The following is a 53,867-nucleotide window of genomic DNA, read 5'->3' as shown; positions in this document are numbered from 1 at the left end:
GCAGCAAGTCTGAGAAGGCTGCCGCGTGGCAGAGATCAACAAGCATCGCCACTTCTTCGCGGCTCATCGTGATCTGGACGTTGTCCTCAGACCGGTGCGTGACCTGCATCGCCCCTTTAACCGAAGAAAACCAACCTACGCCGATTACCGCTGATCAAACAGAAATCAAGGGGCGCTTAAGCATTGAGAACAGAAAACGCAACTCTCAGGCCGACTGGAGCTGATCCAGCTGGGCCTGAAGTCGTTGCTTGAGACGGTTTTGAACCAAAGCGCACAGGTCATCGACCAAATCGCCCTCCCCCTGCCAGATCGTTCGAGTCCCCTCACGCTCACAGCGGACCAGGCCCGCGCGCTGCAACTGACCGAGCTGCCGGCTGATGTGGGACTGGGAAAAACCTGTGGCCTCAATCAAGGCCGCGACATCAATGGGCCCCTGCTTGAGATGGCAGAGCAGCTGAAGCCGAGCCGGCTCACTCAGTAGCCGAAAGAACTTGCTGTACTCCTCCAGCAACTCCTGGGAGGGCATTGCACCTGCGGCGCCCATTGCAATGCTGTATGACGATAAACGCATTATGCCTGGCCTCGCCAATGAATCAGGAGTTCTGGGATCAGCGCTTCCGCGAGAGCCACTACGCCTACGGCACCGAGCCCAACGACTTCCTGAGAGCCAAGGCGGCCTCCCTCTCCCCTGGAGACGCCCTCTGCCTGGCGGAAGGGGGAGGGCGAAACGCCGTCCACCTGGCCAAACAGGGGCACCGCGTCACCGCCCAAGACCTCAGCCCCGTCGGCCTGGAAATGGCCCAACAGCTCGCCGAGACCCAGGGAGTGACGCTGCACTGCCGCTGCGGGGACCTGCGCGACTTCAGCCCCGAGCCCGAGAGCGTCGACCTGATCGTCGCCATCTGGATGCACCTCGAACCCGAACTCCGGGCCCTGGTGCACCGGCGCGCCGTTGCAGCGCTCAAACCTGGAGGGCACCTGATCCTTGAGGCCTACAACCCGGCGCAACTCAACCGAGGAACCGGCGGGCCGCCCAACCCGGAGCTGCTGATCACAGCGGCGCAGCTGGAAGCGGAACTCCAAGGACTGACCTGGCTCGAGCTCCAGGAAACCGAACGCTGGATCGAGGAAGGCCCGCTCCACCAGGGGCAGAGCGCCGTGGTTCAGGCCTTTGGCCAAAAACGGGGCGCGTGATCACAAAGGCTTTATGCGTATATAGTCATACAAGCCTGAAGCGGAGTCCATGGCCTCCATCGCGCCCTCCCCGGTCGCGCTCTCTGATGCAGCCGGTGGGCAACCCCTGCTGCATCGCCAACTCTTCGACGCGACAACGGGGACCTACACCTATTTGATCGCCGATGTCGCCTCCGGAGAGGGCGTGATCATCGATCCGGTGTTTGAACAACACGAACGGGATCTCTCCTTGATTCGCGAGCTGGGAATCCAGCTGGTCGCCAGCCTCGACACCCACGCCCACGCGGACCACGTGACCGGCAGCTGGCTGATGCATCAGGCCACCGGCTGCGCCATTGGCCTCGCCCAGTCCGCCCGCGCCCAAAACGTCAGCCTGCCCCTCGAGCACGGGGATCACGTGAACTTCGGCAGCCGGCACCTGCAGGTGCGCAGCACCCCGGGGCACACCGACGGCTGTGTCACCTACGTCCTGGACGACCAATCCGCCGCCTTCACCGGCGACGCCCTCTTGGTTCGAGGCTGCGGCCGTTGCGATTTCCAGCAGGGTGACCCCCACACCCTCTGGCGCTCCATCACCGAGCAGATCTTCAGCCTGCCCAACAGCTGCCTGCTCTACCCAGGCCACGACTACACCGGCCGAACCCTCACCTCAGTGGCCGAGGAGAAAGCCTTCAACGCGCGCCTTGGCGGGGGCGCCAATGAACGGGACTTCGTGGGTCACATGACCAACATGAAGCTGCCCCACCCGGGCAAGATCGCCATCGCCCTTCCCGGGAACATGCGCTCGGGTCAACCCCGCGACGAGCAACCCGCTCAGCACTGGGCACCGGTTCAGCGCAGTTTCGCAGGGCTCCCCGAGCTGCCCCCCAGCTGGCTGGCGGAACATCGCAACGCGGTGACCGTGCTGGATGTCCGCTCGGAGGACGAAGTCGAGGGCCCCGATGGCCGGATCGAAACCAGCCTGCACATTCCCCTGCAGGACCTGGAGCAGCGCCAAGCAGAGCTGCCCAGCGACCGTCCCCTCGTTGTGGTCTGCCATGCGGGGAGTCGATCCGCCTTGGCCACCCAACAGCTCCTGAAGGCCGGCTTCGATCGCGTCGCGAATCTGCGCGGCGGGCTCCTGCGCTGGAGCGATGAGGGCTACCCACTCGTGGGCTCCATCCACCACTAATCACCCCACCCACTCCCATGACCCACACCCAACCGATCAGCGCCCACGACCTGGCCGATCAACTCGCCGCCAAGCGCATCAGCGTGATTGATGTGCGTGAACCGATGGAGTTCGCCAGCGGTCACATCGCCGGCAGCCTGAACGTGCCGCTCAACCGCCTGCTGCAGGCGGATCTTCCCCAGGGCCCCCTGGTGCTGGTCTGCCAAAGCGGCAACCGCAGCAACCGCGCCCTCGGGCAACTCATGGCCCAGGGGCACCCCCACCCGCTCAGTGAGCTGCAGGGGGGACTCCCCACCTGGCAGGGGGCCGGCTTCCCCGTGCGCAAACTCAAAAACGCACCCCTGCCCCTGATGCGTCAGGTGCAAATTGCCGCCGGTTCACTGGTGCTGCTGGGCCTGATCCTCAGCAACACCATCGCCCCCGGCTGGATTGCGCTGACCTGGTTCGTTGGCGCTGGCCTGACCTTTGCCGGCGTCAGCGGCTTCTGTGGCATGGCCCGCCTGCTGGCCGTCATGCCCTGGAACCGGGTCTCCCTGTGATCAGCCTGATCCTGCTGGGACTGGGGGGCGGCCTGATCGGCTTTCTGCTCTCCGTCCTCGGGGCAGGGGGCTCCATCCTGCTGCTGCCTCTCTTGGTCAGCGGCGCCGCTCTGCCGACCAAGGAGGCCGTGCCGCTCTCCTTGATCGTCGTGATGATCCTGGCGCTGGCCAACCTGGGGCCCTACCTCCGCCGCGGCCAGTTCGCCCCCAGGCCCGCCCTACTGCTGGGACTCCCGGCCCTCGCCGGCAGCTGGATCGGCGGGAGCTGGGTCAAGGCCGGACTGATCCCTGAGGCGGTTCAACTCAGCGTCTTTGCCGCCGCCGCCGTCCTGGCCTCCTGGCTGCTCCTACGTCCAGCCCCGGCAGGCGGCCGCGCGGCGTCCGAAGCTCTGCTGCTGCCGCAGGGTCTGTTGGTGGGTCTGCTGACGGGCATCGCCGGCGTCGGCGGAGGGTTCGCCATCGTTCCGGCCCTGGTGCTGTTGGCCGGTCTACCGATGGCCCTCGCCAGCGGCACCAGCCTGCTGCTGATCGCCGTCAATGCGTTGGTGGCCTTGGCCGCCCTGGGCCACTGGCCGCAGGCCAGCCTTCCTCTTCTTCTTCCGCTGCTAGCTGGCGGAGCCGCGGGCGCGGTAGCCGGCCAATGGCTGGCTCCTCACCTCAGCGATCGCCATCTACGGCGGGGCTTCTCCTTATTACTGATTGCCTCAGCCGTCCTGACCGGCGCAGAGGCCTGGAAACGTCAGGCACCCGCTGCATCCGTATCCCCTCGGGCCGACTTGATCCGTCCAGGGACCTAGTCCCGGCCGCAGCGACACTTACCGCCCTTCCACTTCGAGCACTTCTTCTGCTTGCAACCCTTCTTTTTGGCGCAGGGCTGGAGCCTGCCCTCAGGCTGGACAGGCAGATCCGAGGAAGGGCCAGTGGATGGGGCCATCAGGGTCGAACCGGGCAGGATCGCAATGCCGTCATCTTATTGCAATCGATTCTCTTTTGCGCAAGCAGTGGCGCTTGTTAGCGGTCAATTGCGCCGGCCCAGCGGAGCCCGTAACTTGCGGCCAACTCCCCACGGCAGGCCATGACTCAATCGATCGCCCGCGGCCCCGCCGGGCGGGCCGTGGCCCAACCAATGGCCCCCGATCTACTCGGGGCCCTTCAGGAGCACCTGACCATGGAGCGCCAGGCCAGCGCGGCCTACTGGGCCCTGGCCATCTGGTTCGCCGAACGCGGGCTGCGGGGCTTCAGCAGCTTCTTGAAACAGGAGTCCAGCGAGGAGAAGCACCACGCCGGCCTGTTCGCGGATTACCTGATTGCCCGGGGCCAGGCGGTCACGCTGGAACCCCTGACAGCACCGCGCCAGAGCTGGACCAGCGTCGAAGAGGTCTTCCAAGGCATCTTCCAGATGGAGGCCGAGGTCACCACCTCCCTGCATCAGCTCTATGCCATGGCCGAGCGCAGCGGCGATGTGCGCACGACCGTCTTCCTCGATCCCCTCGTGCAGAGCCAGATCGACTCAGAAAACCAAGCCGCACATCTGCTGGATCGCATCAGCTTCTCCCATTCCGACCCAGCCGCCCTGCTGGTGATCGACGGAGAACTGACCGCCGGCCAAAGCGCACCGGCCTCCGTCGCCTAAGAACTGGGCAGGGGCCGCCTGCAGAGCTCCTGAAACAGCGACAGTGTCAGGCGATCAACGGCCACGGGCGCGGACTGCAGCCACTGGCCCAGTCGCCTGAGCTCAGCCAGGCGCAAAAACAGCTGCTCCGATTCCCGCTGCAAGCGCCGGCAGAGGGCCGGGTTTTGGCAGCGTGCCTGGTCTGCATCGATGCGAACCAAACGCGACCGCAACCCTTCCGCCTCCCGGCAGAGACAGCCCAGGGCATCCACCGAGACGCTGGCCTCACAAGGGCACTGCATCGATCAGAACCCCCCAGCCAGAGGAGCGGAATCCACCAGGGCTGGAGCCAGGCGGAAGCCAGCCTCACCCAATGGCGCCTCCAGCAGCTCGGCCTGACGGAACTTCGAGATCATCCGGGTGGTGGTCACCCGGGTCGCACCGATCAACTCACCGATCCGGTCATGGGTGAGGCGAAAAGGGAGATCGCACCAATCGCCGCAGCGGCGACCCAGGCGATGGACCAAGAGGCTCAAGAGAGCATGCAACCGCTGCTCAGCCGTGCCCAGGTGGCGAATGCGCAGCAGCTGCAGGGTCCACTCATTGACCGGGTCAAAGCCGCCAGCCCCCACAGCCTTGGCGTCGCTGCTGAAGACCAACGGAGTCAAGGCCTCCACGCACACACCCTCACTGCAGAGCCGATCGGTGCGGAGCTGATCGCCGGGCTGGAGGAAGGCCAGGGTCATCCCCTCGGTCTCCTCACAGGGGCAATAGACGCGAGCCATGCCCTCGAGCACCTCGATGCAGCTGCCACCGGTATGCAAAGCAGGATCGAGCAAGACGGTTTGCCCGACCGGCATCCGCACGGCACTGGCAGGGGCGTCAGGGAGAAAGCGGAAGGACATGACCCCCGAAAACGGGCTAGTTGCGAATGCGTCGCAAGATAAACAAGAAACCCCGCCTTTTGCAAGCGATTCTCAATAGCAGTTTCTAGCTGCAAATGGAGCGTGGTGCGGCCCAACAAAAAAGCCAGCCGCGCAGGGCGGCTGGCCGGGGTCGTTGCAGGCTTGCGCCAGGGCGTCAGCGCCAACCGCTGGACTGCATCAAGGCCACCGCCGCCTTGTTCTTGGCACCCATCTGCTGGGCCGAGACACCGTCGGCCTTGAAGGTTCCCAGGCGCTTGAGCACCGCGTTATTGCCAAAGCCCCGCAGCGGATATTCGTTGTTGGCTTCGGCGTAACCGCGACCTCCACTGGGTGACGCCAAGAACTCGATCAGCTTCAGCGCCGCCTCAGGGTTCTTCGCGGTTTTGACCACCCCGGCACCGGTGATGTTCACGTGGGCGGGATTGGGGAAGAGGACCTTGACCCGATTGGCCAACTGCTGGTCGGACGAGCCGTTACCGCCAGCCAGCATCCGGGCGACGTAATAGGAGTTGACCAGACCAACGCCGCACTGACCATTGGCGACGGCGCGAATCAGGGGGGTGTCGGAACTGAAGTAGGGCTGCGTCACGTTGGCGGTCATGGCCTTCACCCATGCCGCGGCCTGTTGATCGCCGCGCAGGATCATCTGGTCAGCGACCAGCGATTGGTTGTAGACGCTCTTGCTGTTGCGCAGGCACAGCTGGCCTTTCAGGGCCGGATTCGCCAGATCGGCATAGGTGCGAATGCTGCCCGGGTTCACCGCCTTGGGGTTCACCACCACAACGCGAACCCGCCGCGTTAGGCCAAACCAAAGGCCCTTGGAGTCCCGCAGGTTCGCGGGGACATCGCGGCTGAGCGGGGCCGAGCGACTGGGGCGAAACAGACCCGCATCCGCAGCCTTGTCCAGACGCGCCGCATCGGCCAGCACCAGAACATCGGCTGGGCTGTTGGCCCCTTCGCGTTTGATGCGCTCGATCAAGGCGTCATCCTTGGCCTCGAGCAAGCGGACCTTGATCCCCGTCTTCTGGGTGAATTGCTTGTAGAGCGCCTTGTCGGTGTTGTAGTGGCGGCCCGAATAGACGCCAATCTCCTGACTGTTGGCCTTCGCCAGGGAAGTCAGAACAGCCGCCCCAGCCGTGACGCCGAGCAGGGCAGCCGCTGCCAAGCGCTCAGGTGCGATGCAGGAACGAAGACGCTGAAACGCCAAGACCGGATCAAGTAGCACTGGCGGAACTATGCCCAGGCCCGATCCCTTCTGGAGAGGGGGTGATCATTGGCCACCCGCGTCTGTGACATTCATTACATCCCTGCCCCGTAGGCTTTGCGCCGCAGCCTCAGGCAAAGCATTGGCACGGGGACAACTGCCACAGCGAAGCCTGCTGGGCGCCGGGGTCCTGCTGGTTTGTGCAGCAGCCCTCGCCCCGGTTCTGGGTCTGACCTGGTTTGCCCTCAGCGGCGGCGGCATCGAGAGTTGGGGCCTTGGCGATGAAGGTCCGGTTCAGGTGCGCAACACCCTGGCCCTGGTGCTCCTGGTCGGGGCGTTGGCCGCCGCACTGGGCACCGGAACGGGCTGGCTGACGGCCCGCTGTGAGTTCCCCGGACGCCGCTGGCTGCGGGTGGCGCAGCTTCTGCCCCTGGCCACGCCCAGCTATCTACTGGCGGCCACCTTGATCGACCTGGGCAGTCGCTTTGGCCAGCGCATCTATGGCTTCAACCCCACCCTGGCGGTGATGCTGCTGAGCACCTACAGCTATGTCTTCCTGCTCTCGACCGAGAGCTTCTCGGTCAGTGGCAAGCGGCAGCTAGAGGCCTGCCGCAGCCTCGGAGTCGGCCCCTGGGGCAGCTTTTGGCGCGTGGCCCTGCCCATGGCCCTGCCCTCGATTGGAGCCGGGGTGGCGCTCACGGGCATGGAGGTGGTGAACGAGCTGGGAGCCGTGCAACTGCTCGGGGTCCCGACCCTCTCCTCCGGGATCCTGATGCGCTGGCAGCAAGAGGGGGATCCCCAAGCCGCTGTCGCTCTGGCCCTGATGGCCCTGGTGATCGTGGGCCTCCTGGTCGGAGCGGAGCGCACCCTGCGTCGCCGTAGCCGCTGCTGGACCATCAGCGGCGGCGGCGAGCCCGAACAGCGCTGGCGGCTTCAGGGGCATCAGCGCTGGCTCAGTCAATTGTTTTGCCTAGCCCCTCCCCTGCTGAGCCTTGGCCTGCCCTTGGTTTGGGCCCTGCTGAGTTGGGACCAGCTCCAGAGCGAAGAGAGCGCGGAATTGCTCGAGCTGGGTCTGCGTTCCTTTGGTCTTGCCCTGGTGGCCGCCGTCCTGACGGTGGTCGTCAGCCTGGTGCTCTCCATTGCCAAACGCTGGATTCCCAATGCCGGCATTCGGCGCCTGAGCTTTGCCGCTGGTCTGGGCTACGCCATTCCGGGCACCGTTCTGGCCCTCGCCCTGATGCTGATCGGTGGCCCCTTGGCCCTGGCCCCTCTGCTGCTGCTGGTCTGGGGCTACGTCGATCGCTTCCTAGCCGTCTCCAAAGGCGGCCTCGACGCAGCCCTCGAGCGCATTCCCCCCAGCATCGATGAAGCCGCGACCTCCCTGGGCCAGAGCTGGGGGGCGTGCTGCAGCGCATCCATCTCCCCCTGCTGCGGGGCCCGCTGCTGATGGGGAGCCTGCTGGTTTTTGTCGACACAGTGAAGGAACTGCCGTTGACCTTTGCGCTCAGGCCCTTTGACTTCGACACCCTGGCCGTTCGCGTCTATCAGTACGCCAGCGATGAGCGGGTCGGGGCGGCCCTGATCCCAGCCCTGCTGATCTTGAGCATGGGCCTGATCGCCGCCGCCGCCTTGATCCCGAGCCTGGATCGACTGGAGCAGCGCTAGCGGCGGGCGACGACGCCCTGATCAATCAGCTTTCCGTCACGATCCCAAGCCCGCACGGTCAGGCTGTTGGGCCCAGCCTCCAGTTCCGCAAAGCTGTAAACGCTCACGGCCTTGGCCGATTGCGGCTTGGCGATCACGGGGCGGAGATAGGCCCCTCCGCCTCCAACGATCAGGTAGGTGATGCCGTCGATCGGCTTGCTGCGCTCGTAGTGGTGTTCATGGCCATTGATGTAGAGCTGCACCCCATGGCGCTGCATCAAGGAGCTCAACTTGCCCCGTAGGCCCGGGTTGTTGCCGTAGAGACCGGAGGAGTAGATCGGGTGATGGCCCACCACCACTTTCCAGGGGGCCTGGCTCTTGGCCAAGGCGGACCGCAGCCAGGACAACTGGGACGTCCAGGGCGCATTGCCGTTGGTGTCCAGCATGAAAAATTCGACCTCGCCGCGGCGGACGCTGTAGAAGCGCCCCTTCATGCCATAGGGCTTGTAGGCCACCTGGGGATCGCCATTGGCCGTGCGGATGTCGTGGTTGCCCAGGACCGCGTGGAAGGGGACTTTGGCCGCCAGCAGCTCGGCATAGGGAGTCAGGAAGGTCGACTGAACCTTGCGGATGTCTCCTGAGGGGTAGATGTTGTCCCCAGCCAGCAGCACCAGGTCCACGGGCTTCCGGCGATGCACCGCCGCCATTTGGGTCCCAACGGCCCGCTGATGGACGTTGCCGCTGCCCACATCGCCCACCGCTAAAAAGCGGGTGGTGTTCAGGGGAGGTGGACTCGCCACCTGGGCCCAACTGTGTCCAGCAGCAACGGTGGCCGTGGCCGCTCCAGCCATGAGCAGCAGCAGCGCGCGACGGTGCATGGCTGGGATCGAGCAAGGTCTCCCCAGGTTGACGCAATCAGGCCGCCGGCCGCTACCGCCGGCTGTGCTTTTTGGCGCACCCCGTCGCATCCTTTGCCGCAGCACCGTCCTCAGCTCGGGCCAGCCTTGGCGGAGCGACACAAACAACATGCTCCGGATCTTTGGAGATCGCCAAAGCCTCTTGGCCGCCCTGAGTTGTCACTGGTCCTATGAACTGATCCAGCTGGATCAGCCCCTTGAGCAGAAAACCCACGCGCAACGAACAGGCTGCCGCTCAGGTCGAACCCAGGGAACGTCGAAATAGGCCTAGCTACGGCGACGCTTGGGGAAGAGGAATTGAACCTGAGCTCGGATGGTGACCTCGCCAAGAAGTTGCTCGCCATCGATCTCCGCCTGCTGGGCGTGCCAATAGGCACTCAGCGAAGCGTTGATCGGTTGCTGTCCCAACTTGAACACCCGGCCGACACCGGCCCCAATCGGAACGGTCCAACCACGCCCCGTGGGGTTGTTCCAGTTGGCCGTAATGATCGGGCTGCTGGTCAGATACCAACCCTTCGGAAGGTTGTAGTTCAAGAAGGGCTGAATCAGCATCTGGCTGACGGGTTGCCCTTTCTCCCCGGCAAATGACCAGACGTTGTTCGCTAACCCACCGAGCACCCAGGGGCCCTTGGTCACCACCAGAACGCCGGTCGGTCCCGCACTCCAACGTTTGGAACTTCTCTCCCGATCGGTCGCCGTTGGGAGAATCATGGTCGGTCCGACTCCGACCGTCACATCTCCCTTCAGCGTGGGCACAAAGAACAGTGAGGGATTGATGTCACCCAGACCGTTGAGGGCACTGCCGGAGCTCCACGGCTGACTGACGAACGGGGCAATGGTCCGGGAAACGATCGTCAGATCCTTGCTCACCTTGAAGGGAACGACCGGCTGAACGTTGACGACATGCAGCGTCTGGTTGTGACTGGCCGAGGGATCAATGCTCGTTGGAGCCCACTGGGTGCCCGGAGTGACGTTCCACTGAATAGGCAGGCTGGTCAGGTTGGCGATGGGGTTTTGGGCCTCCTTGGCCAAGGCCGCTGCTTTGCCATCGCTCGCCTCGGTCTGCAGCTCTTGCTGCGAGTCCGGCTCAGGGGCTGCTGCAGACGGTTGCGCTTGAGCCAGGTGCTGAGGGGCCCGAAGCGGGGCCCAGTCAAAGGAGCGTTCTTGCTCCTGGGCCCCAACAGGAACCGAGGCGGACGCCAGCAAGGCCACGACACCGATGAGGGATAACTCAGCGCGTTTCAAAGCCATCCAGGAAACAAAAGAGCTGCAGGCACGTTCTCAGCGATCAAACTGACTAACAAGATCCTCTTGGTCCGAATCGGGCGAACCTGCAGCGCTTTAGAGAAGCGGAGAACCGATCAGTTGGCCGGTTGGAATTGCGGGGGTGTCCAGCTGCCGTTGAAGTAAGCCTCCGTCGGCGAGTAGATCCTCACTGCTACGTTCCAACCGGGGTAGATATCAAGGTAGTTGTCCTGATTCTTATCTCCACCGAGATGGATCACATATTCCCCATTGGCATTTTTCTTCGCAAAGGCACTATTGACGTTGTATTTCTGACCTACGGCGAAGCCTTCCTTGTTGTAAACCGTGACCGACCAGAAGGCACGCGGGTCGCTAGGGACATCCTTGAGCACGAGAACCTGAGGCTCTGTTGAGTTCACGACGTTGGGAATGGGATACACAGCACCCTGCTTCGGCAGGCCACCCCAGCCCACAGCAACACCAAAGTTCCTCAGCTCCTCTGATAATTCACCTTTCTTGCCGAAGGCGATTTCGGAGGTGACACCCTCGGGCTGCCTGCGCTTGTTGTAATCAGCTCGAAGATCCAGGATCTCCTTCATGTCATAGCGATGGCTGGAAACAAACTCACCTTTGGAGGCCTGCAGCAGCTGAATTTGATCTTGAATGACCCCGGCTTTTTTGAGGTCAGCAGGATCCTGCATGTTGACCTGCGTGCGCACAAAGGCGAAGACATAGCGGCTGCCCATATTTTCCTTTGTGAGCTCGTAGCGACCGGGCTTGTCAGCGATGAGCGGAATCCAGTGCTCCTCATCGACGACCTCGAGGATCTGATAGCGATCGGTCTGGGGGAGCACAAGAGTGGCGGGACTATTCAGATCGAGCACCGCGAAGGAATACATGGTGTCGAAATTGGGGCGAAGAATCGTCCGATCCGCCGGATCCATCGCGCCCTTGAGGTGCATAAACACACCCACCCCGGCGCTGCAGGTGCCCTTGGCGATCTTCTGGACGTAATCGGCAAGGATCACCTCCGTTTCAGCCTGGGCGTAGTTGGCCTTGGTCACCGGAGTGACCGCTGTCGCGGTTTCAACCACCGCAGGTTTCGGGCAATTGTCCGGCCCCGCAGGCTGGGACAAAGCAACTCCGGCATGAAGGGCGGTGCCCATAGCCAGGCTCAGAGCAGAAACAAGCCCAACCGCAGAGCGACAACGCAGACCAAATCCAGAAGCCATCGGACAAAAGAGTCTTTGCCACTGCATAGCCAAACCCATAGGCTTTGAAAGCAATCACGACAGGGGTTTGCCCGTTTCGGATCAAGGGCCTTCTTGCTGCTGATTCAAGTTCAGGCTGATCCAAACGGGAGCAGCCAAACACAAGACAAGCACCCCTTCACGATCGAAAGCTCTTTTTTCTCTGGACTCCTGGCTGCTGGAGGAGCTTGCTCGACCCCGCACCTTGACCAAAGACCTAATGGTGGAAATGCATGCTTGCATCCGAGCACTGCTTGCACATCCCGGTTTACCAATCTTGCCGGACGCGCTTACCTCACCCAACAAGACTCACAAACCTAAGGGCTTAACCGGAGCTCAGGCCGGGTCCATGAACCGTCAAAGTAAGCAGGCTTTGGGTTGTAAATCCGCAAGGTGGCATTCCAGCCGGGGTAAATCTCTAAGTAATTAGGCTGCGCCTTATCACCACCGAAATGAAGCGTCACTTCACCCTGGGCATTAGCCTTGGCAAATGCACTATTGACATTAAAGCTCTCCCCAACGGGAAATCCATCCTTGTCGTACACCGTCAGTGACCAAAAAGCGTTATCACCATTCGGCACATCCTTAAGCGTCAACGTTTGAGGCTTAGACGATGATGGGGTATAGAACAGATAAACAGCACCTTCCTTGGGTAATCCACCGATCCCAACAGCGACTCCCATGTTGTTTTGCTCCGGAGTAATTTCTCCCTTGCGGCCAAACAAGTCCTCAGACCTAATCTCCTTCTCATTGCGCTCCTTGTTGTACTCAGCCCTCAGAGCCAACATCTGCTCTTGGTTCCATGGGTGAGCCAAGACCATTTCACCCGGATCAGCCTGCTTCACCGACAACTTGGCCTGCAGAGCTTGCGCCTTAGCCACATCAGCAGGGTCTTGTATATTTACACCAGTACGAAAGGCCACTAGGGCATAGCGGCTTCCGACCGAGTCCTGCGTCAACGTATAGTCACCTGGATCTTTGTTCACATAGGTATAGCCCTGTGCATTCACCACCATGGCGCTCTGATAACGACCACCCGTCTCCGGCAGAGTGAATGTTGCAGGACTGGCGAGATCAAGAATCAACCAAGAATAGAGAGTATCAAAATTAATCCGAATCACCGTGCGGTCTTTTGGATCCGCAGCCTTACTTTCATTAGCGATGACTCCGAGCCCGCTGCTGCAAGTTGCCGCAGCGACATTGGCAAGGTACTTAGCGAAGATCGTCTGCGTTTCCGCATCCGCAAAATTCTGCTTCGTGACCGGAGCTGGAACCTCACTGGTCATGACCAAAGCAGGCTTCGGGCAATTGGCCTGCCCCGCTGGCTGGGACAAAGCGGGTCCGTCATGCAGGGCGGTGCCCATAACCAGGCTCAGAGCAGAAACAAGCGCAATCGCAGAGCGACGACGCAGACCAAATCCAGAAGCCATCGGACACAAGACTCTTTGCCACTGGATAGCCATACCCCAAGGCTTTGAAAGCGATCAGGACAGGGATTTGCCCGTTTCGGATCAAGAGCCTTCTCGCCGCTTATTCAAGTTCAGGCTGATCCAACCGGGAGCGGCCAAACACAGGACAATGATCGTGAGCGATGTGCTCAACCGACTTGATGTCACCCGAGCCTGATCCAGGCCGTACATCACAAAGGTCGAGGCCACGATCACGCCGAACAGGCCTGTGAACAAACCACTGGTTGAACGCAACACCTCTCCCATGGACAGGCCATCCTCCGCAGCCTGACTCGGAGTCAAGCTGCGGCCAACCAGCCCACCGGTTAGCGCCAACAGGGCCACCAACAATCCCCGTTCCCAGAATGTATGGCTGACTCCTTGTTGGATGTGATCGGTCATCGTCGCCCCAGTGCCGATGAAGCACCCCACAATCCAACCAGCGACACCCCACCAGGGCTGCCCCCAACGCATCCGCGGACGCAAGAAGGCCGCCAGGATGGTGACGCCACAGCTGAACACCATGGCGGCCACCGGTGTCATCGCCTGAACCAACGACAGTGCAACCAGCGACGACAAGAGCAAAAGAGTGATCTTGCGCTTTTTGAGATGGCGCCACGCCATCGAACCCGGAGCAATCAAGCGCTGAGACATCACAAGCAAAAGTACAGGTTCCCCACTCGATCGCGAGCAGGGAACCAGAGTTCAAGGGCGACAGGCAATCACTTCCCGAATGCCACCTGACAGGCGGCTAGGAATTCGAGGCACGGTTCGGACATTCACTAAAAGCGAAGAGCAAACCAGCTAAGGCTTTCCCCCTCCACAGCAACCTTGGCCAGGCCCGTTCAGGCCGGCAACAGCGTGCGCCCTGTTGGGATCAAGCCTGCTCGAGACTCTTGCGCCAGACCCAAAACGGAATAGTGGTGATCACTGTGATCAGCAGATAAGGGAGCGCCTTGTGAAGAGCTAGCTCGAGATCTGGTCACATAGCCCCAGAGCAATCGCGCACGATTGGGATCAATCGAGCCAGACATCTGTCAGGCCAGTCAATTTGAAGAATGCATGAGTTGTTACCCCGGGGACACACGGAGCTGACCTCGCTAAGAACACGAGTAGCCACATCACATCCCATGGCTCGGTTAGGCATTTTCTCGATCGCGATTGGATTACTCGTCGGGGTCCCGGCGGTAGCTGCCCCAACCAGCAGCTGTGAAGAATCCGCGGGATCACCCAGCGACCTCAAGGAGGTAAGACCGGGATTACTGCAGGGTTATCTAGCCATGGAGGCCCTACCCGATTCCTTAAAACTGCTGACGGCTCCACCCAAGCCAGGCTCAGCGGCTGATGCACTCGATATGGCCCGGGCCAAAGCCACCATTGACACCCAAGGCAGCCCGCGCTGGGAACTCGCCACCATCGACGCTGATCTGCATTTCCCAGCAGCCGCCAGGATTTTTTCCTGTGCCCTTGGCGTTCCGATCAGTCAGGAGGCGACCCCACGGCTCTACACCCTGCTACGCAGATCCTTGACCGATGCCGGCCTGGCCACATACAAGGCAAAAAACCATTACCAGCGCCCCCGGCCGTTCATGCGCAACGGCCAGGCCATCTGCACCCCAAAGGACGAGGCCAAGCTGAGGGAGGATGGTTCGTACCCCTCTGGGCACACCTCCGGTGGCTGGGCCTGGGCCCTGATCCTCAGCGAGATGGCCCCCGAGCGGCGTGATCAACTGCTCAGCCGAGGAATCGAATACGGCAACAGCCGCAGCATCTGCAACGTGCACTGGAGCAGTGATGTGGAAGCAGGGCGACTCATCGGTTCTGCCACGGTGGCCCAACTCCACGCTGATCCAGTCTTTCGCGCAGACCTCAAGGCAGCATCTGCAGAGATCAAGGCTCTGCGGATGCGCGGTCTTCCACCCAACGGCAACTGCAGCCTGGAAACCCGGGCCCTCAACTAGCCGCGACGCACTTGCAGTTGCCCTGGGGACATGATTTCAACCCCCGCTTCAGCGAAGCGATCCTGCAAGGCAGCGAGCAACTCCGAAAGGGTTTGGCGGTAGGTGCGGGCATCCCGCAGGTAAGCCGTTACCTCATAGGAGATATGGAAGTCATTCAAGGAGGTCTGCAGGACAAACGGAGCGATCTCATTCGAGATCCCACTCACCCCACGGGCAGCCTCGAGCATCAGCGCGTGCACCTGCCGCCAAGGCACGTTGTAGCCGATGCTGATCGTGGCCGAGAGGGCCACCGGTTGACGCACCTCACGCCGGGCAAAGCTGTAATTCACCACAGATGAACCCAACACCGTGGTGTTGGGGATGCTCACCAATTCGTTGCGGGCAGTCTGTAAACGCGTCGTCACCAACGAACGCTCCTGGACAACGCCAACCACACCGTTGATTTCCACACGATCACCGGTGCGAAAAGCGCGGGTGTAGAAGAGCATCAAGCCGCTCAGCAAATTGGACGTCACCACACCTGAGCCAATGGCAGCCAAGGCGCCAATGGCGAGCCCCGCCCCCTGAAACACCTTGTTGTCAGACCCCGGAATCAACGGGAAAGCTGTGGAGAGCGCAATCAGGGCGACCACAAAGGCGACGATTCGCGAGGTCGGCAACGCCCACTCGGCATAGAACCCGGGAATGCGCAGTCGACCGAGCCGAACCTGTCGGAACCAGGCATTGCTGAGGCGAATCAGCACGACAGCCAGAATCAGAATCAAGACAACCGCCAACAGATCCGGGATCGCACCGACGAGACCTGAGGCGATCAACGCCACCCGCTCCAGCAAATCCTCACGCAGTCCGACCGCCACCCAGCGGGTTGGTGGGAACAAGGCCAACAGCAACGGGATCAGGACGTAACTGACCACGGCAATCACAGCCAAATGCACGAATTCCCGCAAAAAACTCAGAACCAAAAAACGGTCCAACAGCTGCCGGCCGCCGCCGCTGGATGGTCCTAGTGGGCTCGCCTCTCCGTAGCGGTGCTGAATCTTGTGCGCCAGCCAGGCATTGGTCTTGAGCTGGAGTTTGAGCCAGAAGAGGTACGAACCCAAAACCAGCCCTGCGAAAAGCGTGCCTCGAATCCAGGCCAAGCGGGTGTTGGCTTGGCGGTAGTCCCGAACCGCCTCAGCAATCCGCTGCAGGTAGTCGTCAGCCAAAGACTGACGAGAACGCCCCGCACAAGCGGCCATCCCCTCGTCGACCGCCATGACCCTTTGAAAGCCTGCGCGCCGGCCTTGAAACCCGACCACGCTGTAGGGCGGTTGCTCTAGAACCCTCAGGCCCTCAGGACTGAGGGAGGGATCCTGGGCAATTTGAATCAACCGCTTTTGGGCGTAGTCGATGTAGTTGGGAAGGTTGGCGGCAGCGGGCTGCTGATAAAGCTCCAGTACGACATGGCCATCCAGCCAAATCGGAGCCGGCGTTGCCAGACAGTCCGGATCCGCTAACGCCAGGGCAGGTGCGGCCGACAACAGGCTGGAGACCAAGACGAGTCGAAGCACCGAACCAAGACACCATCTCAAAGTCCGCCCTATCCAGCAGAAGGTGAGAGTCATGGCATGCCTTGGCTAGCCCAAAAATGAATCGAGGCCACGGAAGTCACAGCAATGGGCAGGCTACGAGAACAAACTTCCCCCTGAACTCAGGGGGAAGTACAGCGCAACGGGCAGCTTGCTTAATTACAACCCTGTACGGAGATGCGATAGCTAAAACCAGTCGCACCTGGATCCTTCGAGGTGCCAACTTTGAAGTTGACCTGATTCACCAACTTTCCGGAGACTGCCTGGAAAGGACCGAACATCTTTCCCGTACCGATAGGGGGCTTCATCTGCTCGTTGACCACCCGCAAATTGCTGCCATCGGCGAACTTCAGATAGGCCTCAACCGGATAGCGGGCATCCCCATCGGTGGAATCCGCCGTAAAGAACAGCTTGTAGCTGCGGTACGACTGGGTGGCCGCGAAATCAGTGTTCCAGTTGGTCCGACCGAAGACACTGCCGACCACACCTTTGGGGCGACCCACTTGCTTCTTCACGATCCAAGGCTTTGGACCGTCACCATTCCCGCCAATTGGATAGAGGAACTCACAGCCCGCCATAGCGGACTGGGGCAAGGCTGCCGACACCGTCAAAGCCGCGAAGGAGGCAGCGGCCAACCCTGGCCAGCGGGAGACACCCCGTTTCACGCCACCGTTGATCATCGAACACAGCCCAAATCTCCTCCTCAGTCTGATGAGAAAGACCATCAGCAACCACGGAATTGGTCCCAAAAGGGCAAGCCTGTGTTAGGCCACCTGCTCGTTCATTCCAGATGTGCGGCTCTCAAACCAATCCAGCAACACCCGCGCCGGAATCTGAGTCTTGAAACGGCAGGCTGATGTTTCGGAGCAGGCCAAGGTGCCGTACTCCCAGAACTTATTGCTCCCCATCCCACCACCACACAGCCCGAAGTAATCGCAGCTGGATTCACATAGCTGTACTCCAGCTTGTTGATCATCCCAAAGCCGCCGGAAGCGATCTGAAGCAGCGGCATCAGCCAACGAGGTTGTGGCCAGGTTTCCCAGATTGAAGTCCCCGTACTGGCCCGCACTCACGGAGAGCAGTTCCGGATCGAAGGTGGAGAAGTGGCCCTGCCAATCCACACTCAAAATCGAGAAAGGGCGCGTCAGCTCGTTGTCACTGAGGCGTCGCCGACTCTCCATCAACCCCAACAGCTGCTCGAACTCGCGAAGCACCACCGGGAAGCCGTCACGCGCACTTAATTGCCAGAAGGTTTGCAGGAAGGTGTAGTAGCGCTCTTCCTGCTCAATCCCCTGCATCGAGGAGCTGCCATGCACCCCCTCCTGTTCTTCGACATTGAAACCAACCGCCTTGATCTGGTGATCACGGAAGAAGGTATAGACCCCCTCGGGATCCTCCATCGCCTCAGCGGTGAGTACTGCGATCACATGGAAGGGAATGCCATGGCGCTGCAGTGCTTCGATCCCGCGCATCGCTAGGGCATGGGAACCACGGCCAGAACGAAAACGCCGGTGTTGATCATGCAGAGCCTCTGGCCCATCCAGGCTGACGCCAACCACGATCTGGTTCCGGCGGAAGCACTCGCACCACTGATCGTTGATCAAGGTTCCATTGGTCTGGATGTGCTGCTCAATCGCGACGCCTCCGGCTGGCGCCGATGCAGCCAGGGCCTCTTGGATCAGAACGGAAGCCCGGTCGTAGTAGTCGTGCGGCAGGGTCAACGGTTCACCCGCATGCCAGACCCACGCCAATTCGGGACCGCAGAAGGGACTCTCGACAATCCGCTGGACCAGCAGCGGCACCTGAGCCAAATCAAAGACCCGGCGCTTCTGCCTATCCGGCAGATAGCAATAGTCGCAGTCGAGATTGCACAGGGAGGTGGACTGAACCACCACCATGCCAATCGGACCAAACGGGTGTGTCATGACGGGCGGATTGATCACCAGCCGCCATTGGCCCAAGCCCGGTAGCCATTGCCCCAGGCACCACCGCCGCCGCCATTACCCCAGCCACCGCCGCCGTTCCCCCAGCCGCCACCGCCATTCCCCCAGGCACGGCGAACAGCAGCACCACCATTCCCCCAGGCCCTGCCGTTGCCGTTACCCCAAGCACGGGCAATCTGCTGATCGGAATCAAGTCCTTCGCTGAACTGGGACTCAAACCATTCGCCCATGGCCCCATCCCGCAGGACCTCAATCCGAGCTTCAAGGGGTCGATGCAAATCCGGTTGGCGGAAAGAGGCCATCGCCGGCTGAGTGATCACTGCACTGGTAGCCAACAGTGCGGTCCAAGAGAGCAAGCAGGAGCGGTTCATGGTGTGAAAGGCAGATGTCAAACGGAGAGGGTTCAATCAGGACTTCTCAAAGCCAGCGGTGGTGGAGAGCACCATGCGGTAGTAATTCGCGATCAGCTCGCTTGGAAGATTCACCGCACTACCTGGGCCAACCCATTGATTGATGGACTTCAGCGTCGCCGCATCACCATCGAGGTAGCGCTGCATGAGTCGACCAATGGCGATATTGCTGAAGTTGCGCAACTTGGGGCTGGATTCCGCGGTTAAGCAACCCATCCCAGCCTTCCCATAGGGGATAGCGGGAACCAAGGAACTCTTCGGTGCCACCGCCTCTTGATTGCCCCGTAACCAGAGGGTGTCACCACCCAGAATCTTGATGGCACCCGATTGCAGCGCAGCAAGGGCTGCCGCTGGATCAGCGAAGACCTTGTACGAGGCCTCTGGTGCCAAAGCTTTGAGCTTTTGAGCCGCAACACTGTCTTGAACGACACCAACGACCTGGCCAGCCAAGGCCTCGGGAGTGCCGTTATTGCCCTCTGGAGCCAAGACCCTCACGCCGGATTGGGCAAAGGGAATGGTGTAATCAAAAGTCTTCTCTCGCTCCCAATTGAAGACCACACCGCAAGCGATATCAGCCTGACCGGAACGGAGCTTTTCCAGTCCTTCACTCACCGAAACGACCGGGATGGGCTCCAGCTTCAGCCTGCCCTCCTTCGGGTCATAGGCCTCTTGAATTTCAGCGCGAATGGCCTCAAGAACGGTCACGCCAAGCCCCTGGTAGCCGTCTCCAGATTTCTCGAGATACGGCAGCGCTGAGCCAACAACAACGGCTCGCAAGGTGCCCCGTTGAACGATCGAATCGATGGCAACAGCGGAAGATGGAGACGACTGGGCTGACTGGCATCCAGCCAGAGCTCCCGCACCGAGAGCAGTCAGCAAGAGAAGTGAACAGGAGCGCATTCCAACGAGGGCGAGCCTTAAACGCTGTCTAAACACGGCGGAGCCCAATGGCCGCGCGCCAAGACGATCTCGCCCGAAAGGGATCACCGAGAGGTAACTGCACCGCAATACTGCTGAGCAATTACCTCTCACACCTGTGGAAAGGGCTCGCTTCGATCTGACCGTGTGTCTTCGGCGGTCGAGCACAGCCATTCTCATCGCAGGCCTCGGACTGGGCGCCAACCCAGCAGAGGCCAACGAAACCAAGGCGCTGGATTACAGCGGTGTGGAGCTCGCTCAAGCGCCGAGCGAAGACAAACCAGCGACGAAGAACGACGGTCCTGGATTCACCGATCTCAAAGAAAAGGCCTGGCGGGGCTACCTGGACTTTTACGGATTTGGTCCCCTGCGGACCACCGGCTACACCACGATTGAGGGTATTGAGACCCCGACGGACCTCAGCCTGAACCAACTGCTCGACAACTTCAACGGTGCCCTAATGGGACGGGCCACCGTCGAGTACGACCGGGTGGGCTTCTTCGCAGGCATCTATTACGGAGCACTGCAAAACACGCAGACCCGCTCACGGAGTGGCAGCCGCGCCTGCTCCACAACCCTCGCCCAGCTCGCCCTACTGGAGCGGGGAAAAACCAGCGATCCCTGCTCACCGGTCCGGTCCGCCAACACGACGATTTCGCTCCAGGGATTTGGCGATGCATCGGTCACCGCTGATTTCCACCAAACCGTGGTCGATCTGGCGGCCCGCTATCGCGCCGGGGCCATCCAACAACCGGTGATGAAAAAGGGCAGCTACAGCTTTGTCGGCTATGGCGGTGCTCGCATCATTGATGGGGTTCTCAATCTGAACTACGACGCCAACCTGCAACTGCAGGGCAGTGCGAATGTCTCAGGAGCGGCCCGCCAACAGGTCCTTTCCCGGCTTGGAATCCCGGCCTCAGCGGAGAAAGCACGCTTCTTCCAAAACGGCGGGACCTTGAGCTACGGCCACACCTGGACCCAACCCATGGTTGGGATGCAGGTGAACTACGCCCTGACCCCGAAGTGGCAGGTCTTCGCCAATCTCGATGCCGGAGGCTTTGGCCTCAGTGGCACCAAAGACCTCTCTGGCACAGCCCAGGTCGGGCTGGCCTATGCCCTTGGGAACTCAGCGCAGGCGTCCCTCTCTTGGAAATACTTCGGCCTGGAGTACTCCGGAGGGAATCCAGCGGACTATGGCTACGCGGCCTATCAGAACGGGATCAACCTGGGGCTGCGCTGGTTCATCAACTAGAGGCCATCAACGTCGCAGCCGGGGAGCATTCATAGAGATCCTGGTAAGCGCGGGCGAAATGGCCGCGACTCAAAAATCCGTAATGACGAGCGACCTCTTGAACCCGCTCCAAGCCCAACTTCTGGCGAATGCTCGGATCAGCGAGGGCCGCGTTCACCCGATGGAGACGGATGTAGCGCAGCAATTCCATCGGGCCAATGGCGAAGGACTCTTGGCACCCCTGGATCAGAGTTCGGCGTGAGCTGAAGACGCGTTGACTGACTTCATCCAGACCAACAGGAGCGAGTTCGTCGCTCAAGGACCAACGGACCAAATCTTTGACGACATGAGCGCGGGAGGTCTGTTTGAAGGGAACGGAGGAGCCCTCTCGCTCGCACATCAAGGCCTCGAGGAGGATGGTAAACAGCTGCTCTGTAGCCTGGGGCCCAGCAAAGCAGTCCGGTCTCTGAAGTCGATTGAGCATGGCCTGACGGAGACCGGCAAAAGCCATAGGGGTCAGACGCTGTTGATTAGCTTCGTGGAGGCAATCGGCAACGCGATGATGACCGCAGGCGCGGGCAAAGGCATCAAATTGCACATGGCGAACTAAGGCGAAGAGATTGCCTGACCCGGCGCTCAGCTGGCAATAGATCTCCGGGAGATCCGGCTTCATCCCAGCGACAGTGAAGGGATCATCGATCCGCTGACCATGGGCCGCATGGTGATCAAGCTGGCCATTGACCTCGAGCGAGACCGAGATCACCCCGGGCTGACGCTGGCCATAGAGGAGCAAGCGTCGATTGGTCGTAATCGAAAGAAGAACAGCACCCCCAACTGCTTCTGCTTGAAATGAACCATTCAGCCGCCCGACTTCCAGCTGAATCACATCCAGCTGCTGACCCAGCCCTTCAATCAAAAAGGCCAACTCGGCAGCACTGGAGAAAGCAACCGAGCGACTGATGCCTACAACCACAGGTACCGTTACCGAGGTAAATGAATCTTAAAGAGCCCCACAAAACCCCTGTCAATGTGGTCACATAACTCCACTCGGTTCGCTTGATCTTGGCGATCGGACCCTTTTGCTGGCCGTCGGACCCTTGATTGACCTCCTGGTTGCTGGTGGTTTTGTTCGTCCCGCGACCTTGGCCAAAGGCCTGACCTTCGCGCGCCCACAACCCGGACGCTGGCGCCAGGCACTGTTGCTGTCGATCGGTGGCTTGCTGGTTGAACCGCTTGCCTGGATCCAAGCCGCGCTGATCCGCAACCGCCTGAAGCGCCTGCAACTCCCGGATGCCCCGCTGATCGTGATCGGCCACTGGCGCAGCGGCACGACATGGATGCATCAGTTACTGGGCTGCGATCCAACCCTTGCCACCGCCCGCAATGCCTTCACGATCGCCCCGCAGATCGCCTTAATCGCTAAGCCAATCCTTGCACTTTGGCTGAAGCGATCGATGACGAAGACTCGTCCCATTGACAATGTCAAATGGGACTTCAATGACCCGCAAGAAGATGAAGTGGGACTGGCCAGATTGAGCTTCGACACCAACATGGCGGGTGTCGCTTTTCCGCAGGATTACCTGTTTCATTTCGAGCGCTGCGTGCTGCATGAGACTCGTTCTTTTCGCTCGGATCTACTGAAGTTTTGCAAGCTCACATGGCTGCACGATGGAGGCGGAAAAGGACAGCTCTTAATCAAGAATTCGGCCCATACCGCCAGGATTCGCCTGCTGCTCGAACTGTTCCCCAAGGCGCGTTTTGTGGTCATGAAGCGAGAGCCAATTGATTCGATTCGCTCCTTGGTGCGGGTCAAGCAAACCCTCGCTGAGCTCGTGGGACTTCAAGCGGCGCCCTCCGAGGCGACCCAAGTCGCGGAGACGACCCAGGCCTACCAGGAGTTGATGGCGGCCTACGAACGCGATCGCGAACTCATCCCGCCAGGACAACTGGCGGAGGTGGACTACGACAGCTTCATCCACAATCCGCTCCACACCGTGGAAGGGATTTATCAACAACTCAATCTCGACTCCTGGCGCGACGCTGCCGTGCCCATTCGCCGAAGGATTGAGGCCAGGAGCGATTACCGAGCCAAGCCGATCAAGCTGGAAGCGGAAGCCGAGGCTCTGCTGCAGGAGCTGCTGGCCAAGGCCGGATTGGGTCGCGGCCAAGAGCTCGCCAGAGAAGGCGGGTGATTGGTTTGATCAAGGACGAAGAAGAGGAATCTCACTAGGAACTGACGCGACTGATCAGGTCCCGACCCAACGAACAAACGCTTGATTGAGAGCGAGGAACAAACGATTCCCCAAAGAAAGCGGCCTGAATCACCACAACCCGCGGACTGGAACGGCTTCGGGTTGAGGCGCCGGAGTTGACTCAACGTCAACGACCGGTTGCGGCTTGCCCTTAGGCGCACCACCAAAGAGGAAGGTCACGCCACCGGAGGCGCGCCAGTCGGCGGTCTTCTGGGAGTCCCCCCAGATCTCGGCACCACCCTTGGCGAATAACTTGAAGGAAGTGCTGCCCAGATTGTTGATCGTGTAGTCGACGCCGCCCTCGAGCAGGATCCCACTTTCGTTGTCTTGAACAATGGGAATACTTGCCGAGCGACCCGAAAAGATATTGGTGACATTTGCATTGGCATTATTCAAATCCCAATCAGCCACCCAACCGATGCGAATAAAGGGGTTCACCAAAGAACGCTGACCTGAGTTCAGTGGAGCTGAGACCTTTAAAGCGAGAAGCGTCTGCAGAAAGTTATCGCTGTAATCGCTGTAGCGAAGATTAAACACACCCCCGCCTGTCTCTGACCAGGCATGGTCCTCGTTGTGCGTCCAAGAGCCAGTGATCTGGGGCTCTCCTCTCTCAAGGCATCTCTTAGCTGATGCAACGCTGGCCTTACTCACGCAACTGGCATTGCCGGACGGCGTCTCTCAAGCACACCGCCACGCTCCACATCGATTGCACATGCAAGGCAGCCAGCTCATCTGCAGCGCTTGTTTCCTTGGAATGAGCCTCAGCGCCAAGGAAGGTTTCACTGTGAGCACCAATCATGGTCTGCGCGTGTTCTGCACCCCTTGAATTGGCTCCTAGTGCTCCGGACAGAAAACATCTCAATTCGCACCATCACTAATGCCTTCCGACCAGCCCAACCCTCAACCCCTCCACCAGCGCTCGACCACCTCCGGCGTGCCGTACCAGCGCGGTCCAAAGGCTCCACCATGGGCCACCCCCGTCAGAACAAAGGCTGATCCAGCAGTGCTCCAAAACGACTGGGGGTGCACCGTCGCAACCAAGAAAAAACCGTTGCAGATAGAAGAGTCTGCTCTTGGAAACGCAAGCTCCCAGTGATCAGTGAGCCAGGGGTGAGCGCAGGGTTTCGCTGCAACGGTTGCGCTGAGGGCTGATGCAGTGGTGCTGGGCATGGCCGCTGCGCTCAAGGAAGGGGAGTTTGCTGAAGCGGAGGACATCGTCGGTGGATCCAATCCAACCCGCCGCGGCCAAGATCTGATGAGAGAGTCAACCTGGCGAAAACTGGACGAACGATCAAGACGCGAGCGTGAGCGGCAGATCGAGGCGACCGAATTTGCAGAAGCGATGCAAGGTCGCAAGTCCTGGACGACAGCCCACTACCAAGCAGTTTTCGAATACCTGGAGAAGCATTCGCATTGATGGCAACTGTGTGGAGATTGAGACTGCAGTCGATGTATTGAAGGACTAACCACCCGCAAGGATGAGAACGGGCTGGATTGCCATCAGCCAGTGGTTGATCCAAGTCATCAGGACTATCTTGAGGTCACAGCAAAAGCTGAGTGCGTTCATATCCCATTCCAGATTCAGTTCATGCCACACACACATTCCAAGCTGCGGCCAGAGAACACATCCGCAAGCCAGACAAAGCAGCCAAACAAAAGCGTCGACACCAGCCGTCATCAGCAGCGGCCACAGGCCAGCCCCAGACCAAACTGCCCTCCGAGCTGGGATGACTTATTGGGACAACGTTGAGCGCCAATCGTCCAATCAGGCTTAACTCAAGCCATGGATAAGCGTTGGCTCGATCTCCGTTGGCCGGTCACCGTGCTCCTGCTTGGGGCCATGGGTTTTGTGCTTCTGGCACGAAGCAGCCGGCACCCGATTCAACTCCGCTTGGAGGTGAGCTTCAGCAAGCCGGTGACCGTCGGGGGGACCTTGCAACATGACCTCGTCATGGAGAAGCCGGTGCTGGTCCGCATGAGGGAGACTGTGCCGATTCAGCTCAGGATGAGTCATCCAAAACCGATCAACGTCGAGATCAGCGAGAAAAAACCGATGCAGGTCCGCGTGGGAGAAGAGAAACCGATGGAGGTTCAAGTTCAACCCGAAGGGTCTGTGAAAGTCCGGCTGGGTCTCTAGGCGCTAAAGCCAGCTTTGAAAACCGTGGATAGTTTGAAGTCAGCACCCGCTGGCCGATGGCTCCCGAACGCTTTTTTCTCGAGCTGACCCCTCCGTCTGAATTGCTCAGATCCGCGCCCCATGTGGTGATCGTTGGCGGTGGGTTTGCCGGGCTGCGGGCGGCCCATGTCCTGGCGGGGAAGACCGTTCGCGTCACCCTGATCGACAGGCGCAACTTCAACCTGTTCCAGCCCCTGCTTTATCAGGTGGCTTCTGGCCTGGTCTCCCAAACCGATGTGGCCTCCCCCCTGCGGGTGATGTTGGGGGAATCCGAAAACATCCAGATCCTGATGGGGGAAGTGGATGACATCAATACCAAGGACAAGGAGGTGGTCTTCAACAACCGCCGCTACCGCTACGACCATCTCGTTCTGGCCGCAGGAGCGACCAGCAGCTACTTCGGCCATGACGAATGGCGCAGCGACGCCATTCCGATGAAGACCCTGGAGGATGCCTACGCCATCCGCCGCAAAGTCTTGAACTCCCTCGAGGAGGCCGAGCAAACCCCCGACCCAGAACGCCGCAAGTGGCTGCAGTCCGTCGTGGTGATTGGAGGAGGTCCAACCGGCTGCGAACTGGCCGCATCCCTCAACGATCTGATGCGGCACACCCTGGAGCGGGATTTCATGCAGATCGATCCCACCCACTGCAAGGTCACGCTGGTGGACCCAGGCGATCGAGTCCTGCGGGCCATGGATCCGCAGCTCTCAGCCTCGGCTGGCGATCACCTCAAAGCCAAGGGGGTCGAGCTCCTGCTGGGGGGGCGTGTCAAGGACATCAGCGAGGGCAAGGTCGTCATCACCACCAAAGATGGCGAAGTCACCCTGGATGCCAACACCATCTGCTGGACGGCCGGTGTCGCCGCCTCCCCCCTCGGGAAGCTGCTGGCTGAGCGCACCGGCTGCGAACTCGACCGTGGCGGCCGAGTCGTGGTGGAGCCGGACTTTTCGATCAAAGGGCATGGCGAGATCCGCGTGATCGGAGATCTCTGCAGCTACAGCCATACCCGCGATGGCAAACCCCTGCCTGGGATGGCCGGCCCGGCGGTGCAGATGGGGGGCTGGGTGGCCAAGGACATCCTGGCCCAGTGCCAAAGCCAGCCCAATCCCGCCTTTGCGTTCACCGACTTCGGCAGCATGGCGGTGGTCGGACCACTCTTTGCGGTCGCCAACCTGCGGGGACTCAAACTCAGCGGTCCCCTGGGCTGGGTCCTCTGGGGCCTCGCGCACCTGGCCTTCATGCCCGCCAATGAAAGTCGGTTGACATTGCTGACCAAATGGCTCTGGATGATTGCCACCCGCGAGCGCTCAGCCCTGGTGATTACGGAGACGTCTTCGTAGCTTCGCCGCTCAGGGCATGGAGCGCGTGGTAAATCGGCTTGGCGACGAACTGCCGGCTGACATAGGCCGCCAGCACGCAAGCCACCAGCAGTCCCGGTAGCAACTGCTGATCTCCCGCCAGTCGAACTCCAAAGAGAATTGACATCACCGGGAGCTGGGTGGCGCCGGACAGGCCAGCCACCATGCCCAAGGCCAAAAAGAGTTGAGGCGAGCCCGCAAGATCGCCGATCACCTGTCCCATGGCCGCGCCAAAGGTGAAGGAGGGATCAATTAATCCGCCGGGGATACCGGTGGAGAGGGCCAAAACCGGACCCAGGATCCGCAGCAGAAGCGTGAGCAGATCCGTCCATAACCCATGGGGGAGCTCCACCCCATCGGCTGAGCCAAAGAGCAGCCGCCCCATCAGCAACTCGCCGTCACCACCACCGGTGCCGCCGCTAACCAGCAGAAACAGCGACAGGAACGCGCCAACACCCAGGCCTAAACGAATCGGATAACGGCGCGCCAACGCGACTCCCCGACGGGTGCCCGCCAGCAACAGGCGGGCAAAAGCCGCCCCCACCAAACCACCGAGCAGGCCAACGGGAAGCGCCCAAAGAACCTGCAGCAATTCCATCGGCTCGACGCCGACGGTGCCCAAGGCAAACATCGGCTGTCCAGCCAGGTTGCTGAAGGAGGCCGCCATCCCACTGACGACCAGGGCAGGCCAGATCAGGGTGGAGGAAAAGGCACTGATGAACTCCTCCACCACAAACACCACACCCAAGAGCGGCGTATCGAACCCTCCGGCCAAACCAGCACCACCGGCCACCGCCAAGAGCTCGGCTTGCCCTAAGCCATAGAACCAATTCGGGAAACGGCGCCGCAAAAAATGAGCGGCCGACGCACCGACCTGCACCACAGGCCCCTCCCGGCCGATCGGGATCAGGGCAAGGCTGGCGATTCCCCACAGGGCCAAGCGCTGCAGGCTGGGTGCCCAGCCCAGCAGCGCCGAGGCTTGGGCTGGATGCTCAATGCTGGTCATGGTCTGGGGGATACCCGAGCCGGCGCCCCGGGCCCAGATTCCCCGTTGCAACAACAGCAGGATCGGCACCACCACCAGCGGCGAACAGGCCAAGGCAAGGGAGGATGGGGTCCACCCCTCACCACTGAAGGCCGGCAGCAGACCCAGCAGTTGGTCCTGCCAACGATCGAGCATGTTGAAGGGCCAACAGGCCACCCCGACGAGCACACCAAGCAGCGACAACTGCAACAAGTTGCGGATCAGCTCGCGGGTGCGCAGAACCACGGCGGTGCTCTCAAACCGAGCACATGATGCCGCCGAAATCGCGTCAGATCAGTTCGAAAAAATCAAGTCTTTGATTGCACAAGCCTTGACTGATCAAAGCTTCAGCAAGCTATCGGCAATCCGCAAGGCATTAGCAATCACCGTCAGCCCCATGCCCACGGCCGGACAACTGGGGAAGACGCTGGCATCAGCGACATAGAGGTTGGCCAGCTCATGGCTCCGCCCCTGGAGATCCACCACCGAGGTCGCCGGATTGGAGCCCATCCGGCAGGTGCCGCAGACACTACCCATCACCGTCAGAGGAGCCTCACCGCGGGGGTGCGTTGGAGCGGGCTTCACCACATGGCAAAGGGGGTCGTTCTCCACCTTCTTCAAGGTGTCGATCCAGCGATAGACCAAGCGGTCATGGGCCTCGCGGTTGTTCGGGAGGTAGTGAATCTGGAGATGATTCCCCCGCAGGGTCACCCGGTTGTGGGCATCGGGCAGAACCGGGCTCATCGCCCACCAGGTCACCGATCGGGCAGCCAATTGCTCCAGGCCAAAGTTGGGCATCAACTTGGTCACCAGGGAGAGAACCGGTGGGGATTCCGCAAACAGGGCGTCCTGCAGAACACCACCGCCACTGGCAATCGAGCCCAGGGGGAAGCTGACATTGCTGTCGCCCCAGAGGTAATCCGTGATGCCCAGGCTGCGGCCATAGCGACCGGAATTGGCCGCCGCCGCCAGCTGAATGATCGACGTCAGCTGGGGCTTCATCAGATTGCGACCCACCTGATCAGAGCCGTTAGCAAGTCCGCGGCTGTGATGCTCGGTCGCCGAGCGCAGCAGGATCGCAGCACTGTTGATGGCGCCGGCGGCCAGAACCACCAGATCGCCGCTGAACAACCAGGCGTGACCGTCAACCTCCGCCTCGACAGCACGCACCTCATTGCCGCTGGGGTTGACGTGCAGGCGGCGCACCTTGACCCGATCACGGACGGTGACATTGCTGGCCTTCTTCGCCAGATCCACGCCGAACAACTCCGCATCACCCGTGGGGTCTTCAGCGGATTCCGACCAGCTCAGCGGCAAGGCATAGGGGTGGGTCCCCTGGCGCTCCAGCGCTGCCCTGAGCTCAGCCACCCAGGGCTCAAAGGACCTCGGGCGATGGCCATAGGGCCCAGTGCGCCCAGGCTCAGTCGGGTCGACACCGGCTTCGCCGTGGACCCGATAGAGCGCTTCGGCACGGTCGTAGTACGGGGCGAAATCCTCGTAGCTCAGCTCCCAATTCGGAGCCGGCCCCTCCTGCAGAGGGAGGCCGCCAAACTCGCGCTCGCGCATGCGCTCGAGAACGCCGCCCCAGATCTTGCTGTTGCCACCCAAGGCATAGATCGTCTGGGGCGAGAAGGGATCCCCATCGGTCCCAAACCACTGCTCACCAGGGTGGTAGCGGTCCTTGCGGAACAAGTCGACGTCCGCGACGTTCTGATCCGCCAGGGGCATCACCCCACCGCGCTCCAGGAGCAGGATGCGCTTGCCCGAGGCCGCCAACTGTCCAGCGATCGTGCCGCCAGCAGCACCGCTGCCGATCACGATGACGTCGTAGTGAATGTCGTCAATGATCATGGTTCTTGGGCTACTGCCAGACGTAGATCAGTAAAAAGAGGATGATCCAGATGACATCCACGAAGTGCCAGAACAAGGACGTGGCCTGAACTCCCTGTTCCCCGCCGCTGTAATTGCCGGGGATAAATGACTTCACCAACATCAATCCCATCAACAGGATTCCCGTCGCCACATGGAGGCCGTGGAAACCGGTCAAGAGATAGAACGTGCCACCAAAGGTTCCCGAGGTGAAGCCAAACTTCAGGCCGCCCCATTCCACAGCCTGCCCAAAGAGGAAGTAGGCCCCCATGGCCATGCTCAGCAGCCAGAACCCCCGGAAGAGAGCCATGTTCTCTTTGGCCTTGAAATGCTCAGCCAGGGCGATCGTCCCCGAACTGGACACCAGGACCACGGTGTTCACCAGCGGCATCTTCCACTCCAACCCCTCGACCCCAGGGGGAAGCCAGTCGAGGGCTGAGGTCTTCAGCAGGGCATAGCCGCTGAAAAAGGCCAGAAAGATGACGCTTTCTGAGCACAGAAAAATGATGAAGCCGGTGAGGTTGTGCTTGGGATGCAGCTCCAACTCAGCCTGGGGGGTCGTCGTCGTCATTGCGCCGCCTCCTGCAGCACCAAGGCGCGCTCCAGCTCAGCCTGGTGTTCCACCAGCGGTTCACCGCTGCCATAGCCGTAGGGACGCGCAATCACCGTGGGGACCTCCTCCCCAAAGTTGTCCTCCGGCGGCGGAGAGGGCAACAACCACTCCAGTCCGATGGCATTCCAGGGGTTATGGGTGGCCTTAGGACCACGGATCCAGGAGCTCACCATATTGAGCAGGAAGGGAATGATCGAGACCCCCAGCAGAAAGGCCCCCAGGCTGGCGATCACGTTCCAGAAGGTGAATTCAGGGTCGTAGCTCGACACCCGCCGCGGCATCCCCATCAGACCCAAGGGATGCATGGGCAGGAAATTCAGATTGGCCCCCACAAAGGTGAGCAGGCAGTGCAATTTGCCGAGACCTTCGTAGGGCATGCGCCCGGTGAACTTCGGGAACCAGTGGTAGATCGCCGCAAAGATCCCCATCACCGCGGCCCCGTAGATCACGTAATGGAAGTGACCGACGACGAAGTAGGTGTTGGAGACGTGAATATCGATCGGCACCGTGGCCAGCATGATCCCGGTGATGCCAGCAAAGACAAAGTTGAAGAGGCCCCCCAGGCAAAACAGCATCGGGGTCGTCAGGCGTAACTTCCCGCCCCAAAGAGTGCCCAGCCAGGCAAAGACCTTCACCCCCGTTGGCACGGCAATCAACATGGTGGTGACCATGAACAGATTGCGCATCCACTGCGCCACACCACTGGTGAAGAAGTGGTGAACCCAAACAATCAAGCCCAGGCCAACAATGATGAAGGAGGCAAAGGCGACGTAGAGGTAACCAAAGAGTGGCTTCCTGGAATACACCGGAAACAGCTCTGAGAAGACCCCAAAGACCGGCAGGATGATCACATAGACCGCCGGATGGGAATAGAACCAGAAAAAGTGCTGATAGAGCACCGGATCACCACCACCCTCAGCCCGGTAAAAGCTGGTGCCGAAGTTCAGGTCCATCAGCAACATGATCGCCCCGCCCGTGAGCGCGGGCAGGCCAATCAATTGCAAGGACTGGGCCGCAAAGGCGGTCCAACAAAACACAGGCATCCGGGTCAGGGTCATCCCCGGGGCCCGCATGCGCAGGATTGTCGTCACAAAGTTGATCGCACCCATGATCGAGGACACCCCCGATAGGGCCACGGCCGTAATCCAGAGGCCCTCGCCATTGAAGAGGTGTCCCGCCGGGTTCTGAAGACTGACGGGCGGATAACTCCACCAGCCGGCGTAGGCCGGACCACCTGGGACAAAAAAGCTGGCGATCAAAATCGATCCAAAGATCGGAACCAACCAGAAGGCCACCGCATTCAGACGCGGGAAGGCCATGTCGGGCGCACCGATCATGGTTGGAATCAACAGATTATTGAGACCGTTGAGGACCGGAAAGATGAACAGGAACAACATGATTGTTCCGTGCATCGTGTAGATGCCGTTGTAGACCGAGCGATCAACCAGATCGGCGGCAGGTGTAATCAGCTCCCCGCGGATGACCATGGCCAGCAGGCCACCGATCAAGAAGAAGAAGAAGGCCGTAACGATGTACTGGATGCCAATGACCTTGGCGTCCGTGCAAAAGCCTAAGTAGCGCTTCCAGCTGCTCTGCGGTGGCGGTTCAGGGGGAAAGGTGGCGATGGTCATTGGCTCAGGTCTCAGGCGTCATGGGGCTGATTGGGGTCTCCAGGGACATTCACCTGAGGGGGCGGAGCGGGAGGGACGGTCGCCCAGCCCGGGTTGGGCTTGGTCTGACGGATGGCGAACTCATCCACGGCAAGGCTCAGGCCCGCCTGCAGCGGTTGGCGCGCGGCCTGCTCGAGCCACTGCTGATGGGCCTGGGAGTTCTCCACCACCACATCGACCTGATTCGCGGCATGCCAGGTGCCACTGAACTGGGCATCCCGCAGGCGGTAGATCCCCTCGCGCGTTGGCGTGAGATTCAGATCAATCGCCCGGCCAGGAACCACGTCCTGTTTGATGCGGAAGGCGGGGATAAACAAGCTGTGGAGCACGTCCTCGGAGACCAACCGCAAACTCACCGGTTGATCCAGCTCCAGGTGCAGTTCCGTGGATGAGACGTTGCTGCCGGGATAGCGAAACTCCCAGGACCATTGGCGGGCAATCACCTCGACCTGTTCAGCCGGCAAGCGATCGCCGGGATAGCCCCCCACCTCTTCTGTGGAATTGCGCAGATGGATGTGCTCCATCGGACCCAACATCCCCAACTTGTCGCTGGCGCGAATCGTCCAGAAGGCAATCGCCATCACCAACACAAAGGGAATAGCGGTCCAGATGACCTCCAACTTCGTGTTGCCTTCAATCGGGAAGGCGTCGCTGTCGTCGTACTTCTCGGCGCGGTTGAAGAGCACCACCCAGACCATCACCGAGACCACGCCAAAGAAGACGAAGGTGCCGATGGCGGTCTCCAAGCTGAACAGGTCATCCACCAACGGCGCGGCCGTTGAGGCCTGAACAGGAAGCCAATGGTGGGACTGCTGACCCATCCAGACGCTGAGGGCCAGGAGCAGAACAACCCAAACCAACCAGGCCAACAGAGCGGGCCGGGAGAGGCTGGGGCGGGGGGCGCTATTGCTCATCTCAGGGCAGGGCGGTGTGAAGGTCAGCGCCGGCCTGCAGCAACTGGTCAGCCGCGATGTGCACACCGAATTCAGCTGCCAACTGGGCGCCGAGGGTCCCGTGCAAACCCAGCAGCGCAAACATGCCGAGGCCGACTAGCAGGTAGAGCCACTGCACCTGGCGCCCCATGTCGCGCCGCCAGAGATAGCGCTGGAAACCACGCCAAACGGTCATGGCCGTAATCACCGTGAGCAGCAGCACGCCGCCCACGCCATGCCAGAGCATCGTGGTCATGCTGCCGAGCCCAAAGGTGCTCACAACACCCGGCAGCGGGACGGCGGTGAGCATTTCGTAGAAGCCACTGGCGACGGTGAAAAAAGTCACCAGGCAGCAGGCCAGCAGGTTGTACCAACCGACGTCGTGAAAGCCCCCGCGGGTAATCGGAAGGGCCAAAAAGCGAAAGACCCGTTTTTCCAGGGGGTACAGAGCACCCACCACATCAAAGGCAATCGCAATCACAAACAAACCGATGGTGAGGTGCACCAAATTCGGATGAATGGGCAGGGCATAGGGCAAGCCATTCGGCCCTAACTCCCCCGCGATTTGATCAATGGGAGTGGCCTCTGGGCTGTAGGCCAAGGCCATCGCCTGAACGAGCATCAGATCAGCCCCTCCCGCGTGGCCGCCACCACCTTCACGGTGTGCAGGCCATAGGTCCAGATCAGCTTGTCGCCCAAGACCACTTGAACCATGATCAAGGCACTGACCAAGGCCCCAGCTCCGAGAAAGGAGAGCGGCAGAGCCTCAGGATCACGGCTGCGCAGCACATAACGCCAGCCCGTCAACAGGGACAACACACCGGCCAGGGACCAGCCAATCGTGGTGTGAATATCAAGGATGTTGCGCGCTGCGCCATAGGGCGAGGCCAAACCTGCCTCCACCTGACCAAAAATGATCGCAACGAAGATTGCGCCCGTCGCGAATAACAAATTCCAGAAACTAGCTTCAAACAACGCCGGGCGGCGCCAGAGCACCCCGATCAGATCGAACACGAACGCGATCAGGGCCATGGCGATCACGAAATGCACCACGATTGGATGAATCGTGTCCATCCAAGGGAGGTTGTGATCGTTGAGCGGCGGCAGCAGCTCAAGCATGAAGAACGGGCCAGGGCTCAACAGTGATCAGCCTGGCCACGGCTTTTCAAACTGTCAGCCGATTTGTGATGAAGCGGAGGCGACCTGCTCCGTGCGTGGCAACCGCCTAAAGGGGCAACTCAGTGGGACCAGAGGGACTTGAACCCTCACAACGTTGCCGTCTGCGGATTTTAAGTCCGCTGCGTCTACCAATTCCGCCATGGTCCCGGCGCAGACCATCTTAGATTTGCCGTGACGTTGCACCATCGCCGTGCCGCTGCCCGGGTTCCTCAGTTCCCTCACCAGTGAGACCCTGCTGGTGCTGGCCGCCTACGGGGCACTCGCCGGTGCCTACCTGGTGGCAGTCCCCCTGGCTCTGATGGCTTGGATGACCAAGCGCTGGACCGTGATGGGCAAGATCGAGCGCACGGCGGTCTATGGACTGGTCTTCCTGTTCTTCCCCGGACTGATCGTCTTCGCCCCCTTCGTGAATCTTCGTTTGCAGGGCCAGGGCAACACTTAATGGGATCCGGCATCACACGCGGCAAGGCGCTTCTGGCCGGCCTGGCCATCTTTGGCATCGGCGGTATCGGTTACTGGGGCTTCCAAGCCGCTGGCTTTGAAGGGTTTAGTGCGGGCATTGCCGCCCAGGCCCTCCTGGTGGTCATCGTCCTGGTCTGGACGGGCTCTTACTTGTTCCGGGTCGTGACCGGAAACATGACCTACATGGAGCAGCGCCGCCGCTACCGCTCGGGTTACGACGCTGCCACCGACGAAGAGCTGCAGAAGCGTTTTGACGCCCTCAGCCCCGAAGAGCAAGAGAAGCTCATGCGGGAACTCGCCCAGGACAGCGAAGGCTGAGGCCATAGGCTCAGCTGCAGATCTCACGCTGCCGTGACCACCAGCACCCCGATCCAGCAGCGTTTTCAGAAGCTCAAGACCGAGGGCCGCTGCGCCTTGATGCCATTCCTGATGGCCGGCGATCCGGATCTGGACCACACCCGCTCGACCCTCCTGGCCCTGGAGGCCGGCGGGGCCGACATGATCGAGCTGGGGATTCCCTACAGCGATCCCCTGGCCGATGGTCCGGTGATCCAAGCCGCGGCCAGCCGAGCACTGGGCAGCGGGACCACCCCTGGTCGGGTGCTGGAGATGCTCCGCAGCCTCAAGGGCGAGCTCACCATCCCGGTGATCCTCTTCACCTACAGCAACCCCTTGCTGAACCGCGGCATGGAGACCTTCTGCCGCGATGCCGCAGCGGCGGGTGCCGCCGGCCTGGTGGTGCCTGATCTCCCCCTAGAAGAAGCAGAAAAGCTTTCGGCCATTGCCGAAGCGGCAGGGCTGGATCTCGTGCTGCTGGTGGCGCCCACCACCCCGAGCGATCGCATGGCCCGCATCGCCCAGGCCAGCCGCGGCTTCACCTACCTGGTCAGCGTCACCGGGGTCACCGGTGTCCGCACCACCCTGGAAAACCGGGTCGCCACCCTGGTGCATCAACTCAAAGGGATGGGGCCAACCCCAGTCGCCGTTGGCTTTGGCATCTCCGGCCCCGAGCAGGCGCGCCAAGTTCGTGATTGGGGCGCCGATGGCGCCATCGTCGGCAGCGCCCTGGTCAAGGTCATGGCTGAAAGCCACAGCCAGCAGGGGGACATTGCTGCTGCTGCGGGTCAGTTCTGCGGCCAACTGCGCCAGGCCCTCGACAACTAAGCGGCCAGCCCTCGATCCGCACGGCAGAATCAGCGCAGTTCGCCCCTGCGAGGGACCGTTTTCAATGGCGCTGCGCAACCGCCTCTCCCGTGGACTCCTTGGCGCCGCGCTGCTGGTCGCCCCCAGCGCCGCCCAGGCCGGCTGGAGTGATTACACCTCCAACATCTCTGAGGTGGATGCCTGCAATCAGGCCCAGTACCTGATGCCTGAACAGGCCGTTCCGCAGCAATACGTGCTCAAAGTCAAGGACGGCAACTTCCGCTGCAAGGTGCGCTGGAGCGACAAAGCCGGCGCCGAACCCAGCAACCTGCCGGTGCTGCTGCCCGCCAAAATTTTCCAGCCGATCTTCGCCGGTGGCTGGCTGTAACTTGCTCGCACACGCCTGCTGATCCGTGCGCTTTGTTCTCTGGGGGACCTACTGCGAGAACGCGCTGGAGAAGCGCACCCCTTACCGCGAGGAGCATCTTGCGGGGCTGCAGCGCCAAAAGGATGACGGCGTACTGATCACCCTGGGGCCCACGGAAACCAGCAGCCACGTCTTCGGGATCTACGAGGCCGAGTCCAAGCAGCAGGTGGTGGATCTGCTCCACAACGATGTGTATTGGCGCCAGGGAATCTGGACCGCCCTCGAGGTCTACCCCTGGATCCAGGCCTTCTAGATCAGGCCTTCGGCCAGCCCGCCTGGCTCTGCTGCCAGACCCACTCGGCCACCTGCTGGACACCGTCCTCACCCAGGGCCTCGACGTAGCCGCTCATCTGTCCCTGGCCCTGGGCAGCGATCGCCGCAATGGCCTCCTGGGAGGCAATGCCCTGGCGCTCTAGGGCCGCCAACTTCAAGGTTTTGCCGCGGCGAATGATGTTGCCGCCATTGAGGTGACAGCCCGCGCAGTGGAGCTCAAACAATTGGGCACCATCGGCCCAGGCAGGTTGGGCCACGCTCAAACCCAGCAGCAACACCAGAGCCAGCAACAGCCGGCGCAGCAACGCAAGGGACATCAGGTCAAGGACAAGGGGGGCGCAGCGCGCCAAGCGTCAGTCTGACCGGCCCACTCCCGGTGTGTCCGCGCTCAAATAGCCCCACACCCACGCACCCCATGCTGTCCTTTCTGCACAGCGCCGACTGGCAGATCGGCAAGCCCTACGCCCGGGTCCAGGACCCCGACAAGCGGGCCAAGTTGCGGCAGGTGCGCATCGCCGCCATCGATCAAATCGGTCAATGCGCCAAGGAGCAGGCGGCCGCCTTCCTCCTGGTCGCCGGTGATCTCTTTGACTCACCAACCCCCAGCAGCAGTGACATCAGTGCGGTCTGCCAGGCCCTCGGCCGCCTGAGCTGCCCGGTGCTGGTGATTCCTGGCAACCATGACCACGGTGCCCCAGGCAGTGTCTGGCACCAACGTTTTTTCCAGGAGGAGTGCCAGCGCCGGGCCCCCAACCTCCAGGTGCTCCTGAGCCGCGAACCGCTCGTGCTGGAGCAGGCGATCGTGCTGCCCTGCCCGCTGTTGCGCCGCACGGACAGCCAGGACCCCACCGCATGGGTGCGGTCGATCGATTGGGCATCACTGCCCAGCGACCGCCCTCGCCTCCTGCTTGCCCATGGCTCCATCCATGGTTTTGGCTCCGATGACCTGGATGCCGATGAGGAGAACCCCGCCAGCGCCCAGAACCAACTGCGCCTCGATGCAGGCCTACTGGAGCAGCTGGACTACGTCGCCCTGGGCGATTGGCATGGCCTCAAACAGGTCCATGCCAAGGCCTGGTACAGCGGGACCCCGGAGCCCGATCGCTTTCCCCGCCATGACGCCTACCGCGATGGAGTCGTCCTGGCGGTGCGCGCCGAGCGGGGGAGTCTTCCCGAGGTGACCCCTCTGGCGACCGCGATGCTGCAATGGCACGCCACGGCGGTGCGGCTGAGCAGCGACGCGGAGCTGGAGCGCTTTGAAGCGCAGCTCCAGACGCTCCTGGGCGACGAGCCAGGACAACATCTCCTGCTGCTGGAGGAAAGCGGCAGCCTGAGCCTCGAGGGTCATCGCCGCTACGACGCGCTGATCGAGCGGTTGGAGGCCCAACTGCTGCGGCTCAAGCGCCGCGGGCGCTGCGCCCAGGCTCCCGATCCAAGCGAACTCAAGGCCCTCAGCCAGCGCCCCAGTGACCCCTTGATTGCCAACGTCGCCCATCGCCTTCAGAGCGAATTGGCGGACAGCGCGCTGCTGGAGGAGCGGCGCGAACTGCTGCAGCTGGCCCTGGCCGAACTGCACCGCTGCGCGGGGGAGTAAGCCATGCACCTGCTCTCCTGCCGCCTGCAACGGGTCCGTCAACACCTCGATCTCCAGCTCAACTTTGGCCGCCAACTGACCCTGGTCGGCGGGGTCAACGAATCGGGCAAAAGCACCCTGGTGGAGGCACTCCACAAAACCCTCTTCCTGCGCTCCACCGCCACCGGGCGCGGTGTGGAGGAGCTGCGCTCACGCACCCATGGCGGCCTGCCGGAGGTCGAGCTTTGTTTTGCCGCCCAGGGAGAACGCTGGACCCTGCGCAAACGCTTCGCTGGTGCCGGGGGAACCTGTCAGCTGAGCAACCAGAAAGGGCAGGCCCTCAGTGGTCCAGCAGCGGAAGACGAGCTGGCGCGGCTGCTGGGCCTGGAGGGTCCCGTCGAAGGCAGGCGGATCGCGCAGCTGCCCGAGCGCTGGGCCCACCTATGGGTGCGGCAGGGGGACGCAGGCTTCAACCCCCTGGAGGGGAAGCCGGAGAGCTACGACTACGAGCGACTGCTCCAGCAGCTGCAATCCAAGACCGATCTCGGAACGCTGCAGTCCCCCCTGGATCGCCAGGTGGTCGAGCAACTCCAGCAGCGCCTGGGACAGGTGTTCACTCCGACGGGGCGCGTGAAGGCCGGATCAGCCCTCGCCCAAGTGCTGCAACGGGAACAGGAGTGCCTGGAGGAGCTGAACGGGGCCAAACAACAACTGCTCGAGCTCGAACAAGCCATGGAGCGCCTGGGCGCCATCGCCGAGAGGCTCCACTGCATTGACCAGGACCTGCGGCCCGCCTTACTGAGAGAGCGGGAACTGGAGCAGCAACAGCAGTTGCTGCAGGCGGAACTTGAACCGGTGCTGCTGCAACGCCAGACCCTTGAGCAACAGCAGAAACAACAGCAGGAACTCAAGCGAACCCAGCAGGAGCAGCAGCAAGAGCAACTCCGGCTGCAAGAGCAGCTGAAGCAGGCACTTGAACAGGACGCCCTCAAAACAGAGCAGCAGCAGAAGCAGGAGCAGCAGATCGCAGCCGCTCAGCAACAGCTGCAAACCCTGCGGACGCGGCAAGAGGGAGTGCGTCAGCGGCTCGACCTCCTGCAACTGCGTAGGGAGCGCCAACAGCTTGAAGCCCACCAGCAGGAGATGAACCGCCTGCAGTCAGAAGCGAACCGGCTCAAGCAAACCCTGTCCCAACTGCCGCCGATCGATGCCGAACAGGTGCGCGGACTGCGGCGCGCCGAGCAGGCCCTCGCCCAGGCCCAGGCGCGGCTGGAGGCCATGGCCACCAGCATCGAAGTGCTCCAAAGCGATCAGGCCATCACGCTCGCCGGTGAAGCGATCCAGGCCGGAGAGAAGCGCCAGCTCAACAGCATCACTGAACTGCAGGTTGGAGCTGCCGTCCGCCTACGGGTGAGCCCCGGCGGCGGCGACGCGCTGCCCCAGGCCCAGGCTCAGCTGGAGCGCTGCCGCCAAGACTGCGAACGGTTAACCCAGCAGCTCGGGGCCGTCAACAGCGAAGCCGCGGAGGCGATTGAGCAACAACGGCGCAGCCTGGAGCGGGATCTCAGCGACCTTCGCAGCGCAGCCAAGGCCATCCCCTGGTCCGGGCTGAGCGAACGTCTCAGTGCCTTGCTCCCGCGCCAGCAGGACCTGGAGCAAGCCATCAGTCTCGATCGCCAGGAGGGACTGCCCAGCGATCCAACGGCACTCGAAGAGCTGGACACGCAGCTACGCCAGACCATCCAGCAACAAAGCAGCGCCCTCGATCAGCAGCTGCAACAGCATCAGCAGCAGCGGCAACAGGAGCAAGCCCAGAGCCGCCAGCTGGAGCAATGCCGCAATCGGCTCGAGCAACTCGCCGGCTCCTTGGCGATGGTCGAGCAACGCCTGCAACAAGAGTCAACCCCAGCGAGCGTCGAGCAGCTCCAACACCTCGAGCAAGACGTCAAGGAGCGGCGAGCGGTATTGGCGGCGATGGAGAGCGAACGAAAAACACTGCAGCAACACCGCCAGGGATCCGTTGGGGCCCTGCAACTGCTCGAGCAGCTCAACCAGGAGAAAGAGCTTCTCCTCAATGAGCGGGGGCAGAACGAACAGCGCTGCGCCAGCCTGGGAGCCCAAAACCCCAGTGCTCAACTGGAGCTAGCCCAGGCCCGCTGGGAGAACGTCCAGCAGGAACGCCAAACGCAAGAACGGGAAGCCAACGCCCTGCAACTACTCCAGGAGCACTTCCATCAGGCCCAGGCCGAGCTGGCCAATCGCTACAGCGAACCGCTCTGTTCAGCCCTCAACCCCTACCTCGGGGCCCTCTTACCGAGAGGCGAGGAGAAGGCCCTGTTGGCCTTCAATCCCAAACAGGGCTTCCAGCAACTGCAACTGCTGCAGGACAGCCAGGCCTATGACTTTGCGCGACTCAGTGGAGGCATGCGCGAACAATTCGCAGGGGCGCTGCGACTGGCCATGGCCGAAGTCCTGATGGGTGCCTATGACGGTGCCCTGCCCTTGGTCTTCGACGACGCCTTTACCAATACCGATCGGCAACGTCTCGATCCATTGCAAGCAATGTTGCAGCGGGGGATGGAGCAGGGGATTCAAATCATCCTGCTCAGCTGCCATCCCGAGGACTATCAAAACGTTCTGGGCTGGGCACAAAAAAGCCCCCTCCAATCGCTGGAGGAGGCCAATGGCGTGGAGGTCACGCTCAGCCGTTAGGGCTGTCGATCACTCTTCGTCTTCGTCGCTGCCGCCGGCGGGAATCAGACGGATCTGCTTACGGCCAAGCTTGATTTCGAACTCGTCACCGGGCTGAAGATCCAGCATGGCGGTGTAGGCCTTACCGATCAGCAGGTTGCCGTTGCCCTGAACGGTGGCGATGTAGCTGAGCTTGCGGCCACCCTTGCCGACCTTGCTGCTCACGCCCAGCTCAACGCCCTTGGCCTCGAGAAGCGCTTCGTAGAAAGCGGTGAAGTTCAGACGCTCGCCGCCGTCCTTCTTGGAGGAGACATAACCGCAAGCGCGGACGATATCGGACTTACTTACATCGCCAAGCTCTTTAACTTTGGCCAGAAGATCGGAACCGGTGAGCATTGAGGTAGAGGGCTTGAGCCAGATACTCGTTCAACATACAACACGGTTTAACTAGGCACCAGCTCCATGAAGATCAAACCAAGCCAGAATTCGGCAAGGAGTTGAGTACCAAAGGCCTCGATGCATCGAATCCGTGAATTACGCAGGGACGAGCACTCTGCGGCGATCACGATTTATCAGCAGGCCGTCCTGAGTTGCGACCCGAAGCTGTACACGCAGGCACAAAAAGAAGCCTGGGCCAGTCAAGGTCCGGCACTTGCACTTCAGCTCGAGCGCGGTCGCGCCCTGGCCAGCGAAGCAACGGATGGTGGCGTCCTCGCCTTTGCCCTGCGGGATCCAAGCCAACGCCTATCCCTGCTCTATTGCCATCCTGAACACCAACAGCGGGGCCATGGACGCGCCCTGATTGAGGCCATCGAGGCGGAAGCGTCTGAGGACAAGCTCGGCTTCCTCGTCACCGAAGCCAGCCTGATCTCCACCCCTCTACTGCTGAAGCTGGGCTGGCGGATCCGCTGGAGAGAAGAGCTCCTGATCCGCGGGGTGCACTTCGAGCGGTTCAACCTCGGCAAAACGCTGAAACCGATACTGAGCTGATGGCCGAAGCCCAGCTCCAACAGTTCCTCCAGAAGATCCAACAGCTCAATGCCTTCGTGGCCTTGACTGAAGCCCAGCCCGAGCTTCGGCAAGCCCTCAGAGGCTGCAGCAACCACCACGATGTGGTCCAACTGGCGGCCCAATTTGGCTTTGACATCGGCCGGCGCTGGGGGGACAGCAGCCCCCAGCCAGACAGGCCCGCTGATCAACCCAATCTGCTGCGGGGGGACTGCCCGGAGTCAGGCCAGGAACAAACCGACGTGCTCGCCAGTGGACAGAACTGGCGCCTCGAGCGAATTCATTCCTGCCAGGCCAGCAGCCCAGCCGAGGGCTGGTACGACCAAGAGGAGAGCGAATGGGTTCTGGTTCTGCGCGGAAGTGCGTCGCTGCACTTTGAAGACGAAGAGCAGCCGCGGGACCTCTGCGTCGGCGATGCCCTGATGATTGCGCCGCATCGCCGCCATCGGGTTACGGCAACCGACCCGAATCCTGGGACGGTCTGGCTAGCTCTGTTCTGGTCGGTGGGCGCTTGAGGTTGGATTGCCGCACCAGCCAATAGGCGGCAGCGAGGGAGAGGATCGCCACCCCCAAGCCAATCAGAACCGCAGGGTCCTTCTGCATCCCCGGGGGAGAAACGATCACCTTGCGGGACACTGCGGTCAGGGCCGTGACCAGCACTAATTCGATCTGAATCACGTGCTCCCGCAGGTAAGCGGTGAGGTTCTGCAGCACCTCCAGGGCAATCAGGATCACCAGCACCTGATCCAACAGGCTCACCAGGCCCTCACCGGTCCAATTGACCTGCAAATCCAGCAGGTCACTGCCCAAAAAGATCAAGAGCTGAAGGGTCGCGACCACCAACACCACGGTGAGGGTGACCGAGAGGACCTTGGCCAGAGCGCGTTCGAAACCCGAGATTCCTCGCAGGAACGCGCGATCACAAAACAGAGACTTCAATTGCGAAAGGGCGTGTACTGAGGCTTAGCCGGAGTATCCCCCGGAGGGTTCACCAACTTGGTGTCGCAGGTGATACTTCCGTCGGCCGCCGTCACGCAGTTCTTGGGTTCCACGGTGGTGGAGGGGCCCACATTGCTGCCGGGTCCCCAGAGGAAACTCTCCGCCTGGGCATGAACGGCCGAAGGCATTGCAGCACCCAGGGCCGCAACGGACGCCCAAGCCAGCCAACGCGCGCAGGTCATCTCAACGGTGCAACGTGCACCCACTGTGACGTGAGTGCAGGCCTCCGTCAGCCGTCTCCGACTTCCAGTCGGATTTCTTCCAGGAGCAGATCCAATTGCCCGAGGGAGTCCTCAACGGCTGGAGCGGCATCGGCAGAACCAACCTCGCCTTGGTCCTCGCTCTGCCAGACCGCCTCAATGGCACAGAGGCGTTCGGCCAGGCCCACCAAACCGTCACGGCGGTAGGTGCGGTCCAACTCATCCAGCAGGACCGGCATCCGAATCGAGCTCGCCCGCAGGGCTCGCCGCAGATCCGACTGGGTCCGGCCGCTATGGCGGAGCCAATCCTTGATGAACGATTGCAGTTCGTCTAACTGCTCAGAGGTCAGAGCAGCCATCAGCGCGTCGGGGGAAACCAGCGATCCAGTTTGCGCTGCGCCCGCATCCGAATGGGTTCGCTCATGTGACTCGAGCAGAGACCGAGCAGGGCGGTCAAGGCCACCAGGTCATCGCTGAAGCCCGCCGCCGGGATGAAGTCCGGGATCAAATCAACCGGAACCAGCAGATAGGTCAGGGCCGCCAGCATCGTCAGGCGAACCTGTGGCGGGGTGCCGGAATCCAGCAACAACTCGAGGCATTCGATGGCAGGCCGCGCGATCGCGCGACCTGCACGACGCAGGAGGCGTCGCAGCGCGCCCTCATCGACCTCGGTGCTGCCCAGCACTTGGGCATCAATGGGTTGAGCAGCAGGATCGACAGCCATGGGCTGGTGTCACCTCAAGCGGTGACCCCATTGTGGGGGCCGACCTACTGAACGACAGAACTGACGTCGACCAATCCGCTCTGGATCCCCACTTTGCGCAGCTTCCGCAGGGCCCGCTGGACCACCTGACGGCAGTACTCCCGACTGCAGCCCAGGAGACGGGCCACCTCAGCGAGGGTGCGCCACTCATGGCTGCCATCGAGACCAAAGCGCAGCATCACGACGGTGCGCTCTTTCGGCGTGAGGTTGGACTGATCCAGAAGCTTCCAAACCGCGGCATTGCGCTCCGCCAGTTCACAGCGCTCCATGGGAGGCAGATCCTCACTGGGAAGCACATCCACCAGTTCCGTGGGATCGGATTTGGATTTGACGATGCCCTGCAGGCTGACGGTGACGCTGCGGAGCTCACAACCGAGCAAATCCTCAATTTCATCGAGCGGCAAACCCAACGCTGTGGCCAGCTGTTGTGAATTAGGCGCCATGCCATTGCGCTGCATCAAACGCGCCTTTGCAGCCCGCAAACGTGTCAGTTTTTCGTTGACATTGACAGGAATACGAATCGTGCGACTTTGGGTCGAGAGCGCACGGTTGAGTCCCTGGCGAATCCACCAGTAGGCATAAGTACTGAAGCGGTGGCCGCGGGTGGGGTCGTACTTCTCAACGGCTCGGGTCAGACCCAGGGTCCCCTCTTGAATCAGGTCCAACAGGTCAAGTCCCTTGCCCTGGTAGCGCTTTGCCAGGTTGACCACCAAGCGCAGGTTGGCCGTGATCATCTGATCTTTAGCCCGCTCGCCCACACGCATCGTGCGCTTCTCGATGTCGTTGTAGCTGCAGGCTTCACCAACACCACCAGCCATAGCGCAGCGCTCGTGCAGCTGCACCATGGCTTGTACCTTGCGGCCAAGCATCAGCTCTTGCTCTGGCGTCAACAACTGGTGACGACCAATTTCACCCAAGAAAGCACTCAGCGAGCTGGCCATGTTTGCGCGTTCTGCTGATTTGAACCTAAGGGGTTTTTGACTCAAAAAAGAAAGCCACTAAAAAGCTTCCAACTTTCAAAATTGCTTCCCAAATTCAGACTTATTTCCCAATTGCAGATTGGCTTCCAAAGCCTGAACGAAACCAGCTCAGTCGCTCGCTCGCTACGGTCTGAGGCCCCATCCAGTCCAAGGCCATGCCCGCCCCGGCTCTGATCGCCGACATCGCACCGACCGTTCTCACCCGAGCGGGCGTGGCCTACGTCCACTACCTGAGCTTCATGCTCTGCTTCGGCGCCCTCGTGCTGGAGCGTCGCCTGATCCAGCCCAACCCCAACCGCAAGGACGCCACCTTGATGGTGATCACCGATGTGGTCTACGGAATGGCGGCCCTCGCCCTCCTGGTGAGCGGGATCCTGCGGGTGATGTACTTCGGACAGGGCTCGGAGTTCTATACGGAGAACCCTCTGTTCTGGTGGAAGGTCGGCCTCTACCTCTCCGTGGGTGGCCTCTCCCTCTACCCCACGATCACCTACATCACCTGGGCCATCCCCCTGCGCAAAGGGGAACTGCCCCAGGTCAGCGAAGGCCTGGCCAAGCGGCTGGCCTGGATCCTCAACATTGAACTGGTGGGTTTTGCCCTGATTCCGTTCCTGGCCACCTTGATGGCCCGGGGCGTCGGCCTGCCTGGTTAGCCCCAAGCAATGGAGCTACCGCCTCCAGCCTGCCCACTGGCCTCTGAGGTGCGCCCCTGGTCCGGCCAGGGGCCGCTCTTGATCGAGCCGGTCCTGACCACCGCCAGCAGCGCTGGCTACAGCAGTCGTCTCAAGACCACACCCGCAGGCTGGCCCCATCGCAAGCAGTGGTGCGTCTGGGTGGAGCCCGTGACCACCCAGGGGCCTGGGGCGATTTGGCAGCAGCGCTGGCATCAGGCGGTGCAGGCTGCCCTGGGCACCTGGCAAGACCAGCTGCCGATTCATCTGGTCACCGAGCCGCTGCGGGCCCACGTTCTGGTGGAGCGGCGTCGGCCTCCCCTGCTGAATAACCGCGCCAGCAATGGACGGGCCCTGCTTCAGTTGCGTGAGGTCCGCCGGGATCAGCGCTGGTCCCTCGAGCCGCTGGTGACGGTGCTGATCAGCCCCGGGCAAGCGCAAACGGCCATTCAGGCCACCAGCCTGCATGAATTGGGCCATGCCTTTGGTCTCTGGGGCCATAGCGACCACGCCGGCGATGCGCTGGCGGTCAAGGCCGGAGCGGTCCCGGTCCTGGAGCTGAGCCCCAGGGATCAAGCCACCCTGAAGTGGTTGCAAGAACAGCCCGGTTTGACCCAGGCTGATCAGCCCAGCACCCAGCCATGACTCCGCCCAGGCGGACCCTCTCAGACCTGTTCTTGAGACGGCCCGTATTCAGCTTGGTGCTGAGTCTGCTGCTGCTGCTCATGGGAGCCCTGAGCTTGAGCGGCCTGAAGGTCGAGAACCTGCCGAGCATTGCCCCCGGACGGGTCAGTGTCCGCAGCTCCTACCCGGGCGGCAGCCCCGAGGTGGTGGAGCAGGGGGTGACCGCCTTAATCGAGCAGCAGCTCAACGGACTCGAGCGGCTCGAGAGCATCCGCTCCAGCAGCAGCAGCAGTGGCAGCAGCATCCGGCTGAACTTCCGCGGCGGCTCCCCCGAACTCAATCAGGTCAACACCCAGAACGAAATCGCCCAGGTGCTGCGGCGGCTACCAGCCCAGGTCGCTCGCCTGGGCGTGCAGGTCAGGCGCAGCTCCGATGACCTCTTAATGGTCCTGAGCTTCAGCGCGGATCCGAAGCGCTACACCCCGCAGTTCCTCAATGGCTGGGTCAGCCAGGTGGTGCAGCAGCGGCTCCAGCGGGTCGAGGGGGTTGGTGATGTGCGTCTGTTTGGCGGGAGCCCGTTGGCCTTCCGGCTCTGGCTCAACCCCGCGGCACTGCTAGAGCGTCAACTGACGATCAACGATGTCGAGCGGGCCCTGCAGGCCCAGAACGTCCTAGCCGCACTGGGACAAACCGGCGAAGCGCCCATGCCCCCGGGGCAGGCCACCACCCTCCCGCTCGAGATGGAGGGCCGGCTGCGCAGCAGCGAAGAACTCGAGCAACTGGTGGTCGGCGAGGGCCCCGAAGGCGGAGTCGTGCTGCTGAGGGACATCGGCCGCGTGGGTCTGGGCAGTGAGAGCTATGACGCCATCGCCACGAACCTCCAGGGCAGCAGCGCTGTGGCCATTGGCGTCTACCAGCGGGATGGCACCAATGCCCTGGCGGTCAGCGAGGCGGTGGAGCAGGCCTTAGCGGAGCTCCAGCCGGACATTCCCCCTGGCATTGATCTGCAGCTGATCGTCAACGAAGCCGAGACGATTCGCACCAGCATTGGTGAGACCGCCGGCAGCCTCCGGGATGCGGTGCTGCTGGTGTTTCTTGCCCTGCTGCTGGGGCTTGGCAACAGCCGTCTAGCCCTGATCAGCGCCCTGGCGGTTCCGGTCTCTCTGTTGGGGTCGATCAGCCTGATCAAGCTGGCCGGCGGCTCCATCAACACCCTCAGCCTGTTTGGGATGGTGCTGGCCTCGGGCCTGGTGGTCGACGACGCCATCGTCGTCAGTGAGGACATCGGACGGCGGCTGGAAGCGGGGGCCTCCCCCTTGGCCGCCGCCCGCGAATCCATGGCGGAGCTCGGTGGGGCGGTGGTGGCGACCTCCCTGGTGCTGGTGGTGGTCTTCCTGCCGGTGATCGGGCTGGAGGGAAGCGTGGGCCGGCTCTACGCGCCCATCGCCATCAGCATCAGTGCCGCCATTGCGGTCTCGACGTTTAACGCCATCAGCTTCACGCCGGTGGCGGCCAGCCGCCTGCTCCACGCGGAACAACGCGAGCCCGCCTGGCTACTGCGCTGGATTGATCCGCCCCGGCGCTGGCTGGAATCCTTGGAATCCCCCTACGGCCGCTGGCTCGAGGGCTCCCTCAAGCTGCGGCGCCGCGTCATGGCCAGCGTCCTGGTGGGCCTTTTGGTGACGGCCCTGGGCCTGAGCTGGAGACCGACGGCCTTCATTCCCCAGGAGGACAACGGCCAACTGCGGGGGGTTGTTGTGCTGCCGGAGGGGCTCTCCCTGCAGCGCACCGAGGCGGTGATGCAACAGGTCCAAGAGCTGGCGGAGGCGGACCCCGCGATTCGAACCGGCAACTTCTATGCCGGCCGTTCCTTTGGGGACAGCACCCCCAACAAGGGACTGCTCTTCCTGCGGCTTCAGCCGATCGGCGAGCGGGGGCCTGGACGCCCCAGCACCGAGGCGGTGGCCAAACGGCTCAACCGCCAACTACGCAAGACAATCACTGGCGCCACGGTGATCGTCAGCCAGCCCCCCAGCGTGCGCGGCTTCAGCAGCGAAGGGGGATTGGAGCTCGAGCTGCTGGACACCAGCAACGGGCAGTTCTCGCTGCAGCAATTTGCGGGCGAGGCCCAACGCCTGATCCAAACGGCCAATGCCAGCGGATTGTTTGAGCGGGTCTCCACCCGCTTCAGCGCCGATTCCCCGCTCCTGCGGCTGGAGCCCGATCGCCTGCAGATGGCCTCCCTCGGCGTGGAACTGAGCCAACTGGTCAGCACCCTCCAGGCCAGCCTGGGCAGTAGCTATGTCAACGACAGCTTTGAGGGCGATCAGGTCCGCCGGGTGATTGTGCAGCTGGATGGAGAGGGCCGGCGCAACCTCGACGACGTCCTCGCCCTGCAGGTGCGCGCCAAATCAGGAACCCTGATCCCCGTTGGCCAGTTGGTGCGCGTGGAGGCCTCCAGTGGGGCCAGCACGATCAACCACAGCCGCCTGGTGCGCTCCATCAGCATTCGTGCCCTACCGGCCTCGGGGGTCAGCACCGGCCAAGCCATGGCCGAGCTCGAGCGGCTGCAGGGGCAACTGGGGGGACGGCGAACAGACCTGGCCTGGACCGGTCTGGCGGAGGAAGAGAAACGCTCCGGCGGCAGCACCGTCAGGGTCTTTTCCCTGGCGGTCTTGGTCATGGCGCTGGTGCTGGCCGGGCTCTACGAGAACCTGCTGGACCCGTTCATCATCTTGATCACCGTTCCCCTGGCCCTGCTTGGAGCGCTGGGCGGCCTGGTGCTGCGCGGTCTGCCCCTGGATGTCTATGGCCAGATGGGACTGCTGGTCCTGGTGGCCCTGGCCGCCAAAAACGGAATCTTGATCGTGGAATTTGCCAATCAACGGTTGCGGGAGGGACTGAACCTGGACCAGGCCATCCGCGACTCCGCCCGCTCTCGGCTGCGGCCGATCCTGCTGACGGCCATCTCCTCCCTGGCGGGATTTCTGCCCCTGCTGCTGGCCAGCGGCAGTAGCGCCAGCAGCCGCATCAGCATCGGCACTGTGGTGTTCTTTGGCCTACTGGTGGCCACCGTTTTGAGCCTATTTGTCGTGCCCAGTAGCTACAGGTTGATCAAGGGCTGGGAGCTCGAGCTCAAAGCCCGGAGGAGCCATGGCTAAAGCACTCTGGCCAGGTCTGGCCGCCCTTGGATTACTCGCACTCTGCGGCTGCGGCAGCTCGACTGGGCGTCCGCCGCAGAAGGTCACTGCCGCTCCACTGGAGCGGGAGGTGTTCGTGCAAAGCATCGACACCGTCAGCACCTTGGAGGCCACCGATGAAATCGAGCTGGCGGCCCAGGCCGGTGGACGAATCCAACGGGTCCTGGTCCAATCCGGTCAGCCCGTTGAGGCCGGGCAACTGCTGCTGGTTCTCGATCAAACCCAGCTCAAAGCGGACGTTTCAGCCCTGCAGGCCCAAAGCAAAAGCGACCAACTGGCCTTTGAGCGACTGGCCGGCTTGGCCCAGGAAGGGGCGGCAACCGCCCTGCAGCGCGATGAATTCGAAGCCAAAGCGATCGGCTCGCGCCAAGCCCTAACGGCGAAACTGGCGGATCTTTCCTACAAGGACGTCAGGGCACCAATCGCTGGCGTGATCAGCGATCTGAGCGTCAAGGCGGGGGATGTGCTCCAGGCCGGAAGCCCCTTTAGCCGGATCATCCGCAACGAAGCCCTGCAGGCCCGGATCGACGTTCCGGCCGGCCAGGCGAACCGGCTCGCCAGCGGGCAGCTGGTGCAACTGCTCGATGGTCAAGGGCAGCGGCCCGTCGCCAAGGGGAGGGTGACGATGATCGATCCCAACATCAACGCCAAAAGTCAGACCCTGCTGGCCAAGGCCAAGATCGAGAACCCCCAGGGCATGCTCCGCGACGGGCAGCGGCTGCGGACCCGTTTGATCATTGGCGCGGAGCGTCACCTGGCCATTCCGTTTGAGGCGGTCACGCGCCAATTCGGCCAGACCTTCGTCTTCGTCGTCGGCACCCCTGCCCAATGGAAAAAAGACCCGGGCAAAACGCCGTTGGCGACCATTGAGCGCCTACCGGCGGGCAGCAACGTGGCGCTGCAGCGCAGCGTCACCCTGGGTCCCCTGCAGGGGGATCGCTATCCGGTCCTCAAAGGCCTCTCGGCCACCGATCGGGTGATCCTGAGCAACGGCAGCGGGCTCCGCCATGGGAGCCCCGTTCGACTCAAACAGCCCTAGTCGCGGCGCGGAGCACCCCGGCGGGAGGCCAAGACCTCCTGCACCCGGCGCCAGCTCACGCCGTGATGGGCCAAAGCAACCTGCAGGTGAAAGACGATGTCGGCCGCCTCACCCGCCATCTCCTCAGGACTGTTGTCCTTGCAGGCCATCACGAACTCGGCGCTCTCCTCACCGATTTTTTTGAGGATCCGGTTGTCGCCGCCCTCGAGCAACTTGTTGGTGTAGCTGCCGGGTTCCGGCTGGTCACGGCGTCCTTCGATCACCCGCATCAATTCCGTGCAGACATCGGCGGGCGGGGGAGCGGCGCCAGCACCACCAGCCGTCGGGCTCGGTCCATCGTCGTAGAAGCAACTGCGCGCTCCGGTGTGGCAGGCCACATCGCCGCGCTGCTCAATCGTGAGCAGCAGCACGTCGGCATCGCAGTCGTAGCGCAGGCCGCGCAGGGCCTGGGTATGGCCACTGGTGGCACCTTTGTGCCAAAGCTCCTGGCGGGAGCGACTCCAGTAGTGCACTTCGCCCGTGGCCAAGCTGCGCTCAATCGCCTCGTGGTTCATCCAGGCGACCATCAGGACCGCCCCGTCGAGCCAGTCCTGAGCCACCGCCGGGATCAGGCCGGCCTCGTTAAAACGAAGGGAGCGAATGAAGGCCGGATCTGGGGCCTGAAATGATGCCTGCAAGGGCTGCCGATCCATCTACCCCGATCCTCCCTCAAGACCCACATCCAGCATTCACCGGGGATGACCGCCGCCTACACCTGCAGCAAAACCTTTAGCGGCTACCCCTGTTGCCACCGGCAGTGGAGGCACAGCGGCCATTGCCGCTTTGTGCACGGCTACAGCCGCAGCTTTTGTTTTTGGTTCCAGGCCGAGGAGCTGGATGAAAACGGCTTCGTGGTGGATTTCTCGAGCCTGAGCGAACTGGAGAAGCAACTGAGGCAGCAGTTTGACCACACCTTTTTGGTCAATGCGGATGACCCGCTGCTGGCGCAATGGCAATCCCTGCATGAGCAGGGGGCCCTGGATCTACGGGTGATGGAGAACGTCGGCATGGAAGCCAGCGCAGCCCTGGTCTGGGACTGGGCCAACAAGCTATTGAAGGCCCGTGATGGCGGCCGCAGCTGTTGCTGGAAGGTCGAGTCCCGTGAAAACGAGAAGAACGCCGCCTGCTACGCCGCCGTCCCCACTTGGTTTCGGACTGCTTAAGACGACCATCCAGCCCCATGGATTGCCTTTAGGGTCCAGCGTCTGGCGCAATCCCTGAAGTGCGGCCAAGCCTTCTTCGCATCCAACTGGTCTGCGGATTGCTGCTGACCTTGGCCATCCCTGCCCCAGCTGGGGCAGAAGGAGTGCCAGCGCTCTATCCAACCCATGAAGCCGCTGAGCAGGCCGCCAAAGAGCATTTCAACTGCAGCGGTGCCCACCGCATGGGTAATCAGTGGATGCCCTGTGAGAAGCACCCATCAGGGAACAAACAGCCGATGAACCACTGAACCGATGGCCACCCCAACACTGATCAAAGAGAAGCTGGCCATCGAACAGGGCTCCCAATGCGGCGGAACGCCAAAACTGGTGGCCGTTGGGATTGCCCCGTTGGGGATCATCTCCATCGGCATCGTGCCCATGGGCGTCGTCAGCATCGGCGTTGTGCCGATGGGCGTTCTGAGTCTCGGCGTTGTTGGCATGGGCGTTGTGAACGCCTGCGTGGTGGGGATGGGTGTCGCCGTGGCAGGTCTGAGCGCCATGGGGATCTGGACGTTGAGCCCGAGCAGCGGGCATCAACACCACAGCAGCACGCCCCCGCAGGAACAGTTGATGGCTTACCCCAGCCGGCAGATTGCCCTGGAGAAAGCCCATGAATTGGGCTGCGAAGGAGCCCATGCCATGGGAGACCTCTGGATGCCCTGCAGCGCACATCCGGACTGAAACCCGAACCTGTCGCATAGACGACATTCAAGTCTCAGGGGTCGTAACTTAAGATTCGCTTTCTATTTCACGAAAGCTTTTTCTTGCCCGTCGCACTCCTGGTCCCCGCGCTGCAGTTGCTGAATCCCATGCCAGGGGTTGTGACCCAAGACGCCCACGCCGAGCACCCGGCCCTGGACATCGCCTGTGCGGTCGGAACACCGGTGCGCGCCGCCCACGACGGAGTGGCCAGCGTGATCCGCAGCCACACCCACGGCAACACCGTGGTGCTCGTGGGCAACAACGGTCTAGAGACCAGCTACAGCCATCTGCACAGCGCCCAAGCGCCCGGGACCTACAAGCGGGGCGACCTGATTGGCCATTGCGGCAACAGCGGCGCCTGGACCACCGGGCCCCACCTGCACTTCGAGACCAACCGCCCCGCACTGCTGAGCAACCTGGACACCAGCTTCTACAGCGAGGTCGCGCAAGAGCAAGCTCCTCCGTCTACAGCGAGCAAGGGAACAGGTGGTTCCGCCGCCGCGCTGATTGGGCGAGACTGAAGCTTCAGAGGTAGCAAGCGCCCTTGGCTCGAATCGCGACGATTTGGGCGATCTTCCAAGGGCTTCTGATTGAGGCCCTGCCCTTTCTCTTCATCGGGGTGCTGATTGCTGGCTTGGCGCGCTGGATCGCACCGGGTGGGCGTTGGCTGCAGCAGCTGCCGGACCAGCCGATCTTGGCGCCCCTCAGCGGTGCAGCCCTGGGCTTTGCGCTGCCGGCCTGCGAGTGCGGCAATGTCCCTGTGGCCAGGCGGCTGCTCGCCGGCGGCGCTTCGATGGGATCGGCACTGGGCTTTTTGTTCGCGGCCCCGGTCCTGAACCCCATTGTGCTGGCCAGCACCTGGGCGGCCTTTCCCGATCAGCCCTGGTTGATCGCCGCTCGCCCCCTGGGGGCCCTGTTGGTGGCGGTGGTCCTCTCAGGCGTACTGCAGCGTCTACCTGAGGGACAGCTTCTGGAAAGGAGCCTGCTGGCCGAGCGCCGTCTCAGCCAGCCCCTGGCGGAAGCCAGCCTGCTCGAACGCAAAAGCGGTGTTCTTGGAACACCCACGCCTCCTCGAGCGGATCCCAGTCGGCCCAGCCTGAGGACGGTGCTCGAGCACAGCTCTAGGGAGTTTCTCAACCTGGCGGTCTTGCTGATCCTCGGCAGCTTGATCGCCGCCACCGTCCAAACCCTGCTTCCTCGCAGCTGGCTTCTGGCGGTTGGAGGTGCGCCGACCCTCTCGATCCTCAGCTTGATGTTGATGGCCGTGGTGATTTCGGTCTGCTCGAGCGTGGACGCCTTTCTGGCGCTGGGCTTCGCCGCTCAAATCACACCGGGCGCGCTGCTGGCCTTTCTGGTGTTGGGCCCGGTGGTGGACCTCAAATTGCTGGGCCTATTTGGCGTGATCATGCGGCCCAAAGCGATCGCCATCACCGCGATTGGAGCCAGTGTTGTTGTGTTGCTACTGGGGCAATGGGTCAACCTTTGGCTGCTCTGATCCGACCGCTGACCTTGGGGCTCTGGGGAGCCGCCCTGGTGCTGAGCACCCTGACCGGGCGACTGGACCTTCTGCTCAGGGGCGCCTTCCATCCCCTGGTGGGGCTCTGCGGTTTCGCCCTC

The 53,867-nt window shown here is 61.9% G+C and carries 62 protein-coding genes, 1 tRNA gene and 1 pseudogene (1 of these 64 running past the window's edge); 30 read left to right on the top strand and 34 right to left on the bottom strand.

Going from position 1 to position 53,867, the window contains the following annotated elements; genetic code table 11:
- Positions 1–109, bottom strand: partial view of a hypothetical protein gene (locus tag CB0205_RS0107180; RefSeq protein WP_010315968.1) — the start only. The gene continues 152 nt to the left of window position 1, outside the view; only the first 109 of its 261 coding nucleotides appear in the window; its start codon is at positions 107–109; its stop codon lies off the left edge, out of view.
- Positions 110–205: 96 nt separating this feature from the next.
- Positions 206–526, bottom strand: coding sequence for a helix-turn-helix transcriptional regulator (locus CB0205_RS0107175; protein ID WP_010315966.1), 321 nt, complete (start codon positions 524–526; stop codon positions 206–208).
- A 62-nt stretch (positions 527–588) separates the two neighbouring features.
- Between CB0205_RS0107175 and CB0205_RS0107170 the strand changes: the two genes are divergently transcribed.
- The 5 genes from CB0205_RS0107170 to CB0205_RS0107150 all read left to right on the top strand — a co-directional run bounded on the left by CB0205_RS0107170 (position 589) and on the right by CB0205_RS0107150 (position 4,537).
- Positions 589–1,194, top strand: a complete 606-nt coding sequence (locus tag CB0205_RS0107170) for a bifunctional 2-polyprenyl-6-hydroxyphenol methylase/3-demethylubiquinol 3-O-methyltransferase UbiG (protein WP_010315964.1) — start codon at positions 589–591, stop codon at positions 1,192–1,194.
- A gap of 49 nt (positions 1,195–1,243) precedes the next feature.
- Positions 1,244–2,365 (top strand): rhodanese-like domain-containing protein, encoded by a 1,122-nt coding sequence (locus tag CB0205_RS0107165; RefSeq protein ID WP_010315962.1) that lies wholly within the window; start codon positions 1,244–1,246, stop codon positions 2,363–2,365.
- Between the two features lie 17 nt (positions 2,366–2,382).
- Positions 2,383–2,904: a rhodanese-like domain-containing protein gene (locus CB0205_RS0107160; RefSeq protein WP_010315960.1), complete on the top strand. Its 522-nt coding sequence runs from the start codon at positions 2,383–2,385 to the stop codon at positions 2,902–2,904.
- Entirely contained in the window at positions 2,901–3,701 is an 801-nt protein-coding gene (locus CB0205_RS0107155) for a sulfite exporter TauE/SafE family protein (RefSeq protein ID WP_010315959.1), read from the top strand. Before CB0205_RS0107160 ends, CB0205_RS0107155 begins: the two co-directional genes overlap by 4 nt.
- A 278-nt stretch (positions 3,702–3,979) precedes the next feature.
- On the top strand, positions 3,980–4,537 hold the full coding sequence (locus tag CB0205_RS0107150; RefSeq protein WP_010315957.1) for a ferritin: 558 nt from the start codon (positions 3,980–3,982) through the stop codon (positions 4,535–4,537).
- On the opposite strand, the gene CB0205_RS0107145 is transcribed toward CB0205_RS0107150, so the two are convergent.
- The 3 genes from CB0205_RS0107145 to CB0205_RS0107135 all read right to left on the bottom strand — a co-directional run bounded on the left by CB0205_RS0107145 (position 4,534) and on the right by CB0205_RS0107135 (position 6,607).
- A complete protein-coding gene (locus CB0205_RS0107145; RefSeq protein ID WP_010315955.1) occupies positions 4,534–4,818 on the bottom strand; it encodes a hypothetical protein in 285 nt (94 codons plus the stop codon). The genes CB0205_RS0107150 and CB0205_RS0107145 overlap by 4 nt on opposite strands.
- 3 nt (positions 4,819–4,821) lie before the next feature.
- A complete protein-coding gene (locus CB0205_RS0107140) occupies positions 4,822–5,421 on the bottom strand; it encodes a Crp/Fnr family transcriptional regulator (protein ID WP_010315953.1) in 600 nt (199 codons plus the stop codon).
- A 175-nt stretch (positions 5,422–5,596) separates the two neighbouring features.
- Positions 5,597–6,607: an extracellular solute-binding protein gene (locus tag CB0205_RS0107135; protein ID WP_232197260.1), complete on the bottom strand. Its 1,011-nt coding sequence runs from the start codon at positions 6,605–6,607 to the stop codon at positions 5,597–5,599.
- Positions 6,608–6,821: 214 nt separating this feature from the next.
- Here CB0205_RS0107135 and CB0205_RS14410 point away from each other — a divergent pair.
- Positions 6,822–8,311, top strand: a pseudogene (locus CB0205_RS14410) (ABC transporter permease).
- On the opposite strand, the gene CB0205_RS0107125 reads toward CB0205_RS14410, so the two are convergent.
- The 5 genes from CB0205_RS0107125 to CB0205_RS0107100 form a co-directional block, all read right to left on the bottom strand.
- Positions 8,308–9,168, bottom strand: coding sequence for a metallophosphoesterase (locus CB0205_RS0107125; RefSeq protein ID WP_010315950.1), 861 nt, complete (start codon positions 9,166–9,168; stop codon positions 8,308–8,310). The pseudogene CB0205_RS14410 and the gene CB0205_RS0107125 sit on opposite strands and share 4 nt — an antisense overlap.
- 306 nt (positions 9,169–9,474) lie before the next feature.
- The gene (locus CB0205_RS0107115) at positions 9,475–10,458 is read right to left on the bottom strand and encodes a hypothetical protein (protein WP_010315946.1); all 984 of its coding nucleotides are present in this window, start codon (positions 10,456–10,458) and stop codon (positions 9,475–9,477) included.
- 110 nt (positions 10,459–10,568) lie between these two features.
- A complete protein-coding gene (locus CB0205_RS0107110) occupies positions 10,569–11,618 on the bottom strand; it encodes a DUF1254 domain-containing protein (protein WP_010315944.1) in 1,050 nt (349 codons plus the stop codon).
- 401 nt (positions 11,619–12,019) lie between these two features.
- A complete protein-coding gene (locus tag CB0205_RS0107105; RefSeq protein WP_010315942.1) occupies positions 12,020–13,066 on the bottom strand; it encodes a DUF1254 domain-containing protein in 1,047 nt (348 codons plus the stop codon).
- 147 nt (positions 13,067–13,213) lie between these two features.
- A complete protein-coding gene (locus CB0205_RS0107100; RefSeq protein WP_010315939.1) occupies positions 13,214–13,804 on the bottom strand; it encodes a hypothetical protein in 591 nt (196 codons plus the stop codon).
- A 476-nt stretch (positions 13,805–14,280) separates the two neighbouring features.
- Here CB0205_RS0107100 and CB0205_RS0107095 point away from each other — a divergent pair, with 476 nt between their 5' ends.
- Positions 14,281–15,111 (top strand): phosphatase PAP2 family protein, encoded by an 831-nt coding sequence (locus CB0205_RS0107095; protein ID WP_029626199.1) that lies wholly within the window; start codon positions 14,281–14,283, stop codon positions 15,109–15,111.
- Here the strand turns inward: CB0205_RS0107095 and CB0205_RS0107090 are convergent.
- The 5 genes from CB0205_RS0107090 to grrP form a co-directional block, all read right to left on the bottom strand.
- Positions 15,108–16,661 (bottom strand): mechanosensitive ion channel family protein, encoded by a 1,554-nt coding sequence (locus CB0205_RS0107090; RefSeq protein ID WP_010315935.1) that lies wholly within the window; start codon positions 16,659–16,661, stop codon positions 15,108–15,110. The genes CB0205_RS0107095 and CB0205_RS0107090 overlap by 4 nt on opposite strands.
- Positions 16,662–16,834: 173 nt before the next feature.
- Complete coding sequence (locus CB0205_RS0107085) at positions 16,835–17,359, bottom strand: hypothetical protein (RefSeq protein WP_010315933.1); 525 nt, start codon at positions 17,357–17,359, stop codon at positions 16,835–16,837.
- An 84-nt stretch (positions 17,360–17,443) separates the two neighbouring features.
- Entirely contained in the window at positions 17,444–18,604 is a 1,161-nt protein-coding gene (gene grrM / locus CB0205_RS0107080) for a cyclophane-forming radical SAM/SPASM peptide maturase GrrM/OscB (RefSeq protein ID WP_043705678.1), read from the bottom strand.
- Positions 18,605–18,618: 14 nt separating this feature from the next.
- Positions 18,619–18,993 (bottom strand): GrrA/OscA1 family cyclophane-containing rSAM-modified RiPP, encoded by a 375-nt coding sequence (gene grrA, locus CB0205_RS0107075; RefSeq protein WP_010315929.1) that lies wholly within the window; start codon positions 18,991–18,993, stop codon positions 18,619–18,621.
- Positions 18,994–19,029: 36 nt separating this feature from the next.
- A complete protein-coding gene (gene grrP / locus CB0205_RS0107070; protein WP_010315928.1) occupies positions 19,030–19,809 on the bottom strand; it encodes an extracellular substrate binding-like orphan protein GrrP in 780 nt (259 codons plus the stop codon).
- A gap of 286 nt (positions 19,810–20,095) precedes the next feature.
- On the opposite strand from grrP, the gene CB0205_RS14405 reads away from it, so the two are divergent.
- A complete protein-coding gene (locus CB0205_RS14405) occupies positions 20,096–21,202 on the top strand; it encodes a hypothetical protein (RefSeq protein ID WP_156797846.1) in 1,107 nt (368 codons plus the stop codon).
- On the opposite strand, the gene CB0205_RS15050 is transcribed toward CB0205_RS14405, so the two are convergent.
- Positions 21,195–22,154, bottom strand: coding sequence for a helix-turn-helix transcriptional regulator (locus tag CB0205_RS15050; RefSeq protein WP_010315924.1), 960 nt, complete (start codon positions 22,152–22,154; stop codon positions 21,195–21,197). The two genes, CB0205_RS14405 and CB0205_RS15050, sit on opposite strands and share 8 nt — an antisense overlap.
- A gap of 124 nt (positions 22,155–22,278) precedes the next feature.
- On the opposite strand from CB0205_RS15050, the gene CB0205_RS0107055 reads away from it, so the two are divergent.
- Positions 22,279–23,373: a sulfotransferase gene (locus CB0205_RS0107055; protein WP_232197259.1), complete on the top strand. Its 1,095-nt coding sequence runs from the start codon at positions 22,279–22,281 to the stop codon at positions 23,371–23,373.
- A gap of 129 nt (positions 23,374–23,502) precedes the next feature.
- Here CB0205_RS0107055 and CB0205_RS0107050 read toward each other — a convergent pair whose 3' ends face one another.
- Both CB0205_RS0107050 and CB0205_RS16485 read right to left on the bottom strand, forming a co-directional pair.
- Positions 23,503–24,084, bottom strand: a complete 582-nt coding sequence (locus CB0205_RS0107050) for an autotransporter outer membrane beta-barrel domain-containing protein (RefSeq protein WP_198001914.1) — start codon at positions 24,082–24,084, stop codon at positions 23,503–23,505.
- A gap of 249 nt (positions 24,085–24,333) precedes the next feature.
- Positions 24,334–24,474 carry a hypothetical protein gene (locus CB0205_RS16485; RefSeq protein WP_232197258.1) on the bottom strand — a complete coding sequence of 47 codons (141 nt, stop codon included), beginning with the start codon at positions 24,472–24,474 and terminating at the stop codon, positions 24,334–24,336.
- 127 nt (positions 24,475–24,601) lie between these two features.
- Between CB0205_RS16485 and CB0205_RS15890 the strand changes: the two genes are divergently transcribed.
- From CB0205_RS15890 to CB0205_RS0107025, 3 genes are all read left to right on the top strand, one after another.
- Positions 24,602–24,850 carry a hypothetical protein gene (locus tag CB0205_RS15890; protein ID WP_156797844.1) on the top strand — a complete coding sequence of 83 codons (249 nt, stop codon included), beginning with the start codon at positions 24,602–24,604 and terminating at the stop codon, positions 24,848–24,850.
- Between the two features lie 366 nt (positions 24,851–25,216).
- A complete protein-coding gene (locus CB0205_RS0107030) occupies positions 25,217–25,570 on the top strand; it encodes a hypothetical protein (RefSeq protein WP_010315912.1) in 354 nt (117 codons plus the stop codon).
- A 56-nt stretch (positions 25,571–25,626) separates the two neighbouring features.
- Complete coding sequence (locus tag CB0205_RS0107025) at positions 25,627–26,949, top strand: NAD(P)/FAD-dependent oxidoreductase (protein WP_010315911.1); 1,323 nt, start codon at positions 25,627–25,629, stop codon at positions 26,947–26,949.
- Here the strand turns inward: CB0205_RS0107025 and CB0205_RS14395 are convergent.
- The 8 genes from CB0205_RS14395 to CB0205_RS0106985 all read right to left on the bottom strand — a co-directional run bounded on the left by CB0205_RS14395 (position 26,930) and on the right by CB0205_RS0106985 (position 34,401).
- Positions 26,930–28,237, bottom strand: a complete 1,308-nt coding sequence (locus tag CB0205_RS14395) for a chloride channel protein (protein ID WP_010315909.1) — start codon at positions 28,235–28,237, stop codon at positions 26,930–26,932. The two genes, CB0205_RS0107025 and CB0205_RS14395, sit on opposite strands and share 20 nt — an antisense overlap.
- 93 nt (positions 28,238–28,330) lie before the next feature.
- Positions 28,331–29,842: a GMC oxidoreductase gene (locus tag CB0205_RS0107015; protein WP_010315906.1), complete on the bottom strand. Its 1,512-nt coding sequence runs from the start codon at positions 29,840–29,842 to the stop codon at positions 28,331–28,333.
- Positions 29,843–29,852: 10 nt separating this feature from the next.
- Positions 29,853–30,431 (bottom strand): heme-copper oxidase subunit III, encoded by a 579-nt coding sequence (locus tag CB0205_RS0107010; RefSeq protein WP_010315904.1) that lies wholly within the window; start codon positions 30,429–30,431, stop codon positions 29,853–29,855.
- Positions 30,428–32,104 (bottom strand): cbb3-type cytochrome c oxidase subunit I, encoded by a 1,677-nt coding sequence (locus tag CB0205_RS0107005; RefSeq protein WP_010315902.1) that lies wholly within the window; start codon positions 32,102–32,104, stop codon positions 30,428–30,430. The genes CB0205_RS0107010 and CB0205_RS0107005 overlap by 4 nt, the downstream gene beginning before the upstream one ends.
- An 11-nt stretch (positions 32,105–32,115) precedes the next feature.
- Positions 32,116–33,057, bottom strand: a complete 942-nt coding sequence (locus CB0205_RS0107000; protein ID WP_010315901.1) for a cytochrome c oxidase subunit II — start codon at positions 33,055–33,057, stop codon at positions 32,116–32,118.
- Between the two features lies 1 nt (position 33,058).
- Positions 33,059–33,697: a DUF2231 domain-containing protein gene (locus CB0205_RS0106995; protein ID WP_010315899.1), complete on the bottom strand. Its 639-nt coding sequence runs from the start codon at positions 33,695–33,697 to the stop codon at positions 33,059–33,061.
- Positions 33,697–34,194 (bottom strand): DUF2231 domain-containing protein, encoded by a 498-nt coding sequence (locus CB0205_RS0106990; protein WP_010315897.1) that lies wholly within the window; start codon positions 34,192–34,194, stop codon positions 33,697–33,699. Before CB0205_RS0106990 ends, CB0205_RS0106995 begins: the two co-directional genes overlap by 1 nt.
- Before the next feature lie 123 nt (positions 34,195–34,317).
- Positions 34,318–34,401: transfer RNA gene (locus CB0205_RS0106985), tRNA-Leu, on the bottom strand.
- A gap of 43 nt (positions 34,402–34,444) precedes the next feature.
- Here CB0205_RS0106985 and CB0205_RS0106980 point away from each other — a divergent pair.
- The 5 genes from CB0205_RS0106980 to CB0205_RS0106960 all read left to right on the top strand — a co-directional run bounded on the left by CB0205_RS0106980 (position 34,445) and on the right by CB0205_RS0106960 (position 36,539).
- A complete protein-coding gene (locus CB0205_RS0106980; protein ID WP_010315895.1) occupies positions 34,445–34,696 on the top strand; it encodes an NAD(P)H-quinone oxidoreductase subunit L in 252 nt (83 codons plus the stop codon).
- A complete protein-coding gene (locus CB0205_RS0106975) occupies positions 34,696–35,034 on the top strand; it encodes a DUF3007 family protein (RefSeq protein WP_010315894.1) in 339 nt (112 codons plus the stop codon). Before CB0205_RS0106980 ends, CB0205_RS0106975 begins: the two co-directional genes overlap by 1 nt.
- Before the next feature lie 33 nt (positions 35,035–35,067).
- Positions 35,068–35,880, top strand: a complete 813-nt coding sequence (gene trpA / locus CB0205_RS0106970; protein ID WP_010315891.1) for a tryptophan synthase subunit alpha — start codon at positions 35,068–35,070, stop codon at positions 35,878–35,880.
- Positions 35,881–35,944: 64 nt separating this feature from the next.
- On the top strand, positions 35,945–36,247 hold the full coding sequence (locus CB0205_RS0106965; protein WP_010315889.1) for a hypothetical protein: 303 nt from the start codon (positions 35,945–35,947) through the stop codon (positions 36,245–36,247).
- 25 nt (positions 36,248–36,272) lie between these two features.
- On the top strand, positions 36,273–36,539 hold the full coding sequence (locus CB0205_RS0106960) for a YciI family protein (protein ID WP_010315887.1): 267 nt from the start codon (positions 36,273–36,275) through the stop codon (positions 36,537–36,539).
- A 1-nt stretch (position 36,540) separates the two neighbouring features.
- On the opposite strand, the gene CB0205_RS0106955 is transcribed toward CB0205_RS0106960, so the two are convergent.
- Entirely contained in the window at positions 36,541–36,876 is a 336-nt protein-coding gene (locus CB0205_RS0106955; protein WP_010315885.1) for a c-type cytochrome, read from the bottom strand.
- 98 nt (positions 36,877–36,974) lie between these two features.
- Here CB0205_RS0106955 and CB0205_RS0106950 point away from each other — a divergent pair, with 98 nt between their 5' ends.
- Together CB0205_RS0106950 and CB0205_RS0106945 are read left to right on the top strand one after the other, a co-directional pair.
- Positions 36,975–38,153 carry a DNA repair exonuclease gene (locus CB0205_RS0106950; RefSeq protein WP_010315882.1) on the top strand — a complete coding sequence of 393 codons (1,179 nt, stop codon included), beginning with the start codon at positions 36,975–36,977 and terminating at the stop codon, positions 38,151–38,153.
- Positions 38,154–38,156: 3 nt separating this feature from the next.
- Positions 38,157–40,844: an AAA family ATPase gene (locus CB0205_RS0106945; protein WP_010315881.1), complete on the top strand. Its 2,688-nt coding sequence runs from the start codon at positions 38,157–38,159 to the stop codon at positions 40,842–40,844.
- Between the two features lie 9 nt (positions 40,845–40,853).
- On the opposite strand, the gene CB0205_RS0106940 is transcribed toward CB0205_RS0106945, so the two are convergent.
- A complete protein-coding gene (locus CB0205_RS0106940) occupies positions 40,854–41,219 on the bottom strand; it encodes an AbrB family transcriptional regulator (RefSeq protein ID WP_010315879.1) in 366 nt (121 codons plus the stop codon).
- A gap of 120 nt (positions 41,220–41,339) precedes the next feature.
- On the opposite strand from CB0205_RS0106940, the gene CB0205_RS14390 reads away from it, so the two are divergent.
- Together CB0205_RS14390 and CB0205_RS0106930 are read left to right on the top strand one after the other, a co-directional pair.
- A complete protein-coding gene (locus CB0205_RS14390) occupies positions 41,340–41,813 on the top strand; it encodes a GNAT family N-acetyltransferase (protein WP_010315877.1) in 474 nt (157 codons plus the stop codon).
- A complete protein-coding gene (locus tag CB0205_RS0106930) occupies positions 41,813–42,346 on the top strand; it encodes a Nif11 domain/cupin domain-containing protein (RefSeq protein ID WP_010315874.1) in 534 nt (177 codons plus the stop codon). Before CB0205_RS14390 ends, CB0205_RS0106930 begins: the two co-directional genes overlap by 1 nt.
- On the opposite strand, the gene CB0205_RS0106925 is transcribed toward CB0205_RS0106930, so the two are convergent.
- The 5 genes from CB0205_RS0106925 to CB0205_RS0106910 are packed head-to-tail and all read right to left on the bottom strand — an operon-like array spanning position 42,282 to position 44,734.
- Positions 42,282–42,770: a phosphate-starvation-inducible PsiE family protein gene (locus tag CB0205_RS0106925; RefSeq protein ID WP_010315872.1), complete on the bottom strand. Its 489-nt coding sequence runs from the start codon at positions 42,768–42,770 to the stop codon at positions 42,282–42,284. The genes CB0205_RS0106930 and CB0205_RS0106925 overlap by 65 nt on opposite strands.
- Positions 42,767–43,012 carry a hypothetical protein gene (locus tag CB0205_RS15280; protein ID WP_010315870.1) on the bottom strand — a complete coding sequence of 82 codons (246 nt, stop codon included), beginning with the start codon at positions 43,010–43,012 and terminating at the stop codon, positions 42,767–42,769. Before CB0205_RS15280 ends, CB0205_RS0106925 begins: the two co-directional genes overlap by 4 nt.
- Before the next feature lie 47 nt (positions 43,013–43,059).
- Positions 43,060–43,389, bottom strand: a complete 330-nt coding sequence (locus CB0205_RS0106920) for a hypothetical protein (RefSeq protein ID WP_010315868.1) — start codon at positions 43,387–43,389, stop codon at positions 43,060–43,062.
- Complete coding sequence (locus CB0205_RS0106915) at positions 43,389–43,754, bottom strand: YkvA family protein (protein WP_010315866.1); 366 nt, start codon at positions 43,752–43,754, stop codon at positions 43,389–43,391. The genes CB0205_RS0106920 and CB0205_RS0106915 overlap by 1 nt, the downstream gene beginning before the upstream one ends.
- A gap of 44 nt (positions 43,755–43,798) precedes the next feature.
- Positions 43,799–44,734 carry an RNA polymerase sigma factor RpoD/SigA gene (locus CB0205_RS0106910; RefSeq protein ID WP_010315864.1) on the bottom strand — a complete coding sequence of 312 codons (936 nt, stop codon included), beginning with the start codon at positions 44,732–44,734 and terminating at the stop codon, positions 43,799–43,801.
- A gap of 194 nt (positions 44,735–44,928) precedes the next feature.
- Here CB0205_RS0106910 and CB0205_RS0106905 point away from each other — a divergent pair, with 194 nt between their 5' ends.
- Genes CB0205_RS0106905 through CB0205_RS0106890 form a run of 4 tightly spaced genes read left to right on the top strand, consistent with a single transcriptional unit; the run spans position 44,929 to position 50,307 of the window.
- Positions 44,929–45,426: a DUF2214 family protein gene (locus CB0205_RS0106905; RefSeq protein WP_010315862.1), complete on the top strand. Its 498-nt coding sequence runs from the start codon at positions 44,929–44,931 to the stop codon at positions 45,424–45,426.
- 9 nt (positions 45,427–45,435) lie between these two features.
- A complete protein-coding gene (locus tag CB0205_RS0106900; protein ID WP_071777951.1) occupies positions 45,436–46,089 on the top strand; it encodes a peptidase in 654 nt (217 codons plus the stop codon).
- A complete protein-coding gene (locus CB0205_RS0106895) occupies positions 46,086–49,229 on the top strand; it encodes an efflux RND transporter permease subunit (protein WP_043705656.1) in 3,144 nt (1,047 codons plus the stop codon). Before CB0205_RS0106900 ends, CB0205_RS0106895 begins: the two co-directional genes overlap by 4 nt.
- A complete protein-coding gene (locus CB0205_RS0106890) occupies positions 49,222–50,307 on the top strand; it encodes an efflux RND transporter periplasmic adaptor subunit (protein ID WP_010315854.1) in 1,086 nt (361 codons plus the stop codon). Before CB0205_RS0106895 ends, CB0205_RS0106890 begins: the two co-directional genes overlap by 8 nt.
- Here CB0205_RS0106890 and hisIE read toward each other — a convergent pair.
- Positions 50,304–50,999 (bottom strand): bifunctional phosphoribosyl-AMP cyclohydrolase/phosphoribosyl-ATP diphosphatase HisIE, encoded by a 696-nt coding sequence (gene hisIE / locus CB0205_RS0106885; protein WP_010315852.1) that lies wholly within the window; start codon positions 50,997–50,999, stop codon positions 50,304–50,306. The two genes, CB0205_RS0106890 and hisIE, sit on opposite strands and share 4 nt — an antisense overlap.
- A 45-nt stretch (positions 51,000–51,044) precedes the next feature.
- On the opposite strand from hisIE, the gene CB0205_RS0106880 reads away from it, so the two are divergent.
- The 5 genes from CB0205_RS0106880 to CB0205_RS0106860 all read left to right on the top strand — a co-directional run bounded on the left by CB0205_RS0106880 (position 51,045) and on the right by CB0205_RS0106860 (position 53,745).
- Positions 51,045–51,509 (top strand): 6-carboxytetrahydropterin synthase, encoded by a 465-nt coding sequence (locus CB0205_RS0106880; protein WP_010315850.1) that lies wholly within the window; start codon positions 51,045–51,047, stop codon positions 51,507–51,509.
- Between the two features lie 59 nt (positions 51,510–51,568).
- Positions 51,569–51,796: a DUF3721 domain-containing protein gene (locus tag CB0205_RS14385; protein ID WP_010315849.1), complete on the top strand. Its 228-nt coding sequence runs from the start codon at positions 51,569–51,571 to the stop codon at positions 51,794–51,796.
- A 4-nt stretch (positions 51,797–51,800) separates the two neighbouring features.
- A complete protein-coding gene (locus CB0205_RS0106870; RefSeq protein WP_010315846.1) occupies positions 51,801–52,229 on the top strand; it encodes a hypothetical protein in 429 nt (142 codons plus the stop codon).
- A gap of 83 nt (positions 52,230–52,312) precedes the next feature.
- A complete protein-coding gene (locus tag CB0205_RS0106865; protein ID WP_010315844.1) occupies positions 52,313–52,771 on the top strand; it encodes a M23 family metallopeptidase in 459 nt (152 codons plus the stop codon).
- A 23-nt stretch (positions 52,772–52,794) separates the two neighbouring features.
- On the top strand, positions 52,795–53,745 hold the full coding sequence (locus tag CB0205_RS0106860; RefSeq protein WP_010315842.1) for a permease: 951 nt from the start codon (positions 52,795–52,797) through the stop codon (positions 53,743–53,745).
- Positions 53,746–53,867: the final 122 nt, after the last annotated feature.

This window comes from Synechococcus sp. CB0205 (genome assembly GCF_000179255.1).
Taxonomy (GTDB): Bacteria; Cyanobacteriota; Cyanobacteriia; order PCC-6307; family Cyanobiaceae; genus Vulcanococcus.
Note: the sequence above shows the minus strand (reverse complement) of the source record. Positions and strands in the feature narration are given on the sequence as shown.

Bases quoted from the DNA above. Each gene is read 5' to 3' on its own strand.
- CB0205_RS0107175 (WP_010315966.1), bottom strand. From the start codon at position 526: ATGCCCTCCCAGGAGTTGCTGGAGGAGTACAGCAAGTTCTTTCGGCTA.
- CB0205_RS0107170 (WP_010315964.1), top strand. From the start codon at position 589: ATGAATCAGGAGTTCTGGGATCAGCGCTTCCGCGAGAGCCACTACGCC.
- CB0205_RS0107165 (WP_010315962.1), top strand. From the start codon at position 1,244: ATGGCCTCCATCGCGCCCTCCCCGGTCGCGCTCTCTGATGCAGCCGGT.
- CB0205_RS0107160 (WP_010315960.1), top strand. From the start codon at position 2,383: ATGACCCACACCCAACCGATCAGCGCCCACGACCTGGCCGATCAACTC.
- CB0205_RS0107150 (WP_010315957.1), top strand. From the start codon at position 3,980: ATGACTCAATCGATCGCCCGCGGCCCCGCCGGGCGGGCCGTGGCCCAA.
- CB0205_RS0107145 (WP_010315955.1), bottom strand. From the start codon at position 4,818: ATGCAGTGCCCTTGTGAGGCCAGCGTCTCGGTGGATGCCCTGGGCTGT.
- CB0205_RS0107140 (WP_010315953.1), bottom strand. From the start codon at position 5,421: ATGTCCTTCCGCTTTCTCCCTGACGCCCCTGCCAGTGCCGTGCGGATG.
- CB0205_RS0107125 (WP_010315950.1), bottom strand. From the start codon at position 9,168: ATGCACCGTCGCGCGCTGCTGCTGCTCATGGCTGGAGCGGCCACGGCC.
- CB0205_RS0107115 (WP_010315946.1), bottom strand. From the start codon at position 10,458: ATGGCTTTGAAACGCGCTGAGTTATCCCTCATCGGTGTCGTGGCCTTG.
- CB0205_RS0107110 (WP_010315944.1), bottom strand. From the start codon at position 11,618: ATGGGCACCGCCCTTCATGCCGGAGTTGCTTTGTCCCAGCCTGCGGGG.
- CB0205_RS0107105 (WP_010315942.1), bottom strand. From the start codon at position 13,066: ATGGGCACCGCCCTGCATGACGGACCCGCTTTGTCCCAGCCAGCGGGG.
- CB0205_RS0107100 (WP_010315939.1), bottom strand. From the start codon at position 13,804: ATGTCTCAGCGCTTGATTGCTCCGGGTTCGATGGCGTGGCGCCATCTC.
- CB0205_RS0107095 (WP_029626199.1), top strand. From the start codon at position 14,281: ATGGCTCGGTTAGGCATTTTCTCGATCGCGATTGGATTACTCGTCGGG.
- CB0205_RS0107085 (WP_010315933.1), bottom strand. From the start codon at position 17,359: ATGATCAACGGTGGCGTGAAACGGGGTGTCTCCCGCTGGCCAGGGTTG.
- grrM (WP_043705678.1), bottom strand. From the start codon at position 18,604: ATGACACACCCGTTTGGTCCGATTGGCATGGTGGTGGTTCAGTCCACC.
- grrA (WP_010315929.1), bottom strand. From the start codon at position 18,993: ATGAACCGCTCCTGCTTGCTCTCTTGGACCGCACTGTTGGCTACCAGT.
- CB0205_RS15890 (WP_156797844.1), top strand. From the start codon at position 24,602: ATGGCCGCTGCGCTCAAGGAAGGGGAGTTTGCTGAAGCGGAGGACATC.
- CB0205_RS0107030 (WP_010315912.1), top strand. From the start codon at position 25,217: ATGGATAAGCGTTGGCTCGATCTCCGTTGGCCGGTCACCGTGCTCCTG.
- CB0205_RS0107025 (WP_010315911.1), top strand. From the start codon at position 25,627: ATGGCTCCCGAACGCTTTTTTCTCGAGCTGACCCCTCCGTCTGAATTG.
- CB0205_RS0107015 (WP_010315906.1), bottom strand. From the start codon at position 29,842: ATGATCATTGACGACATTCACTACGACGTCATCGTGATCGGCAGCGGT.
- CB0205_RS0107010 (WP_010315904.1), bottom strand. From the start codon at position 30,431: ATGACGACGACGACCCCCCAGGCTGAGTTGGAGCTGCATCCCAAGCAC.
- CB0205_RS0107005 (WP_010315902.1), bottom strand. From the start codon at position 32,104: ATGACCATCGCCACCTTTCCCCCTGAACCGCCACCGCAGAGCAGCTGG.
- CB0205_RS0107000 (WP_010315901.1), bottom strand. From the start codon at position 33,057: ATGAGCAATAGCGCCCCCCGCCCCAGCCTCTCCCGGCCCGCTCTGTTG.
- CB0205_RS0106995 (WP_010315899.1), bottom strand. From the start codon at position 33,697: ATGCTCGTTCAGGCGATGGCCTTGGCCTACAGCCCAGAGGCCACTCCC.
- CB0205_RS0106990 (WP_010315897.1), bottom strand. From the start codon at position 34,194: ATGCTTGAGCTGCTGCCGCCGCTCAACGATCACAACCTCCCTTGGATG.
- CB0205_RS0106975 (WP_010315894.1), top strand. From the start codon at position 34,696: ATGGGATCCGGCATCACACGCGGCAAGGCGCTTCTGGCCGGCCTGGCC.
- CB0205_RS0106965 (WP_010315889.1), top strand. From the start codon at position 35,945: ATGGCGCTGCGCAACCGCCTCTCCCGTGGACTCCTTGGCGCCGCGCTG.
- CB0205_RS0106955 (WP_010315885.1), bottom strand. From the start codon at position 36,876: ATGTCCCTTGCGTTGCTGCGCCGGCTGTTGCTGGCTCTGGTGTTGCTG.
- CB0205_RS0106950 (WP_010315882.1), top strand. From the start codon at position 36,975: ATGCTGTCCTTTCTGCACAGCGCCGACTGGCAGATCGGCAAGCCCTAC.
- CB0205_RS0106945 (WP_010315881.1), top strand. From the start codon at position 38,157: ATGCACCTGCTCTCCTGCCGCCTGCAACGGGTCCGTCAACACCTCGAT.
- CB0205_RS0106940 (WP_010315879.1), bottom strand. From the start codon at position 41,219: ATGCTCACCGGTTCCGATCTTCTGGCCAAAGTTAAAGAGCTTGGCGAT.
- CB0205_RS14390 (WP_010315877.1), top strand. From the start codon at position 41,340: ATGCATCGAATCCGTGAATTACGCAGGGACGAGCACTCTGCGGCGATC.
- CB0205_RS0106930 (WP_010315874.1), top strand. From the start codon at position 41,813: ATGGCCGAAGCCCAGCTCCAACAGTTCCTCCAGAAGATCCAACAGCTC.
- CB0205_RS15280 (WP_010315870.1), bottom strand. From the start codon at position 43,012: ATGACCTGCGCGCGTTGGCTGGCTTGGGCGTCCGTTGCGGCCCTGGGT.
- CB0205_RS0106920 (WP_010315868.1), bottom strand. From the start codon at position 43,389: ATGGCTGCTCTGACCTCTGAGCAGTTAGACGAACTGCAATCGTTCATC.
- CB0205_RS0106915 (WP_010315866.1), bottom strand. From the start codon at position 43,754: ATGGCTGTCGATCCTGCTGCTCAACCCATTGATGCCCAAGTGCTGGGC.
- CB0205_RS0106910 (WP_010315864.1), bottom strand. From the start codon at position 44,734: ATGGCCAGCTCGCTGAGTGCTTTCTTGGGTGAAATTGGTCGTCACCAG.
- CB0205_RS0106905 (WP_010315862.1), top strand. From the start codon at position 44,929: ATGCCCGCCCCGGCTCTGATCGCCGACATCGCACCGACCGTTCTCACC.
- CB0205_RS0106900 (WP_071777951.1), top strand. From the start codon at position 45,436: ATGGAGCTACCGCCTCCAGCCTGCCCACTGGCCTCTGAGGTGCGCCCC.
- CB0205_RS0106895 (WP_043705656.1), top strand. From the start codon at position 46,086: ATGACTCCGCCCAGGCGGACCCTCTCAGACCTGTTCTTGAGACGGCCC.
- CB0205_RS0106890 (WP_010315854.1), top strand. From the start codon at position 49,222: ATGGCTAAAGCACTCTGGCCAGGTCTGGCCGCCCTTGGATTACTCGCA.
- hisIE (WP_010315852.1), bottom strand. From the start codon at position 50,999: ATGGATCGGCAGCCCTTGCAGGCATCATTTCAGGCCCCAGATCCGGCC.
- CB0205_RS0106880 (WP_010315850.1), top strand. From the start codon at position 51,045: ATGACCGCCGCCTACACCTGCAGCAAAACCTTTAGCGGCTACCCCTGT.
- CB0205_RS0106870 (WP_010315846.1), top strand. From the start codon at position 51,801: ATGGCCACCCCAACACTGATCAAAGAGAAGCTGGCCATCGAACAGGGC.